Annotated in this window: 53 protein-coding genes, 1 tRNA gene and 1 pseudogene (2 of these 55 cut by a window edge); 18 read left to right on the forward strand and 37 right to left on the reverse strand. The window is 58.7% G+C overall.

Going from position 1 to position 55883, the window contains the following annotated elements; translation table 11 throughout:
- The 5 genes from tauB to HU759_RS02260 all read right to left on the reverse strand — a co-directional run.
- Positions 1–693: the 5' portion of a taurine ABC transporter ATP-binding subunit gene (tauB, locus tag HU759_RS02240; protein WP_017135361.1), read on the reverse strand. Its footprint begins 87 nt before the window's first position; the window shows 693 of its 780 coding nt (coding positions 1–693); it begins with the start codon at positions 691–693; its stop codon lies off the left edge, out of view.
- Positions 694–711: 18 nt separating this feature from the next.
- Positions 712–1689 carry a taurine ABC transporter substrate-binding protein gene (tauA, locus tag HU759_RS02245; protein WP_169986664.1) on the reverse strand — a complete coding sequence of 326 codons (978 nt, stop codon included), beginning with the start codon at positions 1687–1689 and terminating at the stop codon, positions 712–714.
- A 258-nt stretch (positions 1690–1947) separates the two neighbouring features.
- Positions 1948–3531, reverse strand: coding sequence for a glutamate--cysteine ligase (gshA, locus tag HU759_RS02250; RefSeq protein WP_186617893.1), 1584 nt, complete (start codon positions 3529–3531; stop codon positions 1948–1950).
- A gap of 214 nt (positions 3532–3745) precedes the next feature.
- On the reverse strand, positions 3746–4129 hold the full coding sequence (locus tag HU759_RS02255) for a PaaI family thioesterase (protein ID WP_017135364.1): 384 nt from the start codon (positions 4127–4129) through the stop codon (positions 3746–3748).
- Entirely contained in the window at positions 4129–6456 is a 2328-nt protein-coding gene (locus tag HU759_RS02260) for a Tex family protein (protein WP_056858188.1), read from the reverse strand. Before HU759_RS02260 ends, HU759_RS02255 begins: the two co-directional genes overlap by 1 nt.
- A gap of 357 nt (positions 6457–6813) precedes the next feature.
- Between HU759_RS02260 and ompR the strand changes: the two genes are divergently transcribed.
- Both ompR and HU759_RS02270 read left to right on the forward strand, forming a co-directional pair.
- Positions 6814–7554, forward strand: a complete 741-nt coding sequence (gene ompR / locus HU759_RS02265; RefSeq protein ID WP_017135366.1) for a two-component system response regulator OmpR — start codon at positions 6814–6816, stop codon at positions 7552–7554.
- A 117-nt stretch (positions 7555–7671) separates the two neighbouring features.
- Entirely contained in the window at positions 7672–8985 is a 1314-nt protein-coding gene (locus HU759_RS02270; RefSeq protein WP_017135367.1) for an ATP-binding protein, read from the forward strand.
- Between the two features lie 154 nt (positions 8986–9139).
- Here HU759_RS02270 and rimK read toward each other — a convergent pair whose 3' ends face one another.
- From rimK to HU759_RS02285, 3 genes are read right to left on the reverse strand one after another with little or no spacing between them, the layout of a single operon-like run.
- Complete coding sequence (rimK, locus tag HU759_RS02275; protein ID WP_003171022.1) at positions 9140–10045, reverse strand: 30S ribosomal protein S6--L-glutamate ligase; 906 nt, start codon at positions 10043–10045, stop codon at positions 9140–9142.
- Entirely contained in the window at positions 10042–10506 is a 465-nt protein-coding gene (locus HU759_RS02280) for an ATP-dependent zinc protease (protein WP_169986753.1), read from the reverse strand. Before HU759_RS02280 ends, rimK begins: the two co-directional genes overlap by 4 nt.
- Positions 10507–10537: 31 nt before the next feature.
- Positions 10538–11317 carry an EAL domain-containing protein gene (locus HU759_RS02285; protein ID WP_099549518.1) on the reverse strand — a complete coding sequence of 260 codons (780 nt, stop codon included), beginning with the start codon at positions 11315–11317 and terminating at the stop codon, positions 10538–10540.
- A gap of 115 nt (positions 11318–11432) precedes the next feature.
- On the opposite strand from HU759_RS02285, the gene HU759_RS02290 reads away from it, so the two are divergent.
- Positions 11433–11840 carry a S4 domain-containing protein gene (locus HU759_RS02290; protein WP_017135369.1) on the forward strand — a complete coding sequence of 136 codons (408 nt, stop codon included), beginning with the start codon at positions 11433–11435 and terminating at the stop codon, positions 11838–11840.
- A gap of 134 nt (positions 11841–11974) precedes the next feature.
- On the opposite strand, the gene HU759_RS02295 is transcribed toward HU759_RS02290, so the two are convergent.
- Positions 11975–12778: a phosphatase PAP2 family protein gene (locus HU759_RS02295; RefSeq protein WP_186617895.1), complete on the reverse strand. Its 804-nt coding sequence runs from the start codon at positions 12776–12778 to the stop codon at positions 11975–11977.
- 104 nt (positions 12779–12882) lie between these two features.
- Between HU759_RS02295 and hslO the strand changes: the two genes are divergently transcribed.
- Together hslO and HU759_RS02305 are read left to right on the forward strand one after the other, a co-directional pair.
- Complete coding sequence (gene hslO / locus HU759_RS02300; protein WP_017135371.1) at positions 12883–13785, forward strand: Hsp33 family molecular chaperone HslO; 903 nt, start codon at positions 12883–12885, stop codon at positions 13783–13785.
- A 179-nt stretch (positions 13786–13964) separates the two neighbouring features.
- Positions 13965–15506, forward strand: coding sequence for a phosphoenolpyruvate carboxykinase (locus HU759_RS02305; RefSeq protein ID WP_017135372.1), 1542 nt, complete (start codon positions 13965–13967; stop codon positions 15504–15506).
- Positions 15507–15559: 53 nt separating this feature from the next.
- Here the strand turns inward: HU759_RS02305 and HU759_RS02310 are convergent, their stop codons facing one another.
- The 8 genes from HU759_RS02310 to HU759_RS02345 form a co-directional block, all read right to left on the reverse strand.
- On the reverse strand, positions 15560–16978 hold the full coding sequence (locus tag HU759_RS02310) for a hypothetical protein (RefSeq protein WP_217858138.1): 1419 nt from the start codon (positions 16976–16978) through the stop codon (positions 15560–15562).
- Complete coding sequence (locus HU759_RS02315) at positions 16965–18032, reverse strand: nucleoid-associated protein (RefSeq protein WP_217858141.1); 1068 nt, start codon at positions 18030–18032, stop codon at positions 16965–16967. The genes HU759_RS02310 and HU759_RS02315 overlap by 14 nt, the downstream gene beginning before the upstream one ends.
- Before the next feature lie 234 nt (positions 18033–18266).
- Positions 18267–19124 (reverse strand): DMT family transporter, encoded by an 858-nt coding sequence (locus HU759_RS02320; protein ID WP_225933020.1) that lies wholly within the window; start codon positions 19122–19124, stop codon positions 18267–18269.
- Between the two features lie 160 nt (positions 19125–19284).
- Positions 19285–19641: a DUF1493 family protein gene (locus tag HU759_RS02325; protein WP_056858194.1), complete on the reverse strand. Its 357-nt coding sequence runs from the start codon at positions 19639–19641 to the stop codon at positions 19285–19287.
- Positions 19642–19910: 269 nt separating this feature from the next.
- Positions 19911–20543 (reverse strand): DUF1493 family protein, encoded by a 633-nt coding sequence (locus tag HU759_RS02330; RefSeq protein WP_225933021.1) that lies wholly within the window; start codon positions 20541–20543, stop codon positions 19911–19913.
- Positions 20543–21064 carry a hypothetical protein gene (locus tag HU759_RS02335; RefSeq protein WP_225933022.1) on the reverse strand — a complete coding sequence of 174 codons (522 nt, stop codon included), beginning with the start codon at positions 21062–21064 and terminating at the stop codon, positions 20543–20545. The genes HU759_RS02330 and HU759_RS02335 overlap by 1 nt, the downstream gene beginning before the upstream one ends.
- Positions 21065–21248: 184 nt before the next feature.
- The gene (locus HU759_RS02340; RefSeq protein WP_058422612.1) at positions 21249–21569 is read right to left on the reverse strand and encodes a hypothetical protein; all 321 of its coding nucleotides are present in this window, start codon (positions 21567–21569) and stop codon (positions 21249–21251) included.
- 456 nt (positions 21570–22025) lie between these two features.
- Entirely contained in the window at positions 22026–23054 is a 1029-nt protein-coding gene (locus HU759_RS02345) for a S8 family peptidase (RefSeq protein WP_186617986.1), read from the reverse strand.
- 172 nt (positions 23055–23226) lie between these two features.
- Between HU759_RS02345 and HU759_RS02350 the strand changes: the two genes are divergently transcribed.
- Positions 23227–25164: a RecQ family ATP-dependent DNA helicase gene (locus HU759_RS02350; protein WP_170039539.1), complete on the forward strand. Its 1938-nt coding sequence runs from the start codon at positions 23227–23229 to the stop codon at positions 25162–25164.
- Positions 25165–25187: 23 nt separating this feature from the next.
- Positions 25188–25619 carry a thioesterase family protein gene (locus tag HU759_RS02355; protein ID WP_017135378.1) on the forward strand — a complete coding sequence of 144 codons (432 nt, stop codon included), beginning with the start codon at positions 25188–25190 and terminating at the stop codon, positions 25617–25619.
- Positions 25620–25776: 157 nt separating this feature from the next.
- Here HU759_RS02355 and HU759_RS02360 read toward each other — a convergent pair whose 3' ends face one another.
- From HU759_RS02360 to fdhD, 3 genes are all read right to left on the reverse strand, one after another.
- Positions 25777–26256 (reverse strand): YMGG-like glycine zipper-containing protein, encoded by a 480-nt coding sequence (locus HU759_RS02360; RefSeq protein WP_017135379.1) that lies wholly within the window; start codon positions 26254–26256, stop codon positions 25777–25779.
- 327 nt (positions 26257–26583) lie between these two features.
- Complete coding sequence (locus HU759_RS02365) at positions 26584–28932, reverse strand: FdhF/YdeP family oxidoreductase (RefSeq protein WP_170039542.1); 2349 nt, start codon at positions 28930–28932, stop codon at positions 26584–26586.
- A complete protein-coding gene (gene fdhD / locus HU759_RS02370) occupies positions 28929–29768 on the reverse strand; it encodes a formate dehydrogenase accessory sulfurtransferase FdhD (RefSeq protein WP_186617982.1) in 840 nt (279 codons plus the stop codon). The genes HU759_RS02365 and fdhD overlap by 4 nt, the downstream gene beginning before the upstream one ends.
- A 234-nt stretch (positions 29769–30002) precedes the next feature.
- Here fdhD and lysM point away from each other — a divergent pair, with 234 nt between their 5' ends.
- Positions 30003–30443, forward strand: coding sequence for a peptidoglycan-binding protein LysM (gene lysM, locus HU759_RS02375; protein ID WP_017135382.1), 441 nt, complete (start codon positions 30003–30005; stop codon positions 30441–30443).
- 154 nt (positions 30444–30597) lie between these two features.
- On the opposite strand, the gene yrfG is transcribed toward lysM, so the two are convergent.
- Positions 30598–31260, reverse strand: coding sequence for a GMP/IMP nucleotidase (yrfG, locus tag HU759_RS02380; RefSeq protein ID WP_170039544.1), 663 nt, complete (start codon positions 31258–31260; stop codon positions 30598–30600).
- Positions 31261–31347: 87 nt separating this feature from the next.
- On the opposite strand from yrfG, the gene nudE reads away from it, so the two are divergent.
- Together nudE and cysQ are read left to right on the forward strand one after the other, a co-directional pair.
- Positions 31348–31914: an ADP compounds hydrolase NudE gene (gene nudE / locus HU759_RS02385; RefSeq protein WP_017135384.1), complete on the forward strand. Its 567-nt coding sequence runs from the start codon at positions 31348–31350 to the stop codon at positions 31912–31914.
- Positions 31911–32747 (forward strand): 3'(2'),5'-bisphosphate nucleotidase CysQ, encoded by an 837-nt coding sequence (gene cysQ / locus HU759_RS02390; protein ID WP_017135385.1) that lies wholly within the window; start codon positions 31911–31913, stop codon positions 32745–32747. Before nudE ends, cysQ begins: the two co-directional genes overlap by 4 nt.
- A gap of 129 nt (positions 32748–32876) precedes the next feature.
- Here cysQ and HU759_RS02395 read toward each other — a convergent pair whose 3' ends face one another.
- From HU759_RS02395 to rfbB, 5 genes and pseudogenes are all read right to left on the reverse strand, one after another.
- The gene (locus HU759_RS02395; RefSeq protein WP_017135386.1) at positions 32877–33332 is read right to left on the reverse strand and encodes a thioesterase domain-containing protein; all 456 of its coding nucleotides are present in this window, start codon (positions 33330–33332) and stop codon (positions 32877–32879) included.
- Positions 33333–33349: 17 nt separating this feature from the next.
- Positions 33350–34735 carry a sigma-54 dependent transcriptional regulator gene (locus HU759_RS02400; protein ID WP_017135387.1) on the reverse strand — a complete coding sequence of 462 codons (1386 nt, stop codon included), beginning with the start codon at positions 34733–34735 and terminating at the stop codon, positions 33350–33352.
- Positions 34732–36540 carry an ATP-binding protein gene (locus tag HU759_RS02405; RefSeq protein WP_017135388.1) on the reverse strand — a complete coding sequence of 603 codons (1809 nt, stop codon included), beginning with the start codon at positions 36538–36540 and terminating at the stop codon, positions 34732–34734. The genes HU759_RS02400 and HU759_RS02405 overlap by 4 nt, the downstream gene beginning before the upstream one ends.
- 65 nt (positions 36541–36605) lie before the next feature.
- A pseudogene (locus HU759_RS02410) lies at positions 36606–36800 on the reverse strand (dTDP-4-dehydrorhamnose 3,5-epimerase family protein); the annotation flags it as partial.
- Between the two features lie 88 nt (positions 36801–36888).
- Positions 36889–37971 carry a dTDP-glucose 4,6-dehydratase gene (gene rfbB / locus HU759_RS02415; RefSeq protein ID WP_017135390.1) on the reverse strand — a complete coding sequence of 361 codons (1083 nt, stop codon included), beginning with the start codon at positions 37969–37971 and terminating at the stop codon, positions 36889–36891.
- Between the two features lie 365 nt (positions 37972–38336).
- Between rfbB and aguA the strand changes: the two genes are divergently transcribed.
- Together aguA and HU759_RS02425 are read left to right on the forward strand one after the other, a co-directional pair.
- Positions 38337–39443, forward strand: coding sequence for an agmatine deiminase (gene aguA / locus HU759_RS02420; RefSeq protein ID WP_170039546.1), 1107 nt, complete (start codon positions 38337–38339; stop codon positions 39441–39443).
- Positions 39444–39677: 234 nt separating this feature from the next.
- Entirely contained in the window at positions 39678–39896 is a 219-nt protein-coding gene (locus HU759_RS02425; RefSeq protein ID WP_017135392.1) for a hypothetical protein, read from the forward strand.
- A gap of 309 nt (positions 39897–40205) precedes the next feature.
- Here HU759_RS02425 and HU759_RS02430 read toward each other — a convergent pair whose 3' ends face one another.
- Complete coding sequence (locus tag HU759_RS02430) at positions 40206–42293, reverse strand: TonB-dependent siderophore receptor (protein ID WP_170039548.1); 2088 nt, start codon at positions 42291–42293, stop codon at positions 40206–40208.
- Positions 42294–42701: 408 nt separating this feature from the next.
- Between HU759_RS02430 and HU759_RS02435 the strand changes: the two genes are divergently transcribed.
- The 3 genes from HU759_RS02435 (at position 42702) to HU759_RS02445 (ending at position 45246) form a co-directional block, all read left to right on the forward strand.
- Complete coding sequence (locus HU759_RS02435; RefSeq protein WP_017135394.1) at positions 42702–43988, forward strand: OprD family porin; 1287 nt, start codon at positions 42702–42704, stop codon at positions 43986–43988.
- A gap of 338 nt (positions 43989–44326) precedes the next feature.
- Positions 44327–44548, forward strand: coding sequence for a 4-oxalocrotonate tautomerase family protein (locus tag HU759_RS02440; RefSeq protein WP_170039550.1), 222 nt, complete (start codon positions 44327–44329; stop codon positions 44546–44548).
- A complete protein-coding gene (locus HU759_RS02445) occupies positions 44545–45246 on the forward strand; it encodes an SDR family NAD(P)-dependent oxidoreductase (protein WP_169986650.1) in 702 nt (233 codons plus the stop codon). Before HU759_RS02440 ends, HU759_RS02445 begins: the two co-directional genes overlap by 4 nt.
- A gap of 265 nt (positions 45247–45511) precedes the next feature.
- Here HU759_RS02445 and HU759_RS02450 read toward each other — a convergent pair whose 3' ends face one another.
- The 3 genes from HU759_RS02450 to HU759_RS02460 all read right to left on the reverse strand — a co-directional run bounded on the left by HU759_RS02450 (position 45512) and on the right by HU759_RS02460 (position 46742).
- The gene (locus HU759_RS02450; RefSeq protein WP_170039552.1) at positions 45512–45796 is read right to left on the reverse strand and encodes a DUF3077 domain-containing protein; all 285 of its coding nucleotides are present in this window, start codon (positions 45794–45796) and stop codon (positions 45512–45514) included.
- Between the two features lie 509 nt (positions 45797–46305).
- Positions 46306–46381 (reverse strand) — tRNA-Thr (locus HU759_RS02455).
- Positions 46382–46508: 127 nt separating this feature from the next.
- On the reverse strand, positions 46509–46742 hold the full coding sequence (locus HU759_RS02460) for a DUF2790 domain-containing protein (protein WP_099549510.1): 234 nt from the start codon (positions 46740–46742) through the stop codon (positions 46509–46511).
- Between the two features lie 310 nt (positions 46743–47052).
- Between HU759_RS02460 and HU759_RS29790 the strand changes: the two genes are divergently transcribed.
- Positions 47053–47217: a hypothetical protein gene (locus tag HU759_RS29790; RefSeq protein WP_225933023.1), complete on the forward strand. Its 165-nt coding sequence runs from the start codon at positions 47053–47055 to the stop codon at positions 47215–47217.
- Between the two features lie 247 nt (positions 47218–47464).
- On the forward strand, positions 47465–48364 hold the full coding sequence (gene bcsQ / locus HU759_RS02470; RefSeq protein ID WP_186617980.1) for a cellulose biosynthesis protein BcsQ: 900 nt from the start codon (positions 47465–47467) through the stop codon (positions 48362–48364).
- A gap of 241 nt (positions 48365–48605) precedes the next feature.
- Here bcsQ and HU759_RS02475 read toward each other — a convergent pair whose 3' ends face one another.
- The 5 genes from HU759_RS02475 to HU759_RS02495 all read right to left on the reverse strand — a co-directional run bounded on the left by HU759_RS02475 (position 48606) and on the right by HU759_RS02495 (position 52814).
- Entirely contained in the window at positions 48606–49793 is a 1188-nt protein-coding gene (locus tag HU759_RS02475; protein WP_186617978.1) for a methyltransferase, read from the reverse strand.
- Positions 49774–50463 carry an ABC transporter permease gene (locus tag HU759_RS02480; RefSeq protein WP_026013808.1) on the reverse strand — a complete coding sequence of 230 codons (690 nt, stop codon included), beginning with the start codon at positions 50461–50463 and terminating at the stop codon, positions 49774–49776. Before HU759_RS02480 ends, HU759_RS02475 begins: the two co-directional genes overlap by 20 nt.
- A 38-nt stretch (positions 50464–50501) precedes the next feature.
- A complete protein-coding gene (locus tag HU759_RS02485; protein ID WP_017138658.1) occupies positions 50502–51197 on the reverse strand; it encodes an ABC transporter permease in 696 nt (231 codons plus the stop codon).
- 77 nt (positions 51198–51274) lie between these two features.
- Positions 51275–52027 (reverse strand): ABC transporter substrate-binding protein, encoded by a 753-nt coding sequence (locus HU759_RS02490; protein WP_017138657.1) that lies wholly within the window; start codon positions 52025–52027, stop codon positions 51275–51277.
- A gap of 13 nt (positions 52028–52040) precedes the next feature.
- Entirely contained in the window at positions 52041–52814 is a 774-nt protein-coding gene (locus HU759_RS02495) for an ABC transporter ATP-binding protein (RefSeq protein ID WP_017138656.1), read from the reverse strand.
- A 554-nt stretch (positions 52815–53368) separates the two neighbouring features.
- Between HU759_RS02495 and gabP the strand changes: the two genes are divergently transcribed.
- Positions 53369–54760 carry a GABA permease gene (gene gabP / locus HU759_RS02500; RefSeq protein WP_099549508.1) on the forward strand — a complete coding sequence of 464 codons (1392 nt, stop codon included), beginning with the start codon at positions 53369–53371 and terminating at the stop codon, positions 54758–54760.
- Positions 54761–54904: 144 nt separating this feature from the next.
- On the opposite strand, the gene HU759_RS02505 is transcribed toward gabP, so the two are convergent.
- Positions 54905–55318 (reverse strand): hypothetical protein, encoded by a 414-nt coding sequence (locus HU759_RS02505; RefSeq protein WP_186617977.1) that lies wholly within the window; start codon positions 55316–55318, stop codon positions 54905–54907.
- 72 nt (positions 55319–55390) lie between these two features.
- Positions 55391–55883, reverse strand: partial view of an alpha/beta fold hydrolase gene (locus HU759_RS02510; protein WP_186617976.1) — the 3' portion only. The gene runs 416 nt beyond the window's last position; 493 of the gene's 909 nt are visible here — the last part of the coding sequence; its start codon lies beyond the right edge, outside the window; the stop codon is at positions 55391–55393.

A 55883-nucleotide genomic window follows, 5' to 3' on the forward strand; every position in this document is an offset into this window, starting at 1 on the left:
CGCCGATTCACCGGCGGCGTAGCGTTGACCGAAGTCCAGGTGCAGGCGCTCGACGATCTGGCCTGGGTTGGGCGCCAGCAGGATCAGGTCGGTGGCGAGAAATACCGCTTCTTCGATGTCATGGGTAATCAGGAACACCGGCTTGGCCGTGCGCCGCCAGACTTGCAGGAGCAACTCCTGCATCTGTTCGCGGGTGAAGGCATCGAGGGCGCCGAAAGGCTCGTCCATCAGCAGCACGCGAGGGTCGGCCGCCAGCGCGCGGGCCAGGCCGACACGCTGTTTCTGGCCACCGGAAAGCTGCCAGATACGGCGGCTGTCGAAACCGGCCAGGTCGACCAGTGCGAGCATTTCCCGGGCGCGCACTTCGCGTTGTGCCTTGGGCACACCGGCCAGTTCCAGGCCGAAGCCGACGTTGGCCAGCACGTCCTGCCAGGGCAGCAGAGCGTCGTCCTGGAACACCACGCCGCGTTCGGCGCTCGGGCCTTTGACCGGCACGCCATCGAGGGTGATACGCCCGGCAGAAGGTTCGACGAAGCCGGCAATCAGGTTCAACAGCGAAGTCTTGCCACTGCCGGACGGGCCGAGGGCCACCAGCAATTGCTGAGGCCCAAGGTCGAGTGAAATATCGGACAGTACCGGTTCTGTGGCGCCTGGGTACTGTGCGCTGATGCGCTCCAGTTGTAGCAAGGCCATCGCGATGAGCTCCTTGAATCAGTTAGTGATGAACTTGGCGCTGACGTAAGGGGCGTAGTCCGGCAGCACGGCGTCGACTTTGCCTTGTTCCTTGAGGAACGCGGCGGTGTCGGTTACAGCCTTGGTAGTCGGTGCGCCCAGCAGGGTTACTTGGTCAGCGGCCAGCGGATAGACGTTGCCTTGCAGCAGCAGTGGGATATCACTGGCCTTGGCGCCGGAGAGCTTCACCAGCTTGTCGACGTTGCCTTTGTCGGCCAGCCAGGCCTGTGGGTCTTTGCGGTAGGCGGCGTAGGCGTCCAGGGTGACTTTGGCGAAGGCGGTGATGATTTCCGGGTGTTTTTCGGCGAAGTCTTTGCGCACGATCCAGGCATCGAAGGTGGGCGCGCCGAACTTGGCCAGTTCGCCGGAGGTGATCAGCACTTTGCCGTTTTCCTTGGCAACGCCCAGGGCCGGGTCCCACACGTATGTCGCGTCGATATCACCGCGCTTCCACGCCGCAATGATTGCCGGTGGTGCGAGGTTGAGGATGGTCACTTTGGAAGGGTCGATGTTCCAGTGTTTTAGCGCGGCCAACAGGCTGTAGTGGCCGGTAGACACGAAAGGCACGGCAATCTTTTTGCCGACCAGGTCCTGTGGGCTGTTGATCCCCGAACCATTGCGCGCTACCAGCGCTTCGGCGCCGCCGATCTGGGTGGCGACCAGGAAGGTTTCAACGGGTACTTTGCGCGTTACCGCAGCGGTCAGCGGGCTGGAACCGAGGTAGCCAATCTGGACGTCGCCGGAAGCAATGGCGGCGATGATGTCGGCGCCATTGTCGAATTTGCGCCAGTCGATCCTGGCGTTGGTAGCTTTTTCATACGCACCGTCGGCCTGGGCGACTTTCGCCGGGTCTACGGTGGTCTGGTAAGCAATGGTCACATCTGCCGCCTGGGCAAACAGGCTGGCACCGGCAAGGGACAATGCGGCCAAGAGGCGCAATGGGGTAAGCAGTTTCAAGGGGAAGCTCCTCAATCAGGCGGCCGAGGGTCGGCGTGTGAGGAGACTAAATGATCTAAGAACTCGAAAATAAATAACATTTTCGAATTAGCTTATGAGGAGAAGAGTGAGCGCAATCTTCAACCCAATGAAGGCAAATGTGGGAGCTGGCTTGCCTGCGATAGCATCACCTGGGTATCACTGATACACCGAGGTGTTTGCATCGCAGGCAAGCCAGCTCCCACACAAACCAGGTCCCACAGGAGATGGCGTGATGCTTTAGTTACTGATCGCCAGAATACTTGCCTGGTACGAGCCGACAAACACGTCAAAGTCGCCCACTTCGTTTTGCTCAAGCTCCACCTGCTGAGCCAGCGACTTACGTGCCAACTCTTCAAAGCGTGCCTGCTCATCGGCCGGTAAAGGCTCCTGACGGAAGTGCGCGGCGTGTACCTCGCTCTGATGCAGGGAGAATTGCGCAAAGCTCTCTTTGCGCTCGGCCATCGCTGCCAGCACTTGGGCCGACGGCGTCAGGGACGAGTCCTTGACCTTCGCCAACTGAGCGTCCAGCGCCTGGCTGTGCTCGGTGATGCCATGGCTCTCATCCAGCAAGGCCGCCAGCGGGGCGATCTTCTCCAGCAGCTCGGTGGCCCATTCCTTCATGTCCACCGCCTGGCCTTCACGCTGCAATTGCAGGCCTGGGCGACGGCCTTCCTTGACCACACTGAGGAAGTTGGAGGTGGCATTGCCACACTCGTTGTTGGCGAACAGCGGGCTGTCGTTCAACGCGCAGTACAGCAGGAACGCATCAAGGAAACGCGACTCCGGCAGGTCGATGCCCATCGGCAGGAACGGGTTGATGTCCAGGCAGCGCACTTCGATGTACTGGATGCCACGGGCCATCAGCGCCTGGATCGGCCGCTCGCCGGTGTAGGTCACGCGCTTGGGGCGGATGTTGGAGTAGTACTCGTTTTCGATCTGCAGGATGTTGGTGTTGAGCTGCACCCATTCACCATCCTTATGGGTGCCGATTTCGACGTAAGGCGCGTAGGGCGTTGCCACCGCTTCGCGCAGGCTGTCGGTGTAGCTGTTCAAGTCGTTGTAGCACGGCGTCAGCCCAGCCTGGGCGTTGCTCTGGTAACCCAGGTCGCTCATGCGCAGGCTGGTGGCGTACGGCAAGTACAGCGTGTCGGCGTCCAGCACTTCCAGTTGGTGCGAACGACCGCGCAGGAAACCGGCGTCCAGGGCCGGTGAAGCACCAAACAGGTACATCAGCAGCCAGCTGTAGCGGCGGAAGTTACGGATCAGCGCGATGTAGGCGGTGGACTGGTAGTCGCGGTCGGTGCCGACGAAGCCTTCAGTCTCCTTGAGCAACGGCCACAGCTGTTCCGGCAGGGAAAAGTTGTAGTGGATGCCGGCGATGCACTGCATGGTCTTGCCGTAACGCAGGGCCAGGCCCTTGCGGTACACGTACTTGAGCTGGCCGATATTGGAGGTGCCGTAGTAGGCGATCGGAATATCTTCCTCGGCCGGCAACGGGCACGGCATCGAAGGGCTCCACAGGTACTCGCTGCCGAGCTTGCTGTAGGCAAACCGATGGATCTTGTCCAGGCTGCTCAGGGTGTCGGCCGGGTTGGGCAGGGCGGGAGTGATGAACTCCAGCAGCGATTCCGAGTAGTCGGTGGTGATCAATTCATTGGTCAACGCGGCGCCCAGGGCTTCTGGATGCGGCGTTTGTGCCAGGCGACCCTCACCGGTGACGCGTAGGCATTCACGCTCGATGCCGTGCAAGCATTGCTCTAGCAGGGAGAGGTGTTCGCGCTTGCCGAGCAGGGCCAGGCGGCGGTTGAGAAGTTCGCTCAAGTTGGATTCCTTCACGCGTCAGTCGCCCCAATATGGGGGTGGGCAGGACGGTCTACAAGGGTGAAGTTGAAACTGGCGTTATCGCCTGGTTTAGAGTCGATTTGGCTCACATTGAAAAAGCCTACTTCACTCCATGAATTGGGCTATAGCGCAGCAAGAAAATTCCGACGCTGTTGTCGCAGCGCCGAAATTAACTCAAATCGAGGGCGGGGAGCTAGAGGACAGCGAAGGTGCCTTGTGCTTTTGCGACAAGTCTTTCGCCTTGATACACATCGGCTTCCACCACCAACGTGCGTCTGCCGGCGTGAATCACCCGGCTGGTGCACAGCACATCACCGTCTTCGACGGCGCGGATATAGTTGATCTTGCACTCGATGGTCGCGCTCTGCTGGTCAAACCCATGGGCGCTGGAACAGGCCAGCCCCATGGTGATGTCGACCAGGCTGAAAATCGCCCCGCCATGGAGCTTGCCCGCGCGGTTGCGCAACTGCGGCTCCAGTGTCAGGGCCACCTCGGCAACGCCCTCGTCCAGGCGTTGCAGGCGGCAGCCGATCAGTTCGCTGAACGCGCTCTGGGTCAAACCGGCCGGGATTTCCATCAGCGTTTCTTCAACTGCTTGGCGTTGGCAAACAGCGACGCCATCGCGTTGTTGCTTGGCGCGGCCGTGGCGGTGGGCTCTTTACGCGGCGCGTTACCCTGGGATTGGCGCGGGGCCGAGCCTGGGCGTGCACCACGGGCGCCGTCGATTTTCTCGCCTGGGGTGTCGCTCATGCGCATCGACAGACCCACGCGTTTGCGCGGGATATCGACTTCCATGACCTTGACCTTGACCACGTCACCGGCTTTTACCGCTTCGCGTGGATCCTTGATGAACTTCTCCGAAAGTGCAGAGATGTGCACCAAACCGTCCTGATGCACGCCGATATCCACAAAGGCGCCAAAGTTGGTCACGTTGGTGACCACGCCTTCGAGGATCATGCCCGGCTGCAGGTCCTTGAGGTCTTCAACACCGTCCTGGAACTCGGCGGTCTTGAACTCGGGACGCGGGTCGCGGCCAGGTTTTTCCAGCTCTTGCAGGATGTCGGTGATGGTCGGCACACCGAAGGTTTCGTCGGTGTACTTCTTCGGGTCCAGGCGCTTGAGGAACGCGGCGTCACCGATCAGCGAACGGATATCGCGGTCGGTCTCGGCGGCAATACGCTGCACCAGCGGGTAGGCTTCCGGGTGAACCGCAGACGAGTCCAGCGGGTTATCGCCGTTCATGACCCGTAGGAAGCCGGCGGCCTGTTCAAAGGTTTTTTCGCCCAGGCGTGCGACTTTCTTCAGCGCGGCGCGGGTTTTGAACGCACCGTTTTCGTCGCGGTGGGTGACGATGTTCTGCGCCAGGGTGGTGTTAAGCCCGGAAATACGCGCCAGCAGCGCGACTGAGGCGGTGTTTACATCCACACCCACCTTGTTCACGCAGTCTTCCACCACCGCATCCAGGCCGCGCGCCAGTTTCAGCTGCGACACGTCGTGCTGGTACTGGCCGACACCAATGGATTTAGGGTCGATCTTCACCAGCTCTGCCAGCGGGTCCTGCAGGCGGCGAGCAATGGAGACGGCGCCACGGATCGACACGTCGAGGTCCGGGAATTCCTTGGAAGCCAGTTCCGACGCCGAGTACACCGAAGCGCCGGCCTCGGAAACCATGACCTTGGTCATCTTCATGGCGGGGTATTTTTTGATCAGCTCGGCGGCCAGCTTGTCGGTTTCACGGCTGGCGGTGCCGTTGCCGATGGCAATCAGGTCCACGGCGTGCTTGGCGCACAGGGCGGCCAGAATGGCGAGGGTCTGGTCCCACTTGTTGTGCGGCACGTGCGGGTACACGGTGGCGTGGTCCAGCAGCTTGCCGGTGGAGTCGACCACCGCAACCTTGCAGCCGGTACGCAAGCCCGGGTCGAGGCCCAACGTGGCGCGCGGGCCGGCCGGTGCGGCCAGCAGCAGGTCGTGCAGGTTGTGGGCGAACACGTTGATCGCCTCGGTTTCGGCGCCGTCGCGCAGCTCGCCGAGCAGGTCGGTTTCCAGGTGGGTGTAGAGCTTGACCTTCCAGGTCCAGCGCACGACTTCACCGAGCCACTTGTCCGCAGGACGGTTCTGATTCTGGATGCCGAATTGTTGCCCGATCATGCCTTCGCACGGGTGCATGGTGCCCGGCAATTCGTCGCCGACTTTCAGCGCGGAGCTGAGAATACCTTCGTTGCGACCCCGGAAAATCGCCAGTGCCCGGTGCGACGGCATGCTCTTGAGCGGCTCGTCGTGCTCGAAATAATCGCGGAATTTGGCGCCTTCTTCCTCTTTGCCGGCGATAACGCGAGCACTGAGAATGGCTTCCTGCTTGAGGTAGGTGCGCAGTTTTTCCAGCAGGCCGGCGTTTTCAGCGAAACGCTCCATGAGGATGTACTTGGCACCTTCGAGGGCGGCCTTGACGTCGGCGACGCCTTTTTCGGCGTCGATAAAGCGCGCTGCTTCGGTTTCCGGGGCCAGCGACGGGTCGTTGAACAGGCCGTCGGCCAGCTCGCCCAAACCGGCTTCCAGGGCGATCTGGCCCTTGGTGCGGCGCTTCTGTTTGTACGGCAGGTAAAGGTCTTCGAGGCGGGTCTTGGTGTCGGCGAGCTTGATGTCGCGTTCCAGTTGCGGGGTCAACTTGCCCTGTTCCTCGATGCTGGCGAGGATGCTGATGCGCCGTTCGTCGAGTTCTCGCAGGTAGCGCAGGCGCTCTTCCAGGTGACGCAATTGGGTGTCGTCGAGGCTGCCGGTCACTTCTTTACGGTAACGGGCGATGAAAGGCACCGTGGAGCCTTCATCCAGTAGCGCGACGGCCGCTTCGACCTGTTGTGGGCGTACACCGAGTTCCTCGGCAATGCGGCTGTTGATGCTGTCCATAAAACCACCTGAAATTCTTGAAAGCAGCTCGCAGGCCCGGAAAACAAGGCGTTGCGAGGCTGGTTGAGCGGCGCCAGCGGCACCGCTGCCTGGGTCAAAAGGCTGCCTATTGACCCTCGAAATCGGGAAATTGCTGCCCCGCGCTGAAAAAACGGCTGAGGCTGCAAACAGTAAAGTCTGACAGTGCCCTGCGTGAAGGCGCCGCATTATAACCAGCGTTCTGCCCTTGGGGGGTACTGCGCCGGTGGTTGTAGGACGCGGGTTCGCTGGCGGTGGAGGAAAAATCTGCTAACAATGCACACGGTGCGTATAACGGCAGCTACGCCATAATGCGCGCCGAGATAAGAGGAGCATCTAATGAGCAGCACTGCACAAACTGCTGAAGGCGAAAAAATTCTCATCGTTGACGACGATCCGGGGCTGAGCAGCCTGCTGGAACGTTTTTTCAACTCCAAGGGCTACCGTGCCCGCGCGGTGCCGAACACCGAGCAGATGGACCGCCTGTTGGGGCGCGAAGTGTTCAACCTGGTCGTACTCGACCTGATGCTGCCCGGCGAAGACGGCCTTACCGCCTGCAAGCGCCTGCGCGGTGCGAACAACCAGATCCCCATCATCATGCTGACCGCCAAGGGCGATGAGCTGAGCCGCATCAAGGGCCTGGAACTGGGCGCTGATGACTACCTGGCCAAGCCGTTCAACCCTGACGAGTTGATGGCCCGGGTCAAGGCCGTATTGCGTCGCCAGGCACCGCCGGTACCGGGCGCGCCAGGCAGCGAAGACGAGAGCGTCACCTTTGGCGAATACGAGCTGTCACTGGCGACCCGCGAACTCAAGCGTGGCGAAGAAGTGCACATGCTGACCACCGGCGAGTTCGCCGTGCTCAAGGCATTGGTGATGAATGCTCGCCAGCCGTTGACCCGCGACAAGTTGATGAACCTGGCCCGTGGCCGCGAATGGGACGCCCTGGAGCGCTCCATCGACGTGCAGATCTCGCGTCTGCGCCGGATGATCGAGCCGGACCCGGCCAAGCCGCGGTACATCCAGACGGTGTGGGGCGTGGGTTATGTGTTTGTGCCGGATGGCACTGCAACCAAGTGACCGATGACTTGCAGGGGCGGGCATCCCGGCGTTTGACTCCATGAGGGTCGACGGGATGCCCGGCGTCTGCAATTCTGCGAGCGCCGCTCGTTCCTGCAAGGTGTTTAGCTGTCTCCTATGAAAACCCCGTTGTGGTTCCCGCAAAGTTTCTTCTCTCGCACCCTTTGGCTGGTGCTGATCGTCGTTCTGTTTTCCAAGGCGCTCACGCTGGTTTATCTATTGATGAACGAAGACGTGCTGGTAGACAGGCAGTACAGCCACGGTGTCGCCCTGACACTGCGTGCCTACTGGGCCGTTGACCCTGAAAACCGCGAAAAGGTAGCAAAGGCTTCGACGCTGATTCGAGTCGACGGCGCTGGTGTGCCCGAAGGTGAGCAGCATTGGCCTTACAGCGAGATTTATCAGCGTCAGATGCAGGCTGAGCTGGGAGAGGACACCGAGGTGCGCCTGCGCATGCATGTTTCACCTGCACTCTGGGTCAGGGCTCCGAGTCTGGGAGATGCCTGGATCAAGGTGCCCCTTTACCCCCATCCGCTGCGCGGGCAAAAAATCTGGAACGTGTTGGGCTGGTTCCTGGCCATCGGTTTACTTTCAACCGCTTCCGCGTGGATTTTCGTCCGACAGCTCAACCAACCGCTTAAACGCCTGGTGTTTGCCGCCCGCCAGCTCGGGCAGGGGCGCAGTGTGCGCCTGCCGATCAGCGATACGCCCAGTGAGATGACCGAGGTGTACGGTGCCTTCAACCAGATGGCGGAGGATGTCGAACAGGCCGGGCGCGAACGCGAGCTGATGCTGGCGGGCGTGTCCCATGACTTGCGCACGCCGCTCACGCGTTTGCGGCTGTCCCTGGAGTTGATGGGCAACCATAACGACCTGACCGATGACATGGTGCGCGACATCGAGGACATGGACGCGATTCTCGATCAATTCCTGGCGTTTATCCGCGATGGCCGTGATGAGGTGGTGGAGGAAGTCGACCTCACGGACCTGGTGCGTGAGGTGGTGGCGCCCTACAACCAGAATGGCGAACAGGTGCGCATGCGCCTGGAGCCGATCCAGCCGTTTGCATTGCGTCGGGTATCGATGAAGCGCCTGTTGAACAACCTGATCGGCAACGCCTTGCATCACGCGGGTTCAGATGTGGAAGTGGCCGCCTATGTGTCCGGCGACAGCACGGCGCCCTATGTGGTGTTGAGCGTGATGGACCGTGGTACGGGCATCGACCCGGCGGAGCTGGAAGGTATTTTCAACCCATTCACCCGTGGCGACCGTGCGCGGGGCGGCAAGGGTACGGGGCTGGGGCTGGCGATTGTGCGGCGAATTGCTTCGATGCATGGCGGCAATGTTGAGCTGCGCAACCGCGAAGAAGGCGGCCTGGAAGCACGGGTGCGCTTGCCGCTAGGCTTGATGCTGCCAAGGGATGCGGTCTAAAAAACAACAGCAACCCAATGTGGGAGCTGGCTTGCCTGCGATAACGGTGTATCAGTTAACAAATGGGTTGCTGACCCACCGCTATCGCAGCGATGCGGCGACCCGACAAGCCAGCTCCCACAGGTTTTTTCGGTGGGTGGAAGGCCGGGTTGTATCAACCCTTGCCTTTGGTCCGGGTCATATTCGGCCCACCATTCTTCTCCAGATGCTGAATGATGATCCCCGCCACATCCTTGCCGGTGGTGGTCTCGATCCCTTCCAGGCCCGGTGATGAATTCACCTCCATCACCAGCGGGCCGTGGTTGGAGCGCAGGATATCCACGCCCGCCACTGCCAGGCCCATCACTTTGGCGGCCCGCAGCGCGGTCATGCGCTCTTCCGGGGTGATCTTGATCAGGCTGGCACTGCCGCCACGGTGCAGGTTGGAGCGGAACTCCCCCGGCTTGGCCTGGCGCTTCATGGCTGCGATCACCTTGTCGCCGACCACGAAGCAGCGGATATCCGCACCGCCGGCTTCCTTGATGTATTCCTGCACCATGATGTTCTGCTTGAGGCCCATGAACGCCTCGATCACCGACTCGGCGGCAGTCGCCGTCTCACACAGCACCACGCCGATCCCTTGGGTACCTTCGAGCACCTTGATCACCAGCGGTGCGCCGTTGACCATCTCGATCAGGTCGGGGATGTCATCGGGGGAGTGGGCAAAGCCGGTCACCGGCAGGCCGATACCCCGGCGCGACAGCAATTGCAGGGAGCGCAGCTTGTCCCGCGAACGGGCAATGGCTACCGACTCATTGAGCGGGAACACGCCCATCATTTCAAACTGGCGCAACACCGCGCAGCCGTAGAACGTCACCGAAGCGCCGATCCGCGGGATCACCGCATCAAAGCCTTCCAGCGGTTTGCCCCGGTAGTGGATCTGCGGCTTGTGGCTGGCAATGTTCATATAGGCACGCAACGTGTCGATCACCACCATTTCATGGCCACGTTCGGTGCCGGCCTCGACCAGGCGGCGGGTGGAATACAGACGCGGGTTTCGCGACAGCACAGCAATCTTCATGCAGCACCTGGGGCAGAAATAGTAGAGACCGGGAACACCGGCTTGTCTTGAACGTACTTGACGCCTGGGTTGACCACCAACTGGCCGTCAATCAGCGCCTTGGAGCCCAGCAACAGGCGGTAACGCATGGCCTTGCGACAGGCCAGGGTGAATTCCACCCGCCATACTCGGTCACCCAGTGCCAGGGTGGTGCTGATTACATACCGCACCTGCGCATGGCCGTTGGAGCTCTTGATAGTTTTCATCGTCACCAGGGGCGCTTCGCAGCGACGATGACGCAGTTGCACCACGCTGCCCAGGTGCGCGGTAAAGCGCACCCACTTCTCACCGTCGCGCTCAAAGGGCTCGATATCGGTGGCATGCAGGCTCGAGGTGCTGGCACCGGTGTCGATCTTCGCGCGCAGGCCAGCCACTCCCAGGTCGGGAAGGGCCACCCACTCGCGCAGACCCACAACGGTCAAATGGTCAAATGTCTTCAATATGGGTAACCGGTCAGTTCGCCCAGGCCTGAGGGGAAACCTCGGCCAGGGCTTTGAATGCAGGCCTGGCGAACCAGTAGCCCTGCATCAGAAATATTCCGCAGTCGGACAGAAAGTCGCGCTCGCCGGCACTTTCGATACCTTCGGCAATGACAGTAACGCCCAACTGCTCACAGATTGTGACAATCCCCTGGACAATAACCTGCCGGACACGATCCTGGTCTACATCGCGAATCAGCGCCATGTCGAGTTTGATCAAGTCGGGTTGGAAATCGGCCAGCAGGTTCAGCCCCGAATAGCCGGCGCCGAAGTCATCGATGGCGGTCTTGAAGCCGAATTCGCGGTATTCACGCAGAATATTGGTCAAATGGCGATAGTTATCTACATGCTCGTTTTCAAGGGTTTCGAAAATCAACCGATCCAGCGGGAAATTATGCGCACGGGCCGCCTCCAGCGTGCTGCGAATGCACAGCTCCGGCCGGTACACGGCATTGGGCATGAAGTTGATCGAAAGATAGCTTTGCATTCCCAGCGCGGCGGCCCCCGCAATCGCCTGAGTACGGCAGCGTTGGTCAAAGCGATAACGGTTGCTGTCGTTGACCTGGTCCAGCACCGACAACGCCCCTTCACCGTGAATACCGCGCACCAATGCTTCGTGGGCAAAAATCGACCGGTCGCGAAGGTCTACGATAGGCTGGTAGGCGAAGGAAAAATCGAAACCCAAGTCTTCGCTTTGCTGGCAACCTACGCAACGCTGGTTGGGCGAGGTGAGTGAGGTGGGAAAGTCGGTCACAGCGTATCCTCGCGAAAACAGGGGGTGTCTGGCGTATCTTAGGTGAGGCTTGGGATTTATGCGTTGAAGGGGTTCAACGGTAAAGTTGCGACATTTTTCAGAGCGAGGAATTCAAGTGGCTCAAAAGCAGGAAGAGGAAGAAAAGGTCCGTTTGGACAAGTGGTTGTGGGCGGCGCGTTTTTATAAAACCCGTGCCCTGGCCAAGGCGGCCATCGAGAGCGGCAAGGTGCACCATCGCGGCGAGCGCTGCAAGCCGGGCAAGGAACCGCGCGTCGGAGACGAGCTGCAGATTCGTACAGGTTTTGACGAAAAGACTGTGGTGGTGCAGGCACTGTCTGTCGTGCGTCGTGGCGCGCCTGAGGCGCAGGCGCTGTATGCCGAAACCGAAGCCAGCATCGCAAAACGCGAAAATGCGGCGGCTATGCGTAAGGCTGGCGCAACCGGCATGACCACCGACGGCAAGCCGAGCAAGAAGCAGCGTCGCGATTTGTTCAAGTTTCGCGGCAGCGGCAATGATGATTGACACGGCTCTCCCTTCAAAAGGAGATCAACAATGTGGGAGCTGGCTTGCCTGCGATAGCGGTGGGTCAGTGACTGAGAGGGTGGCTGACCCCCCGCTATCGCAGGCAAGCCAGCTCCCACATTAGGGCTGCGGTGTTACGCGGCTATGCGCATGACACTCAACCGCCCGATGACTGGCAGCTTCCCGAGCAACCCGAAAACCGGCGCCGTCACCCGTATCAGCAACCCCGACACTTTCGCCGCAAACGGCGTGTAATACCCCCACCCCAACGCCAGCAACGCCAGCAGCACTCCGCCGATGTAGTCGTCCTGGCCCCAATGTGCGCCCGCCACCAGCCGCGGCATCATGAACAACAATGCCAAGCCCCAGATCACCACTACTTGGGTGAAACGCTGGGCAAACACCGTCATGAACATGCCCCAGATCAGCAGAACCGACGCATGATCGCCCGGGAAGCTCTGGCTGGAACGATCCTTCAACTCCCAGGTTTTCTCCAGGCCCGGGAAATAATCGCTCATATGAATCGCGCCGCTGATCACCATCGACGGGCTGTTGTGCTGCCAGCCCATTTGCGCCGTGAGCTTGGAAAACAGCATACGGATAAATAGCAACAGCAGCAGAATGCTGAGGAAACCGAAGAATGCCTGTCGCACCTGAATGGCCTTGAACACCCAGTCGCCGCGAATCAGCAGTGCCAGCAAAATCACCCCAACCACGGCATCAAACGGTCGCAAACTGGCCACCGCCCACACATGCAACCATATCGAATTGCTTGCCAATGGGTCATTAAGCAGATGAAACAGCCATTCGTCGAAAACCACACACAGCATCTGTCCCGTGGGCCACAGCCAAAAACACAGCAGCCCGATAGCGACTAGATTGCAAAAGGCCCACCCCCGGAGGTTCCACCTGGCTTGGAACAAACCCGGATTGTTCATAAACTGTCCCTCTTCGCTCTGTAAAAACGCACCAAAAAGGTGCCAAAGCGTTTAATTCTATAAACCTTGTAACCAATTTGTCATCAATTCAGATACCCAGACCTATGACTGATCTACCGGATACCGACTTCACCCAACGCTTCATCTTCGATGAGAACGACGCCCGCGGCGAACTGGTCTCGCTGGAGCGCAGCTATGCCGAAGTCCTTGCCAAGCACCCCTATCCGGAGCCGGTTGCGCAGCTGCTCGGTGAGCTGATGGCGGCGGCCTCGCTGCTGGTAGGCACCATGAAGTTCGATGGTTTGCTGATCTTGCAGGCCCGTTCCGAAGGCCCGGTGCCGATGTTGATGATCGAGTGCTCCAGCGAGCGCGAAATCCGTGGCCTGGCCCGTTACGAAGCGGACCAGATCGCCCCGGACGCGACCTTGTCAGACCTGATGGCCAATGGCGTGCTGGCGATCACCGTCGACCCGACCGAAGGCCAGCGTTACCAGGGCATCGTCGACCTCGACGGCGAAACCCTATCGGACTGCTTTACCAACTATTTCGTGATGTCCCAGCAGGTCGGCACCAAATTCTGGCTCAACGCTGACGGCAAGCGCGCCCGTGGCCTGCTGCTTCAGCAATTGCCGGCTGACCGCATCAAGGACGACGATGAGCGCACCGACAGCTGGCGAAAACTGACCGCCCTGGCCGGCACCCTGACGGCTGAAGAACTGCTGGGCCTGGATAACGAAACCATCCTGCATCGCCTTTACCACGAAGAAGCCGTGCGCCTGTTCGACGCCCAGGGCCTGCGCTTCCGTTGCAGTTGTTCACGTGAGCGCTCGGCCAACGCCTTGGTTAGCCTGGGCCTTGAAGATGCGCAGCAATTGGTGGTGGAACATGGCGGCAATATCGAGATCGACTGCCAATTCTGCAACCAGCGCTACCTGTTCGATGCGGCCGATGTAGCCCAATTATTCGCCGGCGCAGGCATCGACACCCCCTCCGACACCCGCCACTAAAACGTTTAAGCACAGGTAAATCACCTGACAAACGCCGGATTAGCGCAGTTCTGACGGGAGGACCCTACTCTTTTTGGGCTTTTCTGGCATAATCCGGCCCACTTTTTTCGCGGTAGTAGTGCGCAACTTTCTACTACAAAACGTTTGGAGCACTCGGCCATAGGCCGACGGGGAACCTCATGACGCAAGCCAATAACGCCGTATACACCGATCTGAGTGTTGACGATCTGGTCAAAGAAGCCCTGCAGCGCGGTGAAGGCGTGCTTGCCGATACTGGCGCGCTGGTCGTAGAAACCGGTCACCGCACCGGTCGTTCGCCGGTTGACCGTTTCATCGTTGAAGAGCCTTCCACCCAGGACGCAATTGCCTGGGGCCCGATCAACCGCAAGTTCCCGGCCGACAAGTTCGATGCCCTGTGGGCTCGCGTCGAGGCATTCAACAACGCGCAAGAGCATTTCGTTTCCCATGTTCACGTAGGGGCTGCAGAAGACCACTACCTGGCCGTGAAAATGACCACCCAGACTGCCTGGCAGAACCTGTTCGGTCGTTGCCTGTTCATCAACCCGGCCCAGTACAACCCAGCCGGCCGTGATGAGTGGCAAGTGCTTAACGTCGCCAACTTCGAATGCGTGCCAGAGCGTGACGGCACCAACTCCGATGGTTGCGTGATCCTCAATTTCGCACAGAAAAAAGTGCTGATCGCCGGCATGCGTTACGCCGGTGAAATGAAAAAAGCCATGTTCTCGGTGCAGAACTTCCTGCTGCCGGCCGCCGACGTGCTGCCAATGCACTGCGCCGCCAACATCGGCGAAGCCGGCGACGTGACTCTGTTCTTCGGTCTGTCGGGCACCGGTAAAACCACCCTGTCGGCTGACGAAAGCCGTTACCTGATCGGTGACGATGAACACGGCTGGGGCGAAGGCGTGGTGTTCAACATCGAAGGCGGTTGCTATGCCAAGTGCATCGACCTCTCCGAGAAGAACGAGCCGGTAATCTGGAAAGCCATCAAGCACGGCACCGTGCTTGAAAACGTGGTGATCGACGATGCCAAGCACGCCGACTACACCAACGTCAGCCTGACCCAGAACAGCCGCGCCGCCTACCCGCTGGAGCACGTTGCCAAGCGTTCCGAGAAGAACCTGGGCGGCGAGCCAAACGCTGTGATCTTCCTGACCTGTGACCTGACCGGCGTACTGCCGCCCGTCTCGATCCTCAGCGAAGAACAAGCGGCCTACCACTTCCTGTCCGGCTACACCGCTTTGGTGGGCTCGACCGAAATGGGTTCGGGCAGCGGCATCAAGTCGACCTTCTCCACCTGCTTCGGCGCGCCGTTCTTCCCACGCCCAGCCGGTGAATACGCAGAACTGCTGATCAAGCGTGTGCGCGGCTTCGGCTCCAAGGTCTACCTGGTCAACACCGGCTGGACCGGCGGCGGCTACGGTGTCGGCAAGCGCTTCAACATCCCGACCACTCGCGGCGTGATCGCAGCGATCCAGAGCGGCGCGTTGATCGGTGCACAAACCGAACACCTCGACACCATCAACCTCGACGTGCCTTTGGCCGTACCGGGCGTTGATACCGGCCTGTTGAACCCGCGTAACACCTGGGCTGACAAGGCTGCCTACGACGAAGCGGCGAAAGCGCTGGCGGGTCTGTTCATCGAGAACTTCAAGAAGTTTGAAGTGAGCGATGCGATCAAGGCGGCCGGGCCTAAGTTGTAAGGTTCGGTTGTTGTGAAAAAGCCGCCCTCCGGGGCGGCTTTTTTTGCCTAGGCTTACGGCATGTTCCTATAGTGTGAAAAATCAAAGAGAAATACGTTGTTTTCGATTGATTCAAGCTTTTCGGTTATTGCTCCTGCCCATCGTGTGCTCGACAAGGCCATTGCAAGTAGTGCAACTATCACGAGCCCGTATACCAGTGAAGCCTGTCGTCGAGTTTTGTTGTAGGCCTTAACGGCATCGCGGAATGGTCGCTCTGATAGCTCTTTGAATTCTGTAATTGGAATGGACTGATTAACTTTTCTGCTCCAAAAAAAGCGAGATTTTGTAAGTGATATTATGTACATTTTATTAGTGCTGGTCGTAATGCAAAGGCTTGCTGCTAACCAGCAGGCGGTAAATAAAAGTAAAAATAATATCTCAGCCTTGAAATCATCTTTGTTTTTTAAAGCCAAAAATTTCACGCTGATAGTACCGAACGCGATGGCTATATCCCTAAATAAAGTTGATGACAGTGCATGGGTGCGGTCAATAATTTTTGCTGATTCTTCAGCAATTGATTTTCGTATTTCGGCGATTAATTTCAGGGTTTCGGAAGATTTGCTATGTAGGTATGCTTTGTAATCATTTTTCGAGTTTTCGAGAATTTTTGTGAGGCTGCGCTCCAAGAGTTCTGGCCAAGAGTCTTCTCTTCTCAGTTGCTCATTTGCGATTCGCGACGAGATCAAACTATGTCTTATTTCGACCTCTCGGTCCAATTCCAAAATCCATGAGGCAGCCTCTAGTATTTTTATATGTTGGGGAGCTAGTGATTTTTCTCTTTGGTTAAAACTAATTTCTAATGTTTGAACTCCTTTGAAGACTAGATTAAGACTATCCTCTGTATTCCATATTTCGGAGCAGAATAAAAGTGTGCTTTTCTCTAGCGCTATTTCCAGCCAGAGTGTAAAGATGTTGCTTTCTTCTGATGGCGTTTGATTCGTTATCCAAAATTCAAGATTTTTTACAAGTTCTCCTCCGCTTGAATCTTTAATAAATTTCCTTGGGTCAATTGGAGGTTGATAGGATTCGACGGTATCATACATCCCGTTAAAGGTCTTGAATTTGCATCTGCGAGATGAAAATTCGGAAAAGTTAGAATTTACATATATGCGGTTTCGATTGTGAATTTCTTTTTCTTTTAGACCGTTAGAAAAACCTTGCTCTGAAAAAAACACATAAAAGTCGGAACGGTTCAACTTGGATATTTTGAGAGATACAGTTTTGTTTAATATTGCCTTATTGTTGTCCGGGAGCTGGTATCGGTCCCCATCATGAAGTCTGATCTCTAAGGAGAAATTTTCTTTTTGAGTTTCTGAAAATTTGTTCAGAGTATCTAGGTTATTCATGCTGTTAATCGTGAGCTCGTACATCGCACTGTCTAGGTTTTCGCTCACGTACGTTGCCGTAGATAAAACTGATTTAAATTTTTCCATGAAATTCATCTTCAATGACGTATTTCAACGTGGAGACTTTGAATGTTTTTGTTCCGTTTGTTTCATCGAACTCAATCTGTTTTGAGTCTTCATGTGCTTGCGTGTAGATAACTTGAATACCTTCGTATGTAACCTTGGTTTTACGGGAAGGCTTAGGGAAGTGGCCTTTTGGAATTTTAATAATCTCATTTTGTATTTTTTGTTTTTTTAGTTCTTTCTCAAATGTAAGTTGTAGTTGTTCGTTTAGGTGCAAATCTCCAAATAATGCATTCAGAAGGATATTGGGGGTTGTCGGGTTAAATATCTCAATGGATGAAATAGCTCCTTTTGCCATCGTGGATAGCTGGCTGGTTATCTCTTGAGATAAAATATCTTTATGTGTTTTTGCTGTTGCTTTTAATGCTTCAAGGAGGCGTTCGGTTAGTACTTCGTGTGTGAACTTTCTAGTGATATCAAGAAAATCTTTAAATTTTTCAGTGATGTCTCCATTTTTTCCACTTCGATCAATGCAAATAAGTTGGTCGGTGTCATTTTTTATTTTTATTACCGCAGACTTTTGAAGTGCTTTTTTGTCTTGTACAAAAGTATTTAGGATGTGGTTTAGTATCGGGTTTATTTTTCCGTCTTTTGTCGTTGTGGTTTTATAAGATATTACTTTTGTATCGTCATATTTTATTATTGCTGCATAGGTATCCGTTCCGCTTTTGATTTGCAAAAGCATCAACACGCCCGGGATTAGGCGTTTGTCGCGCTCATACAATTTTTGGAAGCGTTCGGCTAATATTTGAGAACAATCTATAAAGGCATGTGGGCTTACTAAGGATTGATTTATCTGGTCCTTTACACCTGATGCCGGATTAAAATTGTAGTGAGTGCCTTTTGATGTTTCAATTAGGCGTGCTACAAAAAAGTCTGAGTGAGTACTAGGATCTTCAACTTCAGTTAGAATAGTAGGCGTATTTAGGTCTGGCCCTACAATGTGAAAGATGATTCTCTCAATGACTGAATTTTTGCTGATTACTATTTCGTCAGTTAAGTTTTCGGCCGAAGTCATAGTATTTCCCTTATAGTTATATTATGTATGGTGGCAGCATTAATTTTTTACATCTGTCAGGAAGCCTAGCTTTTATAATGCCATTTTGCCACTGTTGTGTCGAAATCATCCTATGAAAGGATGAATGAAGAATCAATAGTTCGCATCGGAAGCGTTCCTCAAAAGCTGTAGGTTGGCTCTTGGAAAGTCACGTTCAGTTGTAAGAAAAGTCTGGCTTTTATAAACGTTAACCGACTAGAGGTGCAAAATTATGGCTCCTACCAATACCAGCGCAACTCCCAGAACCTGCACCGCCGACAACCGCTCCTTGAAAAACACAAACCCCAGAATCGCCGCAATCCCACCGGACAATGTACTGATCACCGTTACCACCGAAACCGAGCCCGCCATCGCGCCCCAGGAAAACGCCGAGAACCCGCCGAGGTTCATCAGGCTCGCACCGGTCAAGGTTGCGCAGTTTTTCAACGGCGGGATCTTCAGGCCGTCCTTGATCTTCAGCACCATCACCACCAGCACGCACAGGCCCACCAGGTAACCCAGCCACAACATGGTGATCGGCCCCAACGCCGGCAGCGTGTAGCGGCCTTGCAACCAGAAGCTGGTGCCGTACAGCAAGGCAGCGAGCATGGCGTAGGCGATGGACTGACGCGGGTTGTTGTGGGGCGTGCCGTTGTCCTTGTGGATGCTGGACAGGATCACGCCGATTACGCAGAGGCCGATGCAACCGAGTTGGATTAAGTTGATGTGTTCGCCGCTGGCCCAGGACAGCAGGGTGGTGACTACGCCGTAAGAGGTCACCAAAGGCGCAACGATGGCGGCTTTGCCCAGTGCGAAGGCCTTGGACAGTGCCAGCGCGCCGGAGACGGTGAGCAGGGCGGCGGTGATGCCCAGGAGCCAGACGCTCAACGGGGCATTCAGGGATTTGAACAGGAAAGCCGGGAAGATCACCAGCAACAGCGTCATGATCAAAAAGCCAAGGGCTTGGCCGAAATACACCGCGCGTTTAACGCCCACGGCTCGGGCGTTGAGGCCCACGAGAAAGTCCGTGCCGCCCCAGAGGAGGGCGGCCAGCAGGCCCATTATTACGTCCATGTAAGGTCCTTGTTATTGGGTCAAATCGCCAGACTAACGCATAACCCCTGTGGGAGCGGGCTTGCTCGCGAATGCGGTAGATCAATGAGAAATACTCTACCTGACACACCGCTTTCGCGAGCAAGCCCGCTCCCACATTTGATACTCGGTGATCTTGGGATCAGCTCAGGTTTTCCAGGGTTTGCGTGTCCCAGCTATGGGTCTTGATCGCCAGATAGAGCATGCCGATGGTCAATGGCACCTTGTCGCCGCGCCCTTTGGCGCGGCGCTTGAGGAACACATCGAACACCGGCGGTTTGAAATAACGATAAGCATCGTAGTCGCCCAGGTCGAGGGCAAACTCTTGTTCCAGCGCGTCCATCAACTGCTTGGCCTCGCTGCCATCGCAGCTCAGGTCGAAATTGAGCGAAGTTTCCAGGCGAAGGGTCTTGTGCTTTGGCAGGCCGATTTCTTCGTGCAGCAATTGCAGGAGTTGCTGCATCACGGGGTCTTCGGGGAAGTTGGGGGCCAGGTTCATGGTGGGGGCACGCAGAAGTGGGTGGGGAGGAGGGTTGCGTTGGCGGCGGAATTTGTTTCGGGTGATGAAGAGTGCCAAGCCTATCAAGAATACGAAGATAGGGAGCAAGGGCATTCTAAGGATTACTGCCATGTAGGGTAATAAGAACGTCAATGCCAGGCCGGTTACGAGGCAAGTGACTGCAAGGCGTTTTCTCAGAATAGAGTCAGTGATCTGGTAATGCAGTAAAAGGTAAAAACCAAAGAAACAGGCTAGTTGCAGGACGATATTCATGACTCTTGAAATCTCCTTGCTTCGAGTGCCCGTGTGTTCCAGCGTTTGGCTTTGACGGCCTGGTAGAGCATGTCGATGGTGAGCGGGATTTTGCCTTTGCTGCCTCTGTCCACATGTCTCAAATACATGTCAAAGCCTCGACGCTTGAAATAGCGATTGCTCCTGTAGTCTCCGAACGTCATGCCGAAATCTTGCTTCAGTGCGGCCATCAATTTTCTAGCCTCAGAGCTGCTGCATCCGAGATCATGATTTATTGAAGTGCTGAGGCTGAGAGCTTGATGTTTGGGCAGGCCCACGTCTTCATTCACGAGCTGCAGGAGGTGACGCATGACGGGGTCGTCGGGAAAGTCGGCTGCCAGGTTAAGTGTGGGGGCGACGAGCAATGGGTGAGAGGACCTGATTCGGCTATAACGGTGCCGATCCAGATATAGGCCCGAGCCTAATAGCAACGCACCTATAGGCAGGCTTGGGAGTCGGACTTCCTGTGCCCAGTAAGGGAGCCATATTGCGCAGATCAGGCCCACAGCGAACAGTAATAAACCGACATATTTTCTAAGGTTTTTGGACCTCATTTTGTTGTCCAGGACAACGCTCACCACGATAAAAATGATCCATTGGACGTATTCCATCAACGTCTCCCTCCTCCCTGAAATTGAATGACCATTGCAGACATTGAGCGCTGAGGACCTATTCCTCCGTCTACCTGAGCTTCACTTCCGACAATCACATCACCTGCGTGATAACTGCGAATGATGTTTTTGGTGAATAGACCCACTGTGACGCCGACAACGCGTGCTACAGGTTTCGAAAGCGGGTGAAGGGGAACGCTGAAGGCCCCAGCCAGTAGCAAGGTGACGATGGTCCCGCGTTCGTTAAGCAGTTCAGCTTGTTGTCGGGTCAGTGGCTTGGAGATCGCGACTGTCATCTTGCAAGGCAAATCTCGGGCGAACATCTTTTCGTAGAGATCCACCAGTCGATAGCGCACTTCGTTTGCCGAAGTACCAGCTTCCAGCAAGCAGAGGTTTGTCAAAGCGTGCTTGTGGGTGGGTAAAACGGTAAGGCGAATCACCATGAAGGTGACGCCGTAATGGCCGATGTATTGAGTCCTTTCGATATTCACGGGTTTTTGCCGGGACAGTTGAGAGGTCACCAGTTTCGGTCATATGAAGGGAGGTTATGTAGAGGGTGAGATAGCTGTTTTAAGCAGTTTGGGAAGAGGACTACACGGGGTTTGTCTGCTTCCCACAAAGCTTTCCGGCATTTGCGATTTGACAGTGATTTTTTTGGCAACACCCAGCCAATGTGGGAGCCGGGCTTGCCCGACTCCCACAGGTTTAGCTCAGTGGTTGGCTTGGTTGGGGCTGCGTGTCGACTGCCGGTTGCAGTTGGACGTGCTGCGCTGCTTCCAGCAGATCACAGCCATCCTGCACCAGCAGATATAGGGCATTGATGATGTGGGAAATGTCTTTGAGGTCGGCGTGTTCGTAGGTCAGGCAGGTGAAGGTTTCCAGCAAGTCAGTGGCAGCGCGGATGCGCTGGTGTGCGGCGCACTGGATATCTTCGGCGGCGGCTTCGGTGTCGATGACGAGAGGGTGGGTGTCGGTGAAGTTGGTGCGTAGCTGACGATAGCGATCCATCGTTTCAGGTATTTGCATTTGAAGGTACTCGGTTTGCTGTTAGGTAACCGACATCACCGTGGCCAAACGGTGGGTGGCGGACTGTGCGCAGGTTGGCCAGCCGGAAACAGCAATCCGGCACGTCCGAAGACGTCCCACACACAGCCGCCATAACAGTGCTTTACGAGACGATAGACGTTCGCAAAGCATGTAGTGGCACTTATGTGCGCTGTTTTCGAGTGACCAAACCCGATCGCTGACTTGGCAGCGATGGGCCAAACCTTAGAAGTGGGCGTTATTTCGAGCAATAAACAGATGGTTTAAGTAGGGGGTCAGATCGTTCCCACGCTCCTGCGTGGGAATGCCTTCCGTGACGCTCTGCGTCACCACTGCCGAAGGGTAAAGCCGGGCGCGGATGGCGGGACGCGGAGCGTCCCACGCGGCATTCCCACGCAGAGCGTGAGGAACGATCAGGTGGGACGGCCATCGCCAAGCCTACAGACGCGAAGCCGCATCCAGGTCCATCAACCCGCGTCCGTAGGCTTCGCTGTTGGCATAGATCCCCGTCCGATTGGCGGTGCTGAGCAAGCGTTCGCGAACCTGCTGCGGGGTCATTTCGGGAAAGCGGCTCTGCAATGCCGCCAGGGCGCCGCTGACCAACGCGGCGGCCGGGGAAGTGCCTGCGGTCGGCCCATAGCTGCCATCTTTCTGTGTCGTCAGCAGGCCCGCTCCGCCATCGCCGCCCGGTACGGCAATACACCAGCGCGCAGCAAGCCCGCAGTAGTTGGACTTGAGGTTGATCGCGCTACCATCATTTTTGAGGGCCATGACGGCGATCCAGCCTTTTTCCAGTTCCGGCACCAAGGCAGGCAGGCCGGGTTCGGCAAGAGGCTCGCGTTTGACCTCGTTGCCGGTTGAGAACACAAAGACCGCGCCTTCAGCCACCAGGTGTTTGGCCGCCTCCAGTGAGTCGCCCATCAGGCGTTCATAGATCGGCACTTCATTGGTGTTGGCTTCAATGGGGTTTGCCCAGGAGTTACTGAAAAAGCGTGCGCCTTGGGTATGTGCCAGGCGCCAGCCCTGGGCAATTTCGCTGTCGAAATAAAACGGCTCCTTATCGTCGCCGAAGCGCATGGGGATTAACTGGGCGTTGAAGGCGATCCCGTGCATGCCTTGAGCGTTCTTGTTGGCGGCGAGAATACCGGCCATTTGCGTGCCGTGGCCCTTGATGTCGACAGTGCCAGGCTGTTGGCGAACAAAGTCGTAACCGATGTCGGCCAAGCGACCTTGGAACTCAGGTAATTCACTGTTGAGGCCTGAGTCTATCAGCGCCACTTTCACGCCTTGGCCAGTGCCGCCACGCGCATAGAGGGTGGATGCCTTGACGATAGGCAGTGCATTTGCGGAGAAGTATTCGGGCGTTTCAAAGGCATGCACGGCCAGTTGCTCGGAGGTGGGTTTCGGCGGCGTTGCACAGCCCATCAGCAGCAAGGGCATTGCGAGAAGCAAAGAAAACGGTGGCATGCGAGACATTCACGACTCCTTGTCGGGGCTTGTAATCAAGCGTGCTACTGTCTGCATTTTTGCGCGGTCTTGCTGGTTTTCTCTGTATCAGTTTGTAGCGTTTATCCCCGACCTTTTACTGATCGCTGGTCTATGTTTTTGACTCGTTCAGCGGTCAATGGAGTGACAGCTTATGCACAACACCCTCCAACAGGTCTTTGGTTATCCACAGTTTCGTTTGGGCCAGGAGGCCGCGATCAGCGCGGTGCTGGCCGGTCGTTCGGCTGCAGCTATTTTTCCCACCGGTTCCGGCAAGTCTTTGTGTTATCAGCTGTCGGCGGTGCTGTTGCCGCACCTGACGCTGGTGGTGTCGCCGCTGTTGGCGCTGATGCAGGACCAGTTGGGTTTCCTGCAGCGCCATGGCATTTGTGCTGGCAGTATCGATTCGGCGCAGAGCCGTGAAGATGCCAATGAGGTGATGGCCCGCGCGCGTTCGGGTGAGTTGAAGATTTTGATGATTTCCGTGGAGCGCTTAAAGAACGAGCGCTTCCGTAACTTCCTGCAAAGCGTACAGATTTCCTTGTTGGTGGTGGATGAGGCGCACTGTATTTCCGAATGGGGCCACAACTTCCGCCCGGACTATCTGAAGCTGCCGGACTACCAGCGCCAGTTCAATATCCCACAAGCGCTGCTGCTGACGGCTACAGCCACGCCCAAGGTGATTGCCGACATGCAGGCCAAGTTCGCCATTGCGCCGGATGATGTGATCACCACGGGCTTCTACCGGCCCAATCTCAACTTGTTGGTAGAGCCGGTGAGCGGCCACGACAAACGCCGGCGCTTGGTCGAGTGGATGAGCGCGCGGGCCAATCAGCCGAGCATCGTTTACGTCACGTTGCAAAAAACCGCCGAGCAGATTGCCGAACACCTGAACCGCAATGGCATCCAGGCCGAGGCGTATCACGCCGGGTTGCCCCACGATAAACGCGAAGGTATCCAACAGCGTTTCATGGGCGGGCGCTCCAATTGCATTGTTGCCACCATCGCGTTCGGCATGGGCATCGACAAGAGTGATATTCGCAACGTGGTGCACTTCGACCTGCCCAAGTCTATCGAGAACTACAGCCAGGAAATCGGCCGCGCCGGGCGTGATGGACAGCCGTCCGATTGCCTGGTGCTGGCCAACCGCGACAGCCTCAATGTGCTGGAAAACTTTGTGTATGGCGATACGCCGGAGCAGGAGGGCATTCGCCGTGTACTGGAGGAGTTGCAGGCGGCGCGAAGCGAGGGCCAGTGGGAGTTCCTGCTGAGGTCGCTGTCGGACCACAGCAACATCCGCGAGCTGCCGCTCAAGACGCTGCTGGTGCAGTTGGAGCTCAAGGGTGTGATCGCACCGCGTTATGCGTTTTACGCCGAATACCGCTTCAAATACCTGATCGAGCCCGAGGCGTTGCTGGCGCGGTTTTCCGGCGAGCGGCAGCAGTTTGTCGCGGCGATCATCCAGGTATGTAAACGCGCCAAAACCTGGGCGACGGTGGATTTCGATGCGCTGTACCAACAGCACAATGCCGAGCGCAGCCGGGTGGTGAAGGCGCTGGACTACTTCCAGGAACAGGGCCTGATTGAGCTGGAAAGCAAGCAGATGACCGAGGTCTACAGCCTGCTCGATACCGACTTTGATCCACGGGTGCTGAGCGCCGAGTTATACACAGGCTTCAAGCACCATGAAGTGACGGAAGTGGCGCGGATCCACGCCATGCTCGAGCTTTTTGCTACCGAGCATTGCCTGGGGCAGCGTCTGGCCAAGTACTTTGGTGATGAAAATGCCCCTCAACGCTGCGGGCATTGTTCGGTATGCCACGGCCACGTCGCACATTTGCCGCCGCCGCCGAGTTTGCCGCCACTTGTGGATAAAAACTTCATGGGGCTGTGCGGTGATTTTATCCACAGGCATCATGAACACACCACGAACCTGCCAGAAGCGGAACGGCTGGCGCGGTTTCTCGGCGGTATCAGCGTGCCGCTGTTTACCAAGCTGAAGGCGCGGGGCATACCGGGTTTTGCTGCGCTGGAGGACTACCCATACGCCGAGGTGCGTGAGTGGGCGCAAGCCCACCTGAATGATCTGTAAACCCACTTTCCAGAGAACCGCCCATGCCTGACTCAATGCCGCAACGCGCCGACTACCGTCACTTCCAGCCGATCATCACGCGTTGGCACGACAACGATGTGTATGGCCATGTGAACAACGTCACTTATTACAGCTTTTTCGACACGGCGGTGAATACCTACCTGATTGAAGAAGGTGGGCTGGATATTCATGACGGTGAGGTGGTGGGGTTTGTGGTGAGTTCGGCGTGCGATTATTTCGCCTCGATCGCGTTTCCGGATCGCCTGGATATCGGCCTGCGGGTTGGAAAGCTTGGTAACAGCTCGGTGCAATATGAGTTGGCGGTGTTCAAGGCCGGCGAGGACGAAGCCAGTGCGGCGGGGCGCTTTGTGCATGTGTTTGTGGATCGGGCATCGAACCAGCCGGTGGCAATTGCGGGGAAGTTGCGCGAGGCGTTGGAGCGGTTGGTGGTATGAGACCCTTTTTCATGCAATGAAAATCAAATGTGGGAGCTGGCTTGCCTGCGATAGCGGTGGGTCAGGACGCACATCTAACCCTGACCCACCGCTATCGCAGCGATGCGGCGACCCGACAAGCCAGCTCCCACAGGGGGCCAGCTGTGTTCTTTAGAACTTACCGATGACGGTAGTGATGCTTGTTCTTGCGATGCCCATAGGCATGCCCGCGTCCACGGTGGTCATCTCGATCGTAACGACGGTTGTCACGCCCGCGGTAGCGGCGGTCGTCGTCATCGCTCTTGTTGCCCATGTAGTTGCCCAGCGCGCCACCTGCACCACCGCCGGCTGCTGAGCCGACCAGTGCGCCGGTGCTGCCGCCCATGCTGCGGCCCACGACGTTGCCGCCGGCTGCGCCCAGTGCGCCACCAATGGCGGCTTCGCCACGGCTGCGTCTATCGGCACCCACCGCACTGCCGCCTGCGCCACCCAAGGCTGCGCCGATGGTGGAACCTGTGTTGCCGCCCAACTGCTGGCCGACAACCGAACCTAGAACCCCGCCCAATGCGCCGCCCACACCGGCTTCGGTGGTGCCACCGGCCATGGCTGCGCCACTGACCAGGCCAAGGGACAACAAGAGAATCGAGGAGAACTTCATAGAGAGACCTCAAGAGGATGACGGCGCGATCCTGAGGTTGTATCGAGGCGCTGACAATCGAAAACCGACCGGCGGTAGAGGTTGTATACAATTCGCTAAGTTGCTGTTTTGTATAGGGAACTTAAGTCGATTTTGTGAGTCTTTAGCTACTTCGGAAGGGCCGCTTTTATGCAAAAGCGGCCTTTTTTTGTGCCTGAGTAAAACTGCCGGCATTGTTCTCTTGTGGCGAGGGAGCAAGCTCGCGCTGGGTTGCGCAGCGACCCCAACATTATTACGGTCGCTACGCACCCGAGCGGGAGCAAGCTCCCTCGCCACGATGGGCTCTGCTTAGGCTGAACGGGCCATGATCAAGCCACTGTCGCTCGCCGCTTCCAGGCAAATCGCGACGAACTTCGACGTCGGCGTATGGCTGCCATCCCCGGTGCTTTCCAGCGGCACCAGCGGGTTCACTTCCGGGTAGTACGCCGCCGCCTGGCCCGCCGGAATATCAAACGCCAGCAAGGTAAAGCCCTTCACGCGGCGCTCGCGGCCATCTTCCCACAGCGACACAATGTCAGCCTTCTGACCCGGCTTGAAGCCCAGGCGGATGATGTCCGCTTCGTTGACGAACAGCACGTCACGCTGGCCTTTGACCCCACGGTAGCGGTCGTCCAGGCCATAAATGGTGGTGTTGTACTGATCGTGGGAACGCATCGATTGCATGATCAGGTCCGGCACCCGCCCTGTGGCGTGGGTGCGTTCGTGGATCAGGTCTTTGGGCAGCACGTTCGGGCGGAAATTAGCGCGGCCCGACGGCGTGTTCCAGCGGCGTGCACCGGCGGAGTTGCCCAGGTAGAAACCGCCTGGGTGTTTGATGCGTTCGTTGAAGTCCTTGAAGCCTGGGATGGTATCGGCGATCAAGTCGCGGATGCGCCCGTAGTCGGCCACCAGCCAGTTCCAGTCCACCGGCTTGCTGCCCAACGTGGCGGCGGCGATCCCGGCCAGAATCGCCGGCTCGGACTTCATCAGCTTCGACAGCGGCTGCAACTGGCCATTGGAGCCGTGCACCATGCTGAACGAGTCTTCCACTGTCACGGCTTGCGGGCCGTCGGCCTGGATATCGATGTCGGTACGGCCCAGGCACGGCAGGATCAGCGCGTCTTTGCCGTGCATCAGGTGGCTGCGGTTGAGTTTGGTGCTGATCTGCACGGTCAGGTCGCAACTGCGCAGGGCTTCAAAGGTGCGCGGGCTGTCTGGCGTGGCTTGGGCGAAGTTGCCGCCCAGGCCGATAAACACCTTGGAACGGCCTTCGAGCATGGCGTGGATCGCTTCGACCACGTTGTGGCCATTGGTACGCGGCACCTGGAACTGGAAGCGGCGCTCCAGCGAATCCAAAAACGCCACCGGCGGGCGTTCGTTGATGCCCATGGTGCGGTCGCCCTGCACGTTACTGTGGCCGCGCACCGGGCACAGCCCAGCGCCTGGGCGGCCGATGTTGCCGCGCAGCAGCATCAGGTTGGCGATTTCCTGGATGGTCGGCACCGAATGGCGATGCTGGGTAATGCCCATCGCCCAGCACATGATCACGTTTTTGCCTTTGGCGTACATGCGCGCCGCTTGCTCGATCTCGACCAGGGTGAGGCCGGACTGCGCGACGATTTCATCCCATGGGGTGTCGTCGATCTGGCCCAGGTACTCCAGCACGTTGACGCTGTGTTCATTGAGGAAGTCGTGGTCGAACACCGCCTCTTTGCCTTCGGCCTGGGCCTGGCGTTCCCACAGCAGCAGGAACTTGGCCATGCCGCGCAGGATGGCCATGTCGCCACCCAGTGCCGGGCGGAAGTACGCGGTGTTGGTCGGTTTGTCGCCGTTGGTGAGCATTTCCAGCGGGTGTTGCGGGTGCTGGAAGCGTTCCAGGCCACGCTCTTTGAGCGGGTTGATGCACACCACCTGGGCGCCACGTTTTACCGCTTCGCGCAGCGGCTCAAGCATGCGCGGGTGGTTGGTGCCGGGGTTCTGGCCCCAGACGAAAATCGCATCGGCATGTTCGAAGTCATCAAAGGTCACGGTGCCTTTGCCTACGCCCACGCTTTGCGCCAGGGCGACGCCGCTGGCTTCGTGGCACATGTTCGAGCAGTCCGGGAAATTGTTGGTGCCGTAGGCACGCACAAACAGCTGGTACAGGTACGCCGCTTCGTTGCTGGCTCGGCCCGAGGTGTAGAACTCGGCCATGTCCGGGCTTGGCAGGGCGTTGAGGTGCTTGCCGATCAGGTCAAAGGCGGCGTCCCAGCTGATGGCTTTATAGCGATCGGTCTCGGCGTCGTAGCGCATCGGCTCGGTCAGGCGGCCCTGGTATTCCAGCCAGTAGTCACTCTGCTCCAGCAGTGCAGTCACGCTGTGCTTGGCGAAGAAGGCCGCGTCCACACGGCGCTTGGTGGCTTCCCAGTTGACCGCCTTGGCGCCGTTCTCGCAGAACTTGACCATGCCGCTTTCCGGCGAGTCGCCCCAGGCGCAGCCAGGGCAGTCGAAACCGCCGTTCTGGTTGGTCTTGAGCATCATGCGCAGGTTTTTCATGGCGTTGTCGCTGGTCAGCCAGGCCTGCGCCACGCTGATCAGTGCGCCCCAGCCGCCGGCCGGGCCTTTGTAAGGCTTGTAGCGCGGAGTCGGGGTTTGGTCGGCTTGGTGATGCAGGCTCATGGCTGGTTCTCCATCGCAGGGCTGTAGACCCGCGGCGCACTTTTCTGCGGCAGGTGGATGAGATTGAGGTTGTGCCGGCGCGCCCATTGCAGGGCCAGGCCGGTGGGCGACGACAGGCTGACCAGGGTCTGGATGCCTGCGCGCAAGACTTTCTGGATCAATTCGAGGCTGCAGCGGCTGGTGACAATGGCCAGGCCGCCGTCGGTCGGAATTTTTTGGCGGATCAGCGCGCCGATCAATTTATCCAGGGCGTTATGTCGGCCGATGTCTTCGCGGCCCATCAGCAACTCGCCCTGGTTATTCATAAAGATCGCCGCATGCACCGCGCCGCTGTACTGGCCCAAGGGCTGAAACGCGCTGATGCGTTGGCGCAGGCCGTCGAGCCATTCGGCGGGCGGCAAGGGCGCACCGGCCAGCACTTGCAGGTCCGGCAAGGCTTGTTCTACGGCCTCTACGCCGCACAGGCCGCAGCCGCTGGTGCCGGCCAACTGGCGGCGTTGCTGCTTGAGGTTCCAGAAGGCGCGGCTGGAAATCTGTACGTGAGCGTATTGGGCAGAGCCCGTGCCGCTGAGTTTTAGATCATAAATATCGCTAACGTCGGCGATAATGCCGCTGCCGATGCTGAAGCCGACGATAAAGTCTTCCAGGTCGGTGGGCGTCACCAGCATCACCGCCTGGCTGATGTCGTTGTAGGCAATCGCCAACGCCACTTCTTCGGCCAATGCAGTGCTGGCAATTTCAGTGTGTTCCAGATTGCAAAACTGGTAGCTCTGGCTGGCGGCCGGCGCGGGCGTTTCGAGGGCAGGCGCCGCGCAGACTGGGCGCTTGGCGTTCATGGGGCAGTACCACCGAGGGAATGATCAATGTTTAGACTAGGCGCGACAAAGGGTCGCGTCTAATCGGCTGTACTGATCTATTGATAGATGGCGTCGATCAAGGCGCGTGTTGCGGGCTTATTCCTGGCAGCGCGCAGGCTAGCGTGTTTGGGTCTTTGACGTGCCTGGAACCCAAGACTGCAGGACTGGTCTAGTCTTGGGCATCTGGAACTTAAACCCCAAGGAGAGCGCACCATGAGTATTTTTAGCTTTGTTAAGGAAGCAGGCGAGAAGTTGATTGACCTGTTGACGCCGGGTAATGCCAATGCTGGCGAAGAGTTGAAAAAGCATATCGAAGCGGTAGGGCTGGGTAACCCGAACGTTCACGCCACCGTAGACGGTGACAAGGTGACGATCACCGGTGAAGTTGCCAGTCAGGAAGAGAAAGAAAAAATCCTTCTGGCGGCGGGTAATATCGCCGGTGTTGCCAGCGTGGATGACCAGATTACTGTGTCCGGCCCCGCGGTCACGGCCGCTCGTTTTGTTGTGGTGAAGAAAGGCGACACCCTCAGCGCGATTTCCCTGGCGGTGTACGGCAATGCCAACCAGTACAACAAAATCTTCGAGGCCAACAAGCCGCTGCTTAAAGATGTAAACAAAATTTACCCAGGCCAGACACTGCGTATTCCTGAGTAATACACAGGCATAACTGTGGGAGCAGGTATATGTGGGAGCTGGCTTGCCTGCGATAGCATCACCTCGGTATCACTGATACACCGAGGTGCCTGCATCGCGGGCAAGCCCAGCTCCCACACTGGCCAGCTCCCACATTCACATTCCCACATTTACATTAGAGCCCGGCAATCAGATCTCGGTAATCATCGACTGCCGCAAACTCCCCTGTGTCCTTTGGCCCTTTCTTACTGTCCGGCTCTTTGACCGCCAGCAAATGCCCCACGCCAAACTCGCGCGCACTGCGCAGGATCGGCAAGGTGTCATCAATAAACAGGCTGCGGGCCGGGTCGAACTGGATGTCGGCTTGCAACGCATCCCAGAATTGCCGGTGTTCCTTGGCGAAACCGTAGTCGTGGGAACTGATCAACCGCTCGAAATACGGCGCCAGTTCAATGCGCTCCAACTTCAATGACAGCGAATCACGATGGGCGTTGGTGATCAAAATCACACGCTTGCCGGCCTGTTTGATCGCCGCCAGAAAGGTGTCCGCGTCCGGGCGCAGGGCGATCAGGTGGGCGGTTTCCAGTTTGAGTTCGCGCACCGGAATGTTCAGCTCGGCACTCCAGAAATCCAGGCAATACCATTGCAACCGTCCGGCGTTACGCTCGAACAGCGGCTGCAACTCCATGTCGGCCATGGCCCGGCTCACCCCGTGCAAATCGGCGTAACGCTGGGGCAGGTGCTCCATCCAGAAGTGGTTGTCGAAGTGCAGGTCGAGCAAGGTGCCGTCCATGTCCAGCAGGACGGTGTCGATGGCGTGCCAGGGCAAAGAGGGCATGGGGCGTTCTCATGTAAGTAAAGATATCCGACACAGACAATCGGAAAAGCCACGGTATAGTAACCCGATCACGCCAAGGAGCCGCTTATGCGCCAGAAACCCACCGTCCTCGCCCGCGAAATAGTCGCCAGTAGCCGTTTGTTCCGCGTGGAGGAAGTGCAATTGCGCTTTTCCAATGGCGTTGAACGGACCTACGAGCGCCTGGTAGGCCGCGGTGCCGGTTACGGCGCGGTGATGATCGTGGCGATGATCGATGCCGACCACGCGTTGCTGGTGGAAGAGTACTGCGGCGGTACCGACGAATATGAATTGTCGTTGCCCAAGGGCCTGATCGAACCTGGCGAGGACGTACTGGCGGCGGCCAACCGCGAGCTCAAGGAGGAGGCCGGTTATGGCGCGCGCCAGTTGGAGCACATTACCGAACTGTCCTTGTCGCCTGGCTATATGAGCCAGAAAATCCAGGTGGTGCTGGCCACCGAGCTGTATGAAGAGCGCCTGGAAGGCGATGAACCTGAGCCCATGCGTGTGGAGCGCGTCAACCTGCGCGAGCTGTCGATGCTGGCGCAAAACGAGCAGTTCAGTGAAGGCCGTGCATTGGCGGCCCTGTATTTGGTACGAGACCTGTTGACCCAGCGTGGAGCTTTTGTCGCATGAGCGAACTGTTTTTAGGCCATCCGTTTATTGCCCCTGTGATCGAGCTGGCACGCCAGGCAGGTGAAGTCATCCTGCCGTATTGGCGTGCGGACGTAGCGGTCACCGCCAAGGCGGATGATTCACCGGTGACGGCGGCCGACCTGGCGGCTCACCATCTGATCCTGGCGGGCCTTACCGCTCTGGACCCGAGCATCCCGGTGCTGTCCGAAGAAGACGCCGATATCGACCAGAACGTGCGCGCCGGCTGGCAGCGCTGGTGGTTGGTGGACCCGCTGGATGGCACCAAGGAGTTTATTTCCGGCAGCGAAGAATTTACCGTCAACATTGCGTTGATCGAGCAAGGCCGCGTGGTGTTTGGCGTGGTGTCGATGCCCACCAGTGGCCGTTGCTACTTCGGTGGCGCGGGCCTGGGCGCGTGGCGCTCGGACGTGAGTGAGGCGCCCAAGCAGATCCAGGTACGCCAGACCCCGGCGGCCGGCGAGGCGTTTACCGTGGTAGCCAGCCGCCGCCATAGCAGCCCGGAACAGGAACGCCTGCTCAGTGGCTTGAGCGAAGGTTTGGGTGAGCTGAAATTGGCGAATATTGGCAGCTCGCTGAAGTTCTGCCTGTTGGCCGAAGGCAGTGCCGATTGCTATCCGCGTCTGGCGCCGACGTCGCAGTGGGACACGGCCGCAGCCCAGGGTGTGCTGGAAGGGGCGGGTGGTGAAGTGTTGGAGTTGAGTGGCGCGCCGTTCAGCTATCCGGCGCGGGCTTCGTTGTTAAACCCGTTCTTTCTGGCGTTGCCGGCCAAGGCAGCGTGGCGCGAGCGCCTGCTGACCCTGGCCCGTTCTTAAGGCCACAACAGGTCAAAATGTGGGAGCTGGCTTGCCTGCGATAGCGGTGTATCAGTCGATAGTTGATTCGACTGACACTGCCTCATCGCAGGCAAGCCAGCTCCCACAGTTGGTTTTGTGTTGTGACGGTTAGCGGTGCAGGACGTATTGGCCAGTGAAGGCTACAGCCCGCTCCTCACTGCCCTCATTCACAATCCACGTCTCCAACGCCAACCGCGCCCGGCCATAGCGTTTGTATGTCGCCACAAAGCGCTTCCACACCTTGTCTTCCGGCGCCGCGCAAATAGCGATCGCATCCTGAGTCACTGGCAGTGGATAACTGATCTGCCCTTCCTGAATCACGATATGCCCGTCTTCGACACCTTCTTCGCGCAGTTTCAGGTGCAGCCAACCCCAACCCGCCAATACGGCGCCGCAATAGAGGCTGCCGCCAAACATGGTGCTCTTGTGGTTGATATTGGCCTGTAAGGGCAGGTGCAGCTGCAATTGGCTGTGTTGCCAGCCGAGCACCTTGAGGCCCATTTCCCGGGTGAGGGGGATGTCGTGGTGAAGGATCGATTCCAGGTAGCGGCTGTCGCGGTTCATGGCGGTCTCTTGGCGGGTCATTCGTCGTCGGCGCTGTGGCTGGCGCTGTCGGCGAAGTTCAGGCCGTGCTTGCGCAGTTTGTCGTGCAGGGTTTTGCGCGGGATGCCCAGGGCTTCGGCGAGGCTGCGCACCGAGCTGTGGGGGCGGGTCAGCTCGGCGGCGATCAGGCTTTTTTCGAACTGCTCGACCTGATCGCTCAAACCGCCAGAGGTTGACGTCAGCACGCCCGCGGCGGGGTTGTCCGCCGTGGCGTCCAGTGCCAGTTCGAGCCCAAGGGCAAAGCGCTCGGCTGCATTTTGCAGTTCGCGCACATTGCCCGGCCAGCTGTGGCGCAACAGCAGGGCACGTTGGCCCGGTTGCAGCTCGTGCAACGGCAGGCCGTGGCGACTGCTGGCTTCGTCGGCAAAATGCTGGAACAACATCAGTGCGTCTTCACCGCGCTCGCGCAGTGGCGGAATGCGCAGCGGCGCGACGTTGAGACGGTAGTACAAGTCGGCCCTGAAGCGTCCCTGGTCGGCGGACTGGCGCAGGTCTTCCTTGGTGGCGGCGATGATGCGGATATCCAGCGGGATCAGCTGATTGCCACCCAAACGCTCGACCACTCGCTCCTGCAACAAACGCAGCAATTTGACCTGCACATCCAGGCTCATGCTTTCGATTTCATCGAGGAACAGCGTGCCGCCATTGGCGAACTCGAACTTGCCGATGCGGCGTTTCTGCGCGCCGGTAAAGGCGCCCGGCTCATGGCCGAACAGTTCGCTTTCGACCACCGATTCTGCCAGGGCGCCGGCGTTGATCGCCACAAAAGGCCCACTGCGGCGGCTCGACAGGTCATGGAGGGCGCGGGCCACCACTTCTTTGCCGGCGCCGGTTTCGCCGAGGATCAACACATCGGCGCGGGTTGCCGCCAGGGCGCCGATCTGCTCGCGCAAGCGCAGCATCTGCGGCGAATGCCCGACCAGGCGCGTGCTCAGTTGCTGGCGATCACTGAGGGCCAGGCGCAGGCTGCGGTTATCCAGCACCAGGCGGCGCAGGGCCAACGCGCGGCGCACACTGTCGAGCAGGGCATCACTGGCGAACGGTTTTTCGAGGAAGTCATAGGCCCCGGCGCGCATGGCTTGCACCGCCAGCGGCACATCGCCGTGGCCGGTTATCAGCAGCACCGGCAAGTCCGGGTCCTGGCCGTGCAGTTCAGCCAGCAGCTCCAGGCCGTCCATGCCGGGCATGCGGATATCGCTGACCACCACGCCCGGCCAATCGCGGGACAGGCGCGCCGTGAGGCCCGTGGCTTCGCCCAGAGTCAGGACTTTCAGCCCGGCCAGGTCCAGGGTCTGGCACAGAGCCTGACGCAAGTGTGGATCGTCGTCGATCAACACCACCTGGATCTGGTTATCGATACTCATACACTGCGGTCCTCGGACGGTTGCAGACTCACGCCCGGCGAGCCGGCACGCAATTTCAGGGTTAACAGTGCGCCACCTTCCTTGTGGTTGGCGAACAACAATTCGCCGCCAAAGGCACGCATCAAGGTGTCACAGATCGCCAGGCCCAACCCCAAACCCTGGGTGCGGGTCTTGGTGGTGTAGAACGGCTCGCTGGCGCGGCCCAGGGCTTCCATGCAAAAACCTGGGCCGTTGTCGCGAATGTACAGGTTGACGCCCTGTTCGGTGGTTTGGGCACTCAGCCACAGTTTGCGCGGCGGGCCTTTTTCGGTGAGGGCGTCGAGGGCGTTGGCCAGCAGGTTGCCGAGCACCTGGCGCAGGCGGGTTTCGCCGGCTTGCACCCACAAGGTCGCCTCGGGCAAGTCGCGGATCAACTCGACTTCCATCGAGCGCCGCCGTTTGGCCAGCAACGCCAGGGCATCGTCGAGTGCCGGTTGCAGGGCTACGCTTTCCGGGGCGTGGCGGTCGCGGCGGGCGAAGGCGCGCAAGTGCGCGATGATCGAGGCCATGCGCCCGGTCAGTTCGCTGATCAGCTTGAGATTGCCACGGGCGTCGTTGGTACGTTCGTGGTCGAGCAGGATCTCGGCGTTTTCCGCGTAGCTACGGATCGCCGCCAGCGGCTGGTTGAGTTCGTGGCTGATACTCGCCGACATGGTGCCCAGCGCCGACAGCTTGCCGGCCTGCACCAGGTCATCCTGGGCGCGCACCAGTTCCTGCTGGGCGTGCTCACGCTCCAGCACCTCCTGTTTGAGGCGGCGGTTAAGGCCTTCGAGGTCGCTGGTGCGCTCGATCACACGCGCTTCCAGTTCGCGGCGGGCCTTGGCTTCGAAGGCGATGCGCTCCAGGTAGTGGCGACGGCGCTGCATCATCAAACCCAGCAGCAACATCAGCACCAACAGCGTCGCGCCGCCAACGGCCACTACGGTGCGCACCGGGCGATTGATCAGCGAGCGCGGTGCAAGAATTTCCACGGTCCAGCCGGTCTCGGCGATGGCCGTGGATTGGCGCAGCCATGCCGTGGTGCTCAACGCCAGCGGTTGCGGGTCGCGGGTCGGGTAGGGCTGGATGGCGATGATTGCCTGGCGCTCTTGCGCCGTGAGCGGCCGGGTCGCCCGGAAGCGCCATTGCGGGCGTGAGGTGAGGATGACCACGCCGTTGTGGTCGGTCACCAGCAGTTGCTCGGGGGTTTTGCCCCATAGGCTTTCGGTGTGGTCCAGGTCAACCTTGACCACCAGCACGCCAATTATTTTGGCGCCATCGCGTACAGCGGCGGCGAAGAAGTAGCCGCGTTTGGCCGAGGTGGTGCCCAGGCCGAAAAACCGTCCCAGGCGCCCGGCCATGGCTTCGCTGAAATAGGGCCGGAACGAGAAGTTACGGTCGACAAAACTGTCCTGCTTGTCCCAGTTGGAGGCGGCGAGGGTCTTGCCGGTGGTGTCCATCAGGTACATCACTTCCACCCCGGCCTGGGCGGCAACGTCCTTGAGCAGCAGGTTGGCGTTGGTCAGGTTGGCGCTGACCTGAGGCGCATCCAGCGCGGTGCGCAGGGCCGGCAAGTCACCGAGGATCTGCGGCAGCACTTCATAGCGGTGCAGGGTGCCGAGGAGGTTGGCGACGTACAGGTCGAGGGTCTGACGGTTTTGCCCGGCGAGTTCGCTGCGGTAATAGCGCTCGGCCAGATGCTCCAGCGGCCACAGCAGCGGTGCCAGGCACAACGCCAATAAGGCGAGGCTGCGCCAGCGAGGTCTACGCGGGAGGGGTGGAGTCATGGGAGTCATGCGCCTGTGGGAACAGGCGCATTATGCCTAGGGCCGGCGTGCAAGGCACTCGCCGGTCATGCAAACAGATCGGCGTCTGCCAATGCCTTGCCGTTCTGATCCTTGGCGGACAAGGTCGGTGCGCCCTCAAACTGCCAGTCAATATTGAGTTCCGGGTCGTCCCAGCGAATACAACGCTCTGCCGAAGGCGTGTAGTAATCGGTGGTTTTGTAAAGGAACTCGGCAGAGTCGCTGAGCACCACAAAACCATGGGGTCGAGGATCAATACTTCGGGCAACTCCGTAGCGATCACACTCATCGGTTGCACTCGCCGGGTGAACAGGTCGTGTGATCAAAACCTTATGCGATCAGGTCTTTTGGGTCGGTATTGCCCAGGCGCTCGCCTTGATAGCTGCCGTCCTGGACCCTGCGGCACCAGTCCAGGTTATCGAGGTACCACTGCACGGTTTTGCGCAGGCCGGTTTCAAAGGTTTCTTCCGGAACCCAGCCCAGCTCGTTTTCGATCTTGCTCGCGTCGATCGCGTAGCGCTGGTCGTGGCCTGGGCGGTCTTTGACGAAGGTGATCAGGTCGGTGAACTTCTCCACACCGGCCGGGCGTTGTGGCGCCAGTTCTTCGAGCAGGCCGCAGATGCCGCGTACCACGTCGATGTTCTTTTGCTCGTTGTGACCGCCGATGTTGTAGGTCTCGCCGACCACACCTTCGGTGACCACTTTCAACAAGGCGCGGGCGTGGTCTTCGACGAACAGCCAGTCGCGGACCTGCAGGCCGTCGCCGTAGACCGGCAGTGGCTTGCCGGCGAGGGCGTTGAGGATGACCAGCGGGATCAGTTTCTCGGGGAAGTGGAACGGCCCGTAGTTGTTTGAGCAGTTGGTCAGCAGCACCGGCAAGCCATAGGTGCGCTGCCAGGCGCGGACCAGGTGGTCGGAGGCGGCTTTACTGGCCGAATACGGCGAGCTGGGTGCGTAAGGCGTGGTTTCGGTGAACAAGTCATCCACGCCGTGGAGGTCGCCGTACACTTCGTCGGTGGAAATATGGTGGAAACGGAACGCGCTCTTGGCCGGTTCTTCCAGGGTCTGCCAATAGGCGCGGGTGGCTTCCAGCAGGCTGTAGGTGCCGACGATGTTGGTCTGGATAAAGTCCGAGGGGCCATCAATGGAACGGTCGACGTGCGACTCGGCGGCCAGGTGCATGATGGCCTGCGGCTCAAAGCGCGCCAGCACGGAGCTGACGGCGGCCTGGTCGATGATGTCGGCCTGCACGAACTCATAGCGGCTGTTGGCGGCGATGCTGGTGAGTGACTCCAGGTTGCCGGCGTAGGTGAGTTTGTCCAGGTTGAGCACTTCGTGCTCGGTGTGTTGAATCAAGTGACGAACCAGGGCAGAACCGATGAAGCCGGCGCCGCCGGTGATGAGAATGCGCATTCAGAGAGCCTTTTTTCCAAGACAGACATTAAGCCAGAGCATAGCTTGAGTTACGCGGCGGGGCGGCGCAAGCATACTCGGGTGAAGAAGGGTTGCCTTGATCGCCTGCGCGAGTTGGGTTTCCATGCTGCGGACCGGCGACTACCTCAAAATCCTCAAGATCAAGCCGCCGATGGTGGCGTCTAAACGCAGCGTGGATTTCTTTGTCGACATGTTGTCGAAGGTGCTCGATGAGCAACTATAGGTAGTCGATTGTTATCGACTAAGGCTTGTCATACTTGTCGGCTATGATCTTTTATCACTTCTAAAGCCGATTTTTATCCGTTATAAAGTCGACCTTCACCCCATTCGGAGTCCTGAACGCCATGACCACCCTGCACAGCACACCTCGCGCCGATGGCTTCTACATGCCTGCCGAATGGGCGCCACAAACCCAAACCTGGATGATCTGGCCCGAGCGCCCGGACAACTGGCGCCTGGGCGGCAAGCCGGCGCAGGCGGCCCATGTGGCGGTGGCCAAGGCCATTGCGCGCTTTGAACCGGTGACCGTCGTAGTGTCTGCCGGCCAGTACGAGAACGCCCGTGCGCGCCTGGATGTGCCCAATATCCGCGTGGTGGAAATGTCCAACGACGACGCCTGGGTGCGCGACACCGGCCCGACCTTTGTGATCAATAACAGCGGCGAAGTGCGCGGCGTGAACTGGGATTTCAACGCCTGGGGCGGCTTTGACGGCGGCCTGTATGCGCCGTGGAGCCGCGATTCGCAGGTGGGCGGAAAGATCCTCGAGATCGAACGTGCGCCGCGCTACCGCACCGAAGGCTTCGTGCTGGAAGGCGGTTCGATCCATGTCGACGGCGAAGGCACCGTGATCACCACCGAAGAATGCCTGTTGAACCGCAACCGCAACCCGCATCTGGACCGCGCGGCGATCGAAGCGGTGCTGCGTGACAATTTGGCGGTGGATAAAGTCATCTGGTTGCCGGACGGCCTGTTCAACGACGAAACCGACGGCCATGTGGATAACTTCTGCTGCTACGTGCGCCCCGGCGAAGTGTTGCTGGCCTGGAACGATGACCCGCAAGACCCTAACTACGCGCGCTGCCACGCCGCCATGGCGGTGCTGCAAAGCAGCACGGACGCTAAAGGCCGCCCGTTCACAGTGCATAAAATGCCGATCCCAGGCCCGTTGTACGCCACCGAAGAAGAATGCGCCGGTGTCGATCCGGTAGACGGCTCGCAGGAGCGTAATCCTACTGTGCGCCTGGCGGGTTCCTACGTGAACTTCCTGATCGTTAACGGCGGTATCATCGCGCCAAGCTTCGACGACCCGCTGGACAGCCAGGCCAAAGAGATCCTGCAGAACCTGTTCCCGCAGCACGAAGTGGTGATGGTGCCGGGCCGTGAACTGTTACTGGGCGGCGGCAATATCCATTGCCTGACCCAACAACAGCCTGCACCGCACAAAAACTGAGTGCGGTTGTAACAGCGTTTGAGTGAACGCCGAGCGCTACTTGTTTATAGCGCTTGCAGCAAGCCCGCAGCCTGGCTAGGTTGCGGGCTTTTTTGTGTCCGAATGCCTATAAACACGGGACATTGGCATAGCTCTTGTATCGGTGTTGCCACAGTGTCCCAAGGTGATGACTGCACAGTTCTGTCACAAACCTTGAGTAAGTTAGCCGCTCACGCAGTAGGAGAGAGCGCTGAAATGAATGCCGATATCAACCCGATCTACACGCGCCCGTTCCACCCGACGCGGGTTAGTGGTGATGCGATCCATGCGCTGGCGCTTTGGTTGAAGGCAAACGGCTCGCGACAGGTGAGGCAGCAACAGCCTGATGTGCGCAGTGTCATGAGTGAGCGCTACCCGGCGGGGTTGTTCAGTGAGGATGAGTTGCTGGCGTTGTGCGAACTACTGAAAACCTGAAGAACACCTGAAGAACACCAAGATCAACTGTGGGAGCTGGCTTGCCTGCGATGGCGTTCTGTCAGTCAGCGGCTTTCCAGCAGACACACCGCTTTCGCAGGCAAGCCAGCTCCCACACTGACCGAGTGAAATTTAGAAGTTGTAGGTGCCTGTTGCCCGCAGGCTCGGTGAGCTAGTGCAAAAACTGAAGACCACTGAGATCAATAGTGGGAGCTGGCTTGCCTGCGAAGGCATTCTGTCAGCCAGCGACTTTCCAGCATATACACCGCTTTCGCAGGCAAGCCAGCTCCCACATTGACCGAGTGAAACTTAGAAATTGTAGGTGCCTGTCACTACCAGGCTACGTGGCTCGCCCGGTTGGATCTGCGCTGCGCTGGTGGCCGAGGCGTAGTAGTTTTTGTCCGCGATGTTGTTCAGCGCCGCACGCACGTCCCATTCTTTCTGGCGGAACCCGGCCAGTGCGTCCCAGCGACCATAACCAGGCAGCACCACAGTGTTGAGGTTGTCGGCATAACGGTCGCCCACCAGGGTCAGGCCGGTTTCTGCGTACCAACCCATCTCCGGTTTCCAGGTAATAAACAGGCTGGCGTTACGCTTGGCGACGTCGCTGATGCGTTTGCCTTCAAAGCCGTTGTTGTCCTTCACCACCTTGGCATCCTGCAGGCCAATGCCGCCGCGTACATACCAGTTGCCGACGACTTTGCCGGTGGCGGTCAGCTCCACGCCGCGTGAGCGTTGTTCGCCGGTGAGCAGGGTGATGGTGCGGTCCAGTGGGTCGCTGGTGCGGCGGTTGTAGAGCTCCAGCTCGTACACGGCCAGGGTGGTGCTCAGGCGGTCGTCGAGCCAGTCGCTTTTAACCCCGATTTCCTTTTGCTTGGTCAACTCGGGGCTCAGGTCGTTGACGGCGCCTGCAGCATTGGGGGTGATGCCGATCAAGCCGCCGCCGGCTGGCGAGAAGGTCTTGCTCCATGAGGCATAGAACGAGTGGTGTTCCAGCGGCGTCCAGACCAGGCCGATGCGCGGGCTGGTGCTGTGGCTGTCGACCGCCTGCTGGGTGTTGAGCAGCTTGCTGGTGGTGTCCACTTCAAAGTGGTCGTAACGCAGGCCGGCCAGCACTTGCCATTGATCGTTGAGGCGCAATTGGTCCTGCACGTAAAGGGCGCGGCTTTCGACTTCGGTGTGGTTGTTGCTGGAAACACTCATGCGCCCGGTGTGGCTCAAGTGGCGGTCGGGCTGGTTGAGGTCCAGGCTCGGCACGGCCTGGCCGCCACGGTTGGTGGCGGTGGCGCTGTACAACTTTGGATCACGGCGCTGGCTGCCCAGCTCCAGGCCGGTGAGCAGACGGTGCTCCAGGCCGAAAGTGTCGAACCCGCCTTCCAGCTCAAGGTTGTTGAACACGTTGCGGGTGTTCAGGTCTTGTTGCCAGCGCTGGCGCGAGACTTTGTTGGTTTTTGGGTCGTAGCCGACCTGGTAGGTGTTGTCGAAATCGCTATCGAGCTTGAACACGCCGAGGGTGTGGCGCAGCTGCCAGTTGGCGTTGAGTTCATAAGCCAGCTTGGAGCGCAGGGACTGGGATTTATCGTCGATGTAATCGCGACTATCGAAGTAGGTCGTGATGCGGCTCACATCGGCCGGGCGGCCGTTGACCCCGGGAATGCCACGGTCCGGCGTGCGGTTGTAACGGCTGTATTCGTATTGCACCAGCCAGTTCAGGTCCGGCGTCAGTTGCCAGCTCATCGACGGCGCGAACAACTGGCGATTGCCGCTCACACCGTCGCGAAAGCTGTTGTTGTCCTGGTTGCCCATGTTCAGGCGCAGGCTGATGTTATCCGTTGGGTCGGTGCTGAGGTCGGCATACAGGCTGCGCAGATCCTGGCTGCCACCTTGGGCTTCGATGCTGGAGGTGTGGCCCGCCTGGGGCAGTTTGCTTACGCGGTTGACGATCCCGCCCTGGCCGCCGCGCCCGTACAGCACGGCGGCCGGGCCTTTGAGCACTTCGATGCGCTCGATGTTATGCAGGTCGCGCACGTACTGGCTGTCGTCGCGGATGCCGTCCAGGTAGAAGTCATTGCTCGCGTCAAAACCCCGGATACGCAGGCTGTCGAAGCGTGTATCGGCGCCGCTGCTGACGTTGGGAATGCCGCTTAACGCCTGCCCCAGGTCGTTGGTGCCGTAGGAACGCAGGCTTTCGGTTTTAACCGAGTCGATGGCCTGGGGCACGTAACGCACCGAGGTGGCTGTGCGGGTGGCGGTGTTGGTCTCCTTGACGCGCGGGTCGTCTTCGTCGGCTTCGGCGCTCACCGACGTTTCGGGCAAGACCGTGGCGGCACAGGCGAAACCGGCAGACAGCAAAACAGAAAGCCCAAAAGTGATGGGCGTCAGGCGAGAGGCAGGCATGGGGAATAAATCCAAAAGTGTTGGAAAAAGGAAAGTGCGCGAATGGTAATGCTTTGCATTTGCGCAGGTTATCTATTCCCAAACATACCCTCGTCAAAAATGTTACATAATGTGTTTTCTTGACGAATCAGACGATTTTTCAGGCTCGAGCGAGGGCCTTGGAATGCACCGCTTAGAATTATTTCGCCTAAATACAGACGATTCACGAAATTGACACATAGTTCAACGCGCGCATAGGATTGCGCCCAACGCCTGTGGCTCACCGCCATGACTCATCCAATAAAAAAAGGCCCGCGGCAGTTCAGTCGTCCGCGGGCCTTGTTTTTTCTGGAGGAAGTCGACACCAGAAAAGCGACACGGAGCCTGGTGTCACAGCGCGTACTCAACCAGTAATAAGGAATATAAGAAATGTTGAAGCAACGGATGAGTCTGATCGCTCTGGGGATTTTGAGCGCATCGACAGCAATGGCTAACGACCAGGAGCAATCCAAGGGTTTCGTGGACGACAGCCACCTGAACATCGCAGCACGTAACGCCTACATCAGCCGTGACTACAAAAACGGCAAGCAAGACAAAGCCGAATGGGGCCAGGGCTTCATCGGCAAGTTCGAATCCGGCTTCACCCAAGGCACCGTCGGTGTGGGTGTGGACGTGATCGGCCAATACGCCATTCGCCTGGACGGTGGTAAAGGTCGCAGCGGCGCTGGCGGTATCGACTTCTTCAAGCAAGGCGACAGCGGCGAAGCCGCCAACGACCTGGCCAAGGGCGGCGCTGCCGTGAAGTTCCGTGTCTCCAACACTGTACTCAAGTACGGTGACCAGATGCCGGCTGTGCCTGTGCTGCAGTACGACAACTCCCGTCTGTTGTCGGAAACCTACACCGGTACTTCGATCGTTTCCAAAGAGATCGCCGGCCTGCAACTGGACGCCGGTCACTTCACCAAGGAAGCTCGCAAGAGCGCCGAAGGTTCTGACAGTGGCGCGCTGAAAAGCATCGACTACATCGGTGGTAGCTACAAATTCACCGAAAGCCTGTCGGCCGCGTTGTACGCCTCCAACATGCAGGACGTGCTGAAGAAGCAATACGTCAACGTCAACTACGTGCTGGCCCTGCCAGAAAAGCAATCGTTGACCTTTGACTTCAACGGCTACAAAACCAAGCTGGACCGCAGCTTCGCCCTGGAAAACCAAGGTGATGCGGACGCCCGCGACAACAAAATCTGGAGCCTGGGCGCTACCTGGGCTGTTGGCCCGCACAGCTTCACCCTCGCTCACCAGCGCAGCACCGGTGACACCGGCTACCTGTACGGCGGCTACCGCAACGCTGGCGGTATCGGCGACGGCGGCAATACCATCCTGCTGGCCAACTCCTACTGGTCCGACTTCAACGGCAAGGACGAGCGCTCCTGGCAAGCAGGCTACGGCCTGGACTTCAGCGCCTTCGGCGTGCCTGGCCTGACCTACAACATCGCTTACGTGCGCGGCACCAACATTGACGACGGTTCCAACCGTGGCAGTGGCACCGAGCGTGAAATCTTCAACCAGTTCAAATATGTCGTTCAAAGCGGCCCAGCCAAAGACCTGAGCCTGCGCGCTCGTGCGTCGTGGTTGCGCGTCTCCAACAACGCCAGCAACTACAACGTAGGCGGTAACGAAATCCGTCTGTTCGCCGACTACCCGATCAACGTTTTCTAATTGATCGCACGTCGCGCCTGATGCCAGGCGATAAAAAACCCCGACTGGTTCGGGGTTTTTTTATGCCTTTGGATCAGCGACGGTGATCGTTCCCATGCTCTGCGTGGGAACGCCTCTAGGGACGCTCCGCGTCCCGCCGTCAACGATCAAGGGTGGTTTTTTATCAGTTTTGCGGACGCCAGCGGGAGGCGTCCAATCGTGTAGAAGTACCGCGGGAACTTGTTACACCACATCACTAATGTAGTACTCAAACCCCCATTTATCTCGACTCAGCGCACGCCTAAATTGACCCCACTGCCGGCCCATCACCCCGATGCCCGCCCATTGGAGCCATCACTATGCCCTTCGTCAGCCTGCGCATCACCCGTGACGGCGTGACCCCTGAGCAAAAAGCCCAGGTCATCGCCGAGTTCACCGAAACCCTCGAACGCGTGCTCAACAAGCGCCCGGACCTGACCCACATCGTCATCGAAGAAATCGACACCGATAACTGGGGCTACGCCGGCATCACCACCACCGAATACCGCAAATCCCAAACCCTTACCGGAGAAACAAAATGAGCAAAGTCGTGATCATCACCGGTGCCTCCCAAGGCATCGGCGCCGCTGTGGTTCAAGCCTACCGCGCCCTCGATTACCGCGTGGTGGCCACCTCGCGTTCGATCCAGCCATCCACCGACCCGAACATCCTCACGGTGCCCGGCGACATCGCCGACCCGGCCACCGCCCAGCGCGTCATCCGCGAAGCCCTGGCCACCTTCGGGCGCGTCGACAGCCTGATCAACAACGCCGGCATCTTCATCGCCAAACCCTTCACCGCCTACACCCAGGACGACTACGCCAACGTGCTGGCGGTGAACCTCAACGGCTTTTTCTACATCACCCAACTGGCCATTGCCGAGATGGAAAAACACGGCGCCGGCCACGTCGTCAATGTGACCACCAGCCTGGTCGATCACGCCATCGACGGCGTGCCTTCGGTACTCGCCAGCCTCACCAAAGGCGGGCTGAACGCCGCGACCAAATCCCTGGCGATTGAATACGCCAAACGCGGCATTCGAGTGAACGCGGTAAGCCCGGGCATCATCAAGACGCCGATGCATGGCGAAGACTCCCACGCTGCATTGGGGCAACTGCACCCGGTGGGGCGCATGGGCGAAGTGAGTGATATCGCCCAGGCGATCACCTACCTGGAGAGCGCGGGGTTTGTCACCGGTGAGATCCTGCATGTGGACGGCGGGCAAAGCGCCGGGCACTGATACGCTGACGCGCCTGGCCTAACCCGGCCGGGCGTGGTCATCCCGTCGCGAGCGCCGGAAAAAGGCTTTATAGGCTCGGCTGAACGCGGCCTCGGACTCATAGCCAATCGCAAAATCCACCTCGCCGATGCGACCTTCCTGCTTGGTCGGCGTTGCATGAATAGCCCTTAGCGCCTGCGCGATACGCGCATCCGACAACCAAGCGCTTCTATGTGGGAGCCGGGCTGAACTGCGATAGCGCCCGCCCGGCGAGCCCATTTACCGCTTACTGCTCAGCATTACAGGGCGACGCCAACACCTTCACCACATCATCAATCACCGCCTTGCTCATCTCCTGCAAATAATGCGACGCCCAGGCATAACGGTCCGTCTCCTTCGTCATCGCCGCATCTTCTGCGAGCAACTTGGCGACGTGAAGCAAATCGGAAACGTGGTGCAAGGCTTCATGCAGGGAAACACCGCTGTTGACGCGGAACAGAGGTTGGTCGGAGTGAAAGGAGAAAGGGGGGACGCCGAGGGTGGTGAGTGCGGGTGGGTTTGTTGCGGTCATTGGTGGAACTCCCATATTGAGTGAGAGCAACACGTTCGTTGTGACAACGAATGCGTGGCGCTAGTGGCGCCTGCATCAAATCGGGTTCTCAGGCCCGGTCGCTGGGTGGTAGCGACGGGGGGAGGTTAGCGTGGTGAGGGGTGGGGAGCAATCGGGAAAATTGATGGGTTGTTTTTTCGGTCAGTTGAGGCGGTTCGAATAGGTGGCTGGTGAAATTATTGGTTTTATGAGGGCGGCATAATTATTGGCTAGCCATAATTATGAATAAAACTTGGGAGGCGGGGTGAGGGTGGCTTTTGGTGGTCCGGTGGGTTTGGAGAATACGTCTCCCGGGACTGACGTTGAGCTGAGCAAGGCGTCATAGAAATCGAGATTTGGACTGAGGCAAGCAGCCCGAGATGTTAAGTGTGGACACTTTTTGGGCATTTCGGCCAAAACGGTGATCTGACTTTTTGTGGTTTCCCAAACCTCAGAAACCACAAAGCCCCGCATTTCGGGGCTTCGAGATATGGTGCCGGCACCAGGAGTCGAACCCGGGACCTACTGATTACAAGTCAGTTGCTCTACCAACTGAGCTATACCGGCGTGTTAGGGCGACGATTATAGCGATTGCCAAGCTTCTGTAAACCCCTGAATTCTGACTATTTTTGCAGAAACCAAGGTTTTTTTACGCTCGCTGCTTTTTCTTACCCTCGGGAGCCTCAAATCCGACTCAATTGCCGTCGCCACACTGGTCGGTAAATTTCATGTACGCCAACACCTGCGTCTCGCCTTTAGAGTCCAGGTAGGTCATGCGCGCGTTCACCACGCCGCATCCCGAGCGGGTGTCTTCGGTGGTCGACAGTACCCGTTGGATATCCGGCTTATGACTTGCCTCGGCATGGGCGGTGAAGGTCAGGCCAAGCAGGCTGGCGGCGATTAGGGTTTTCCAGTTGTTGGTGTTCATGGTGATGGCCTCTGAGGAGCAATGGTGGGGTGAGGCCATTGAATGCCGGGGAGGTATCCGGGCTGTGTCGCGCAGGGCAGGTTTTGTTTCGTTGTGTATGGCGTGGGGATCTATGTACTTGTTGATACGAACGGTGAGCTTGTATTGGTTGAAAAACACACAGTGATCGCGTCGTGCGTTGTTTTATAGATGTATATCTCCTGGCAAAAGAACAGCCATAAAAATGGCGTAATGCCGCTCATCTTCAAACCTGGCAGGCGTTGCCCAGGCGCGGGTTTGCCGGCTGGCGACCTTTGGTGAAACCGATGCTGTGCAGCAGCAAAGCCTTAATCGCTGGCTCGGCCAGGACCAGGCATTTCTCGCCAAGCGCCTGGCCGCTTCGTTTCGCCGTTTGGCCAAGATGGACGAGGTGCTCGCGCCGTACCATGCGGGGCGGCGCAGGCCTATGGGCGCGACACGTTTGACCCAGCGTTGAATAGCGGCGGCTGCCAGGATGTAACTGCGTTATGCCGTGCGTTGAGCTTTCGGATGCATCAGCCTGGAAATAGCCATTAAATTGACTATTTACCGCCTATCTAAAAAATGATCAGCTAAAACACCAAAATAATGACACCTGCCTGCGTGTGACACAGAATGCCTCACTAAGACGCCCATAATAAGACCTGCGGTAAGTGCCTGCTTGCCGACCTTCACGTCTTTAGCTGCGTCGTGAGGAGCTGCCCATGAGCCTTAGCGAAGAGCTGTTGACGTTGTTCGGCAAGAACGTCAGCCATGATGCCGAAGGCATCAATGCACGCATGCACGTTTTTGGCAGTGTGCCCGCTAACGAAAACCCCCATTCCCAATCGACTCATCCAGCAGCGCTGCGCCCCAAAGTGGTGGCGTTGGTGTCGATCAATGGTGGTGTCGGCCGCAGCACTCTGGCGACAGCGTTGAGCAGCGGTTTGCAGCGCCATGGCGAATCGGTGGTGGCGCTGGACCTGGACCCGCAGAATGCCTTGCGCCATCACTTTGGCTTCAGTGCGACATTGCCGGGTATCGGCCGTACCAGCCTGGAGCATGGGCAGTGGAGCCCGCTGCAGCAGCTTGGCTTTGCCGGTTGCCAGGTCATAACCTTTGGCGATATCGACATTGAGCAGCAGGAAAGCCTCGAGCGCTGGCTCAAACATGAACCCAGCTGGTTGGCGCAGCGCCTGGCGGCCCTGGGCTTGAGCGAGCGGCAGACGGTGATCATCGATACGCCCGCCGGTAACAACGTTTACTCCCATCAAGCGCTGAGCGTGGCCGATGTGGTGCTGGTTATCACCCAGGCCGACGCCGCCTGCCTGGGTACCCTTGATCATTTGGATGGATTGCTCGCGCCGCACCTCGAGGGTGAACGCCCGCCAGTGGTGCATGTGGTGGTCAACCAAGTGGATGAGAGCAACGCCTTTAGCCTGGACATGCTGGAGGCGTTCAAACAGCGGCTGGGCAAAGCGCCGCTGGAGATGCACCGCGATATGGCGATCAACGAAGCGTTGGCGTTTGCGGCCGACCCGTTGGATAACGCTACAAAGCGGCTGGCTGGCGACGATATCAACGAGATTTGTCGCGTGCTGAAAGCACCGAAAAGAACCGCATAAATCGCGCTTTATGCAGTTAGCGCCAGATGCTTATGCACAATCGGTTGGTCGGGCCTGTCACGAAACAGCCATTTTGTGGAGCCGTTCTCAACACGCTGCAACTGCCTGTTTTGTGTGCGTTTTATTTTGTGAACAAAAAATGACCAGGGTGGGTTTTGGTCTGTAGCGCTGATAACTACGGCCTCTGTAAAGAATTCATCAACAGAGTTATCCACAGGGCGCGTGTAGGAAGTTTCGCCCTTTAATCGCGCTCCGCCAGCACCATCAAGTTGCGCGGCGTTAGCGTAGATTCGCAGAAGGTGCCTATCTCAACCTTGTAGCCCTGTTCTTTCAAGAACAGCGCGCGATCCAAGACCAGCCACAGTTCCAGCGGCCGCCGAAACAATCCTCTGACCAACTCCAGGCTGCGCACCTCGGCCAAGCGCCGCCAGCCGTGTGCCTCCAGCGCCGCCCAATCCTGTTCACCTGTGGATAAATCCTTGAGACGCGCCAGTTCCCGGCAGTAGTCAGCGAAGGGTTTGTCCAGCCAACTGGCAGGCAGGGAAGGCGTGGGCAGGTAATCATCGCAGCCACGCAGCTGGCGTTGCAACTGATCGAAACCCAGGCGCCGGGCCATGGACGTGTCCCGTTGCTGGCGAACGCGATTACCGGCGGTGACGGTTTCGCTCAGCGGTAACCCCAGGTCATCGACCGAAAGCTGTAGTAACGAGGCGCGCCCGGCGGTCGACAAGGCCTGATAGCGCTCGGCGCCGATGCGGTTATAGCAGCAAGGTGCCAGCGCGAGCTGCTTGCAGCCCGTCGCGCTGGCCACGTGCAACAGCCGCACATGCAGATCGCCGCAGGCGTGTAAGGCGACGGGCGTGTGCTCGGCACTGATCCCCACATCGGCCATCACGTCTTGCAGGCGATGGGTGACAGCCAGACCGTGATGGTCGCTCAAGGCCTGGCCCGAGGCGATCAGTGCCGGGTCGTACTCGAGGCAGGTCAGCTGTTGGCCAGGTTGCAGCAAGCGCCGGCCGAGGTGGCCTTTACCGGCGCACCAGTCCAGCCAATGCTTGGGGGTTGCGGCAAACTTCAGCGCGGCGCCGAACGCTTCAATTTGCTGCCATTTACGCCCTGGCACATCCACGTTCAGGCGATGGCGGGCAGGCTCCAGCGTGTGTGCGGGTAACTTATCCACAGCGCTGAGCTGCGCTGCCTGAAAAGCCAGCTGTGGAAATGGCGCAGGCGCCGGCAGGTCATAGGGGTGGTTGTGACTGGCTTCGGCATCGGCCAGCGAGCGCTGGCGCAGCCATTGGGCCAGCTCGGGGTGCTGGTGTTCCCAGGGTAAGTGCAAGTGCGTAAAGGGCCGTGGTCGCCACAGCCCTTGGTGCTCGATTAGAAACGCATCCAGCGCCGCAAAGCGAGCCTCAACGTCCCTGGCAAGCATCGACGCGCAGCCAGCGTTCGAGCAGTTTGAAGCCGCGCACCAGGATGTAGGCCATCAGCAGGTAGAACAGCCCGGCGGCGAAGAAGATCTCCACCGGCAGGTAGGTGCGGGCGATGATGGTGCGCGCCATGCCGGTCAGTTCCAGCAGGGTGACGGTGCTGGCCAGGGCGCTGGCCTTGAGCATCAGGATCACTTCGTTGCTGTACGCCGGCAGGCCAATGCGCGAGGCACGCGGCAGGATGATGTAGAACAGCGTCTTGGGTTTGGACATGCCCAGGGCGCGCGCCGCTTCGATCTCACCCGGCGGGATGGCCTGGATAGCGCCGCGCAGGATCTCGGCGATATAGGCGGCGGTGTGCAAGGTCATGGTGGCCGTGGCGCACCAGAACGGATCGCGCAGGTACGGCCACATGAAGCTCTCACGCACGGCATCGAACTGCGCCAGGCCGTAATAGACCAGGAACAACTGCACCAGCAGCGGCGTGCCACGGAAGAAGAAAATATAGGCGTAGGGCAGGGCGCTCACGTACCAGCGGCGCGAGGAACGCGCGATACCCAGCGGAATCGCCAGCAGCAGGCCGGCGATCACGGCGATGGCCACCAGTTCCAGGGTCAGGGTTGCGCCTTGGGCCAGTTTGGGCAGCCACTTGATGATCACGGCCCAGTTCAGGCCCAGGTCGAAGTGCGATAGCCAGCTGTAGTCACCGCTCATTGGGTGCTCCTTGCAAAGCCGCGGGCGGCGCGTTTTTCCAGGAAGTACATGCCCGTCATGGCCAGCACGGTGAGGCCCAGGTACATGAAGGCTGCCACCATAAAGAAGGTGAACGGCTGCTTGGTCACGGTCACGCCGATTTGTGCGTGACGCATGATTTCTTCAAGGCCGATCACCGACACCAGCGCGGTGTCTTTCATCAGGATCATGAACAGGTTGCCCAGGCCCGGCAGGGCGATGCGCCACATCTGCGGCATGATCAAGCGGGTGAAAATCCGCACCTTCGACAGGCCCAGCGCCACACCGGCTTCGCGGTGGCCTTTGGGAATGGCGAGAATCGCGCCACGGAACACTTCCGTGGCGTAGGCGCCAAAGCACAGGCCCAGGGCGATAACCCCGGCGGCAAAGGCACTGAGAGAAAGGTCGGGGTTACCGAAAAACTCGCCCAGGGCACGCATCAGGTTGACGGTGCCGAAGTAAATCAGCAGCACCCACAACAGCTCGGGAATGCCACGAACGATGGTCGAGTAAGCACCGCCCAGCCATTGCAATGGCTTGTACGGTGAAGTCTTGGCCAAGGCGCCGGCAAGGCCCAGCACCAGCCCCAGGCACAGGGCCGTGAGCGCCAGTTTGACGGTCATCAGCGCGCCAGCGGCAAGCGCCGGGCCGAATCCGTAGAGATCGAAATTCATGGTGTTTTCATATCGCGGCAGGCATTGCTGAAAGCCGGCGCGCTACTAGTAGAAGCGCGCCGGTCAGGCCGTTCAGATCATTCGATGCTGAACGGGAAGTACTTGTCGTTGATCTTCTTGTAGGTGCCGTCTGCCTTGATCTCTGCCAGGGCTTTGTTCAGGCGCTCGCGCAGCGGGTCGCCCTTGCGTACGGCGATACCGATCTTGTCGCTTTCTACCACCGGGTCGCCTTTGAACTCATAGGCCGAACCGTCTTTGCTCTTGAGCCATTCGTACTGCACGTACTTGTCGGCGAGAATCCCGTCCAAACGGCCGGAAGTCAGGTCGAGGTAGGCGTTTTCCTGGGTGTCGTAGAGCTTGGCGGTGGTGTCCGGCAGCTTGTCTTCCAGGTAAGTACCGGCCAGCGTTGCGCGCTGTGCGCCGATGATCTTGCCTTTCAGGTAACCGGCGTCGGTCTTGAAGTCGGCTGTGGCTTTAGGTGCGATGAATTGCAGCTTGTTGGAGTAGTACGGGTCGGTGAAGTCGACGGCTTGCTTGCGCTCATCGGTGATCGACAGCGAAGACACCAGGAAGTCGAACTTCTTCGCGTTCAGGGCCGGGATGATGCCGTCCCAATCAGACACATACACTTCGCATTTTTCGACTTTCATCTTGGCGCACAGGGCGTCGCCGATGTCTTTGTCAAAGCCCACGACGTTGCCGCTGGCGTCTTTATTGTTGAAGGGCGGGTATGCCGCTTCGATCCCCATTTTCAAGGTTTCTGCCATGGCCGTGGCGCTGAACGCCATCGAAACGGCCGCGGCCAGAAGGAATTTTTTATAGTTCTGCATGCATGTTGCTCCGTTAGCGGTTGCTGGACATGAATTGTTTGCAGCGCGCCGAAAGCGGGTTTTCAAACACCTGCTGTGGCGATCCTTGCTCTTCGACCAGGCCCTGGTGCAGGAACACCACTTCACTGGAAACCTGACGGGCAAAGCCCATTTCATGGGTGACCAGCAGCATGGTGCGGCCTTCTTCGGCCAGCGCGCGGATCACATTAAGTACTTCCTGGACCATTTCCGGGTCAAGCGCCGATGTCGGCTCGTCGAACAGGATGACCTTGGGCTGCATCGCCAGGGTGCGCGCAATGGCCGCGCGTTGTTGCTGGCCGCCGGACAGTTGCGCCGGGTAGGCGTGGCGTTTATCGCTGATGCCGACCTTGGCCAGCAGGGCTTCGGCCACTTCTATCGCTTCGGCCTTGCTCTGGCCGAGCACACGGCGGGGCGCCTCGATGATGTTGTCGAGGATGCTCATGTGCGGCCACAGGTTAAAGTTTTGAAACACAAAACCGATTTCGCTGCGCAGGCGGTTGATCTGTTTGCCGTCGGCGGCCATCAGTTCGCCGTTTTTCGCGGCTTTTAGCTTGAGCTCTTCACCGGCCACCAGGATCTGGCCCTGATGCGGGTTTTCCAGCAGGTTGATGCAACGCAAAAAGGTGGACTTGCCGGAACCGGAGGAACCCAGGATCGAGATCACGTCGCCGTCGCGGGCGGTCAGCGAGATACCTTTGAGTACCTCCAGCTCACCATAGCGTTTATGCAAGTTGCGGATTTCAAGCGCGGGCGCGGCCTCAGCCATGTGCGGTCCTCATTGTGTTCAGTGCATTCTTGCTGTTGGGCCGCCTTCCTGGCGAGGCGCCAAGCTAGCATAGCGTTCGGATGGCAGCCAACAGCGCTGCGGACGGTTAACGGGTGGTCTGCGGCAAGGTGTCGCATCGGCACAGCAGCGTGTCGCGCTATCAACAACCTACAGACGTCTGAACCCGATAAATCCACAGGCTTCGCGTAAAAAAGGGCGCGATGGTGCCAGCTTTGGCCGGGTGTTGGAAGGGTTAACCGGGCAAACGGTCCTTATCAGCCCTTTTATGGAGCGTCCCGTACTTTTTGTGTGTGTTTTTGGTGCGTATTTTCGTGTCGCAGTTGGGTCGCACGGTAACGCTATAGCGGAATGCCATTGTTCTCAATGACTTGCGTGAGCTAATGAATTGTCCTACAGCCCGCGTCAATCGCGGCTCTGTAATATTTTGGCGCAAATCTTGCGTAAAAAATAAAGAACGCCCCGTTGGTTTCTTTTCACGAGAAGGATCGCAGGCCGGGCGGACCGTTTTCGCAATTCCTCGCAAAGGTGTGTCAATGAGTAGTACGCAAAGCTCCAATGACCTCGAACAGGGGCTCAAACCGCGTCACGTCACCATGCTGTCGATTGCCGGCGTTATTGGTGCCGGTTTGTTTGTCGGCTCCGGCCACGCGATTGCAGCCGCCGGCCCCGCCGTACTGCTGGCGTACGCCGCTGCGGGCACGCTGGTGGTGTTGGTGATGCGCATGCTCGCCGAAATGGCCGTGGCCTCCCCGGACACCGGTTCGTTCTCCACCTATGCCGACCGTGCGATCGGTCACTGGGCCGGTTTCACTATCGGCTGGTTGTACTGGTGGTTCTGGGTGCTGGTGATTCCACTGGAAGCCAACGCCGCCGCGACCATCCTGCATGCCTGGTTTCCCGATGTGGCGATCTGGGCGTTTACCCTGATCATCACCTTGCTGCTCACGGCCACCAACCTGTTCAGCGTGAAGAACTACGGCGAGTTCGAGTTCTGGTTTGCGCTGATCAAAGTCGTGGCGATCGTAGCCTTTGTGATTCTGGGCCTCGCGGCGATCTTCGGCTTCCTGCCGACCAGCCAGGTCAGCGGTGTTTCGCACCTGTTCGACACCCAGGGCTTCATGCCTAATGGCATGGGTGCGGTATTGGCGGCGATCCTGACCACCATGTTCTCGTTCATGGGTACCGAGATCGTCACCATTGCAGCGGCCGAATCGAAGAACCCTGGCCAGCAAATCACCAAGGCCACCAACTCGGTGATCTGGCGGATTGGTTTGTTCTACCTGCTGTCGATCTTCATCGTGGTGTCCCTGGTGCCATGGAACGATCCGACCCTGGCGGCGGTAGGTTCCTACCAGACCGTGCTTGAGCGCATGGGCATCCCGAATGCCAAGCTGATCGTCGACCTGGTGGTATTGGTAGCCGTGACCAGCTGCCTCAACTCGGCGCTGTACACCGCCTCGCGCATGCTGTTCTCCTTGGGCCGTCGCGGTGATGCACCGGCCGTGGCCAAGCGCACCAACAAAAGCGGCACGCCTTACTGGGCAGTGTTGCTGTCGACGGGTGCTGCGTTCCTGGCGGTATTCGCCAACTACGTGGCGCCGGCTGCAGTGTTCGAATTCCTGCTGGCCAGCTCCGGCGCTATCGCGTTGCTGGTGTACCTGGTGATCGCCGTATCGCAACTGCGCATGCGCCAGAAGCGTACCGCTGCTGGCGAGAAAATTGTCTTCAAGATGTGGCTGTTCCCGGGCCTGACCTACGCGGTGATGGTGTTCATCGTCGGCACGTTGACCATCATGCTGTTCCAGGAAGCCCACCGTGTCGAGATCATCGCGACCGGTATTCTGAGCTTGTTGGTAGTGCTGGCTGGGCTGATCGTGGCGAGCCGTCGCAAGGCGCAGAAGGTAGGCGCTGCGGTACTCAATTGATGTGATGAACTGCGGTGCGCAGTGCGCCGCAGTTCAAAAAAAGTGTGGGAGCGGGCTTGCCCGCGATGACGGGCTGGCAGTCGATAAATTCCTCGCCTGACACACCGCCATCGCGGGCAAGCCCGCTCCCACAGTTGTTTTGTGTCAGTCCTGGGAGTTGGCCAGCGCCTGGGATGCCGCCACGTAATCGGCCTGGAACTGCGGGGATTCAATCCACGCCAGCGCCGCTGCTTCATCCTCGGTGTCCGTCGCCCACTGGCGATACTCGATCAGCGCCGCCAGGATAAAATCTGTCGCGTCTTCTTCGCCTTCCTGCTCCAGCACCACGGCCAACAGTGGGTGCGCCAGGAATGCAGCACACAACGCTTGCTGGCTGCTCTCGCCGGCTGCGCGCATCTCGACGAACAACTCGGTCAAATCCACCGACTCAAGGTCAATGCGGCTGTCGTCGCCAGCGAACGCATCCGGCTTGGTCGCGACGGCGCGCTGGCTGCGGTTTTGCTTGGCCTTGGCCTTGGCCCGGTGGGCACGTTTTTGCTGCTTGTTCGGCGAGGCCATGGGCTCAACGTCCTTGGGTTCTTAATCGGGGTGGGGTATTGAAGCGCAGGTTGGGGGAAATCCCAAGGAAATCTAGACGCGCACGCCGGGTGTGCCGGGCGCCAATTCGCCTTTCTGCAGCCATCCCAGCGCAATCGGCCACAACCGGTCCTGATATTCACTGCGAAAGAAGGCGAAATGCCCGACGGCTTTTTCGCCGATATCCCCGGGCGCGATTCGCAGGTGAGTGCGCGCGCTGTTTTCAAAATAGCCCAGCAGCCGCTCAATAGCCGCCACAGTCCCAAACGGATCGTCGGTGATGCTGATGGCCAGCAACTGCGCCTTCACCCGGGCAAAGGGCAGCGCGCCCAGGCCGCGCCCGCTGGGGCGCGTTTCATAGCGCGGTGTCGGCATGCTCCAGTCGCGCACCACGCCTGCCGGCGTGTCCTCCAGCCAGCCCATGCGCTTGCCGGGGAAGTAGCCGCACAGGGCCGTCACCAGCGGCATCACCACATGCCACTTGGCAAACATGCGCCAGCGTCCGCTCGCCGCGTAATCGCGCCAGTACGCAAACTGCGCGCCGACC

The organism is Pseudomonas sp. OE 28.3, from assembly GCF_014268205.2.
GTDB lineage: Bacteria > Pseudomonadota > Gammaproteobacteria > Pseudomonadales > Pseudomonadaceae > Aquipseudomonas > Aquipseudomonas edaphica.

What these genes read in the sequence shown, in the direction of transcription:
- gabP (WP_099549508.1), top strand. Translation starts at nt 53,369, where the DNA reads ATGAGTAGTACGCAAAGCTCCAATGACCTCGAACAGGGGCTCAAACCG.
- yrfG (WP_170039544.1), bottom strand. Translation starts at nt 31,260, where the DNA reads ATGCCCTCTTTGCCCTGGCACGCCATCGACACCGTCCTGCTGGACATG.
- HU759_RS02320 (WP_225933020.1), bottom strand. Translation starts at nt 19,124, where the DNA reads ATGGACGTAATAATGGGCCTGCTGGCCGCCCTCCTCTGGGGCGGCACG.
- rimK (WP_003171022.1), bottom strand. Translation starts at nt 10,045, where the DNA reads ATGAAGATTGCTGTGCTGTCGCGAAACCCGCGTCTGTATTCCACCCGC.
- HU759_RS02260 (WP_056858188.1), bottom strand. Translation starts at nt 6,456, where the DNA reads ATGGACAGCATCAACAGCCGCATTGCCGAGGAACTCGGTGTACGCCCA.
- cysQ (WP_017135385.1), top strand. Translation starts at nt 31,911, where the DNA reads ATGAGCGAACTGTTTTTAGGCCATCCGTTTATTGCCCCTGTGATCGAG.
- HU759_RS02495 (WP_017138656.1), bottom strand. Translation starts at nt 52,814, where the DNA reads ATGGCTGAGGCCGCGCCCGCGCTTGAAATCCGCAACTTGCATAAACGC.
- HU759_RS02295 (WP_186617895.1), bottom strand. Translation starts at nt 12,778, where the DNA reads ATGAACAATCCGGGTTTGTTCCAAGCCAGGTGGAACCTCCGGGGGTGG.
- HU759_RS02330 (WP_225933021.1), bottom strand. Translation starts at nt 20,543, where the DNA reads ATGGAATACGTCCAATGGATCATTTTTATCGTGGTGAGCGTTGTCCTG.
- HU759_RS02425 (WP_017135392.1), top strand. Translation starts at nt 39,678, where the DNA reads ATGAATGCCGATATCAACCCGATCTACACGCGCCCGTTCCACCCGACG.
- HU759_RS02490 (WP_017138657.1), bottom strand. Translation starts at nt 52,027, where the DNA reads ATGCAGAACTATAAAAAATTCCTTCTGGCCGCGGCCGTTTCGATGGCG.
- HU759_RS02440 (WP_170039550.1), top strand. Translation starts at nt 44,327, where the DNA reads ATGCCCTTCGTCAGCCTGCGCATCACCCGTGACGGCGTGACCCCTGAG.
- HU759_RS02360 (WP_017135379.1), bottom strand. Translation starts at nt 26,256, where the DNA reads ATGAAGTTCTCCTCGATTCTCTTGTTGTCCCTTGGCCTGGTCAGTGGC.
- HU759_RS02355 (WP_017135378.1), top strand. Translation starts at nt 25,188, where the DNA reads ATGCCTGACTCAATGCCGCAACGCGCCGACTACCGTCACTTCCAGCCG.
- HU759_RS02445 (WP_169986650.1), top strand. Translation starts at nt 44,545, where the DNA reads ATGAGCAAAGTCGTGATCATCACCGGTGCCTCCCAAGGCATCGGCGCC.
- HU759_RS02505 (WP_186617977.1), bottom strand. Translation starts at nt 55,318, where the DNA reads ATGGCCTCGCCGAACAAGCAGCAAAAACGTGCCCACCGGGCCAAGGCC.
- HU759_RS02310 (WP_217858138.1), bottom strand. Translation starts at nt 16,978, where the DNA reads ATGGAAAAATTTAAATCAGTTTTATCTACGGCAACGTACGTGAGCGAA.
- HU759_RS02460 (WP_099549510.1), bottom strand. Translation starts at nt 46,742, where the DNA reads ATGAACACCAACAACTGGAAAACCCTAATCGCCGCCAGCCTGCTTGGC.
- HU759_RS02475 (WP_186617978.1), bottom strand. Translation starts at nt 49,793, where the DNA reads ATGCTTGCCAGGGACGTTGAGGCTCGCTTTGCGGCGCTGGATGCGTTT.
- ompR (WP_017135366.1), top strand. Translation starts at nt 6,814, where the DNA reads ATGAGCAGCACTGCACAAACTGCTGAAGGCGAAAAAATTCTCATCGTT.
- HU759_RS02395 (WP_017135386.1), bottom strand. Translation starts at nt 33,332, where the DNA reads ATGAACCGCGACAGCCGCTACCTGGAATCGATCCTTCACCACGACATC.
- bcsQ (WP_186617980.1), top strand. Translation starts at nt 47,465, where the DNA reads ATGAGCCTTAGCGAAGAGCTGTTGACGTTGTTCGGCAAGAACGTCAGC.
- HU759_RS02315 (WP_217858141.1), bottom strand. Translation starts at nt 18,032, where the DNA reads ATGACTTCGGCCGAAAACTTAACTGACGAAATAGTAATCAGCAAAAAT.
- HU759_RS02450 (WP_170039552.1), bottom strand. Translation starts at nt 45,796, where the DNA reads ATGACCGCAACAAACCCACCCGCACTCACCACCCTCGGCGTCCCCCCT.
- HU759_RS02365 (WP_170039542.1), bottom strand. Translation starts at nt 28,932, where the DNA reads ATGAGCCTGCATCACCAAGCCGACCAAACCCCGACTCCGCGCTACAAG.
- lysM (WP_017135382.1), top strand. Translation starts at nt 30,003, where the DNA reads ATGAGTATTTTTAGCTTTGTTAAGGAAGCAGGCGAGAAGTTGATTGAC.
- hslO (WP_017135371.1), top strand. Translation starts at nt 12,883, where the DNA reads ATGACTGATCTACCGGATACCGACTTCACCCAACGCTTCATCTTCGAT.
- HU759_RS02405 (WP_017135388.1), bottom strand. Translation starts at nt 36,540, where the DNA reads ATGACTCCACCCCTCCCGCGTAGACCTCGCTGGCGCAGCCTCGCCTTA.
- HU759_RS02485 (WP_017138658.1), bottom strand. Translation starts at nt 51,197, where the DNA reads ATGAATTTCGATCTCTACGGATTCGGCCCGGCGCTTGCCGCTGGCGCG.
- fdhD (WP_186617982.1), bottom strand. Translation starts at nt 29,768, where the DNA reads ATGAACGCCAAGCGCCCAGTCTGCGCGGCGCCTGCCCTCGAAACGCCC.
- HU759_RS02270 (WP_017135367.1), top strand. Translation starts at nt 7,672, where the DNA reads ATGAAAACCCCGTTGTGGTTCCCGCAAAGTTTCTTCTCTCGCACCCTT.
- aguA (WP_170039546.1), top strand. Translation starts at nt 38,337, where the DNA reads ATGACCACCCTGCACAGCACACCTCGCGCCGATGGCTTCTACATGCCT.
- HU759_RS02325 (WP_056858194.1), bottom strand. Translation starts at nt 19,641, where the DNA reads ATGAACCTGGCCCCCAACTTCCCCGAAGACCCCGTGATGCAGCAACTC.
- HU759_RS02350 (WP_170039539.1), top strand. Translation starts at nt 23,227, where the DNA reads ATGCACAACACCCTCCAACAGGTCTTTGGTTATCCACAGTTTCGTTTG.
- HU759_RS02345 (WP_186617986.1), bottom strand. Translation starts at nt 23,054, where the DNA reads ATGCCACCGTTTTCTTTGCTTCTCGCAATGCCCTTGCTGCTGATGGGC.
- HU759_RS02305 (WP_017135372.1), top strand. Translation starts at nt 13,965, where the DNA reads ATGACGCAAGCCAATAACGCCGTATACACCGATCTGAGTGTTGACGAT.
- nudE (WP_017135384.1), top strand. Translation starts at nt 31,348, where the DNA reads ATGCGCCAGAAACCCACCGTCCTCGCCCGCGAAATAGTCGCCAGTAGC.
- HU759_RS02255 (WP_017135364.1), bottom strand. Translation starts at nt 4,129, where the DNA reads ATGGAAATCCCGGCCGGTTTGACCCAGAGCGCGTTCAGCGAACTGATC.
- HU759_RS02435 (WP_017135394.1), top strand. Translation starts at nt 42,702, where the DNA reads ATGTTGAAGCAACGGATGAGTCTGATCGCTCTGGGGATTTTGAGCGCA.
- HU759_RS02340 (WP_058422612.1), bottom strand. Translation starts at nt 21,569, where the DNA reads ATGCAAATACCTGAAACGATGGATCGCTATCGTCAGCTACGCACCAAC.
- HU759_RS02430 (WP_170039548.1), bottom strand. Translation starts at nt 42,293, where the DNA reads ATGCCTGCCTCTCGCCTGACGCCCATCACTTTTGGGCTTTCTGTTTTG.
- rfbB (WP_017135390.1), bottom strand. Translation starts at nt 37,971, where the DNA reads ATGCGCATTCTCATCACCGGCGGCGCCGGCTTCATCGGTTCTGCCCTG.
- HU759_RS02400 (WP_017135387.1), bottom strand. Translation starts at nt 34,735, where the DNA reads ATGAGTATCGATAACCAGATCCAGGTGGTGTTGATCGACGACGATCCA.